General features: G+C 60.3%; 45 protein-coding genes (2 of these 45 cut by a window edge). 14 read left to right on the top strand and 31 right to left on the bottom strand.

Translation table 11 applies throughout. The features are described 5' to 3' along the window. From DCM79_RS31620 to DCM79_RS31610, 3 genes are all read right to left on the bottom strand, one after another. Positions 1-634, bottom strand: partial view of a glycosyltransferase family 2 protein gene (locus DCM79_RS31620; protein WP_257177927.1) — the 5' portion only. The gene continues 335 nt to the left of window position 1, outside the view; 634 of the gene's 969 nt are visible here — the first part of the coding sequence; it begins with the start codon at positions 632-634; its stop codon lies off the left edge, out of view. A gap of 104 nt (positions 635-738) precedes the next feature. After that, positions 739-1,908 (bottom strand): acyltransferase, encoded by a 1,170-nt coding sequence (locus DCM79_RS31615; RefSeq protein ID WP_257177926.1) that lies wholly within the window; start codon positions 1,906-1,908, stop codon positions 739-741. 59 nt (positions 1,909-1,967) lie between these two features. After that, the gene (locus tag DCM79_RS31610; protein WP_257177924.1) at positions 1,968-3,527 is read right to left on the bottom strand and encodes a bifunctional 2-polyprenyl-6-hydroxyphenol methylase/3-demethylubiquinol 3-O-methyltransferase UbiG; all 1,560 of its coding nucleotides are present in this window, start codon (positions 3,525-3,527) and stop codon (positions 1,968-1,970) included. Between the two features lie 136 nt (positions 3,528-3,663). Between DCM79_RS31610 and DCM79_RS31605 the strand changes: the two genes are divergently transcribed. After that, the gene (locus DCM79_RS31605; RefSeq protein ID WP_257177923.1) at positions 3,664-4,983 is read left to right on the top strand and encodes a glycosyltransferase family 4 protein; all 1,320 of its coding nucleotides are present in this window, start codon (positions 3,664-3,666) and stop codon (positions 4,981-4,983) included. Positions 4,984-5,003: 20 nt separating this feature from the next. On the opposite strand, the gene DCM79_RS31600 is transcribed toward DCM79_RS31605, so the two are convergent. The 9 genes from DCM79_RS31600 to DCM79_RS31560 all read right to left on the bottom strand — a co-directional run bounded on the left by DCM79_RS31600 (position 5,004) and on the right by DCM79_RS31560 (position 14,790). Continuing rightward, on the bottom strand, positions 5,004-6,200 hold the full coding sequence (locus DCM79_RS31600; protein WP_257177922.1) for a DegT/DnrJ/EryC1/StrS aminotransferase family protein: 1,197 nt from the start codon (positions 6,198-6,200) through the stop codon (positions 5,004-5,006). Beyond that, positions 6,140-7,141 (bottom strand): NAD-dependent epimerase/dehydratase family protein, encoded by a 1,002-nt coding sequence (locus tag DCM79_RS31595; RefSeq protein WP_211419293.1) that lies wholly within the window; start codon positions 7,139-7,141, stop codon positions 6,140-6,142. The genes DCM79_RS31600 and DCM79_RS31595 overlap by 61 nt, the downstream gene beginning before the upstream one ends. Then, positions 7,138-8,316 carry a DegT/DnrJ/EryC1/StrS aminotransferase family protein gene (locus tag DCM79_RS31590; protein ID WP_257177921.1) on the bottom strand — a complete coding sequence of 393 codons (1,179 nt, stop codon included), beginning with the start codon at positions 8,314-8,316 and terminating at the stop codon, positions 7,138-7,140. The genes DCM79_RS31595 and DCM79_RS31590 overlap by 4 nt, the downstream gene beginning before the upstream one ends. Before the next feature lie 103 nt (positions 8,317-8,419). Further along, positions 8,420-8,932, bottom strand: coding sequence for an acyltransferase (locus tag DCM79_RS31585; RefSeq protein WP_257177920.1), 513 nt, complete (start codon positions 8,930-8,932; stop codon positions 8,420-8,422). A gap of 30 nt (positions 8,933-8,962) precedes the next feature. Continuing rightward, entirely contained in the window at positions 8,963-10,453 is a 1,491-nt protein-coding gene (locus DCM79_RS31580) for an oligosaccharide flippase family protein (protein ID WP_257177919.1), read from the bottom strand. Between the two features lie 31 nt (positions 10,454-10,484). Continuing rightward, a complete protein-coding gene (locus DCM79_RS31575; protein ID WP_257177918.1) occupies positions 10,485-11,546 on the bottom strand; it encodes a Gfo/Idh/MocA family protein in 1,062 nt (353 codons plus the stop codon). A gap of 69 nt (positions 11,547-11,615) precedes the next feature. Next, positions 11,616-12,878, bottom strand: coding sequence for a UDP-N-acetyl-D-mannosamine dehydrogenase (wecC, locus tag DCM79_RS31570; RefSeq protein ID WP_257177917.1), 1,263 nt, complete (start codon positions 12,876-12,878; stop codon positions 11,616-11,618). After that, entirely contained in the window at positions 12,871-13,995 is a 1,125-nt protein-coding gene (gene wecB / locus DCM79_RS31565) for a non-hydrolyzing UDP-N-acetylglucosamine 2-epimerase (RefSeq protein ID WP_257177916.1), read from the bottom strand. Before wecB ends, wecC begins: the two co-directional genes overlap by 8 nt. A 3-nt stretch (positions 13,996-13,998) precedes the next feature. Beyond that, positions 13,999-14,790 (bottom strand): WecB/TagA/CpsF family glycosyltransferase, encoded by a 792-nt coding sequence (locus DCM79_RS31560; protein WP_257177915.1) that lies wholly within the window; start codon positions 14,788-14,790, stop codon positions 13,999-14,001. Positions 14,791-14,965: 175 nt separating this feature from the next. Between DCM79_RS31560 and DCM79_RS31555 the strand changes: the two genes are divergently transcribed. Further along, positions 14,966-15,853, top strand: coding sequence for a glycosyltransferase family 2 protein (locus tag DCM79_RS31555; RefSeq protein ID WP_257177914.1), 888 nt, complete (start codon positions 14,966-14,968; stop codon positions 15,851-15,853). 26 nt (positions 15,854-15,879) lie between these two features. Here DCM79_RS31555 and DCM79_RS31550 read toward each other — a convergent pair whose 3' ends face one another. The 8 genes from DCM79_RS31550 to rfbC all read right to left on the bottom strand — a co-directional run bounded on the left by DCM79_RS31550 (position 15,880) and on the right by rfbC (position 31,479). Continuing rightward, the gene (locus DCM79_RS31550; RefSeq protein ID WP_257177913.1) at positions 15,880-17,070 is read right to left on the bottom strand and encodes a hypothetical protein; all 1,191 of its coding nucleotides are present in this window, start codon (positions 17,068-17,070) and stop codon (positions 15,880-15,882) included. A 25-nt stretch (positions 17,071-17,095) separates the two neighbouring features. Next, entirely contained in the window at positions 17,096-18,523 is a 1,428-nt protein-coding gene (locus DCM79_RS31545; RefSeq protein WP_373568069.1) for an HlyD family type I secretion periplasmic adaptor subunit, read from the bottom strand. Next, positions 18,520-20,673 carry a peptidase domain-containing ABC transporter gene (locus DCM79_RS31540; protein ID WP_257180909.1) on the bottom strand — a complete coding sequence of 718 codons (2,154 nt, stop codon included), beginning with the start codon at positions 20,671-20,673 and terminating at the stop codon, positions 18,520-18,522. The genes DCM79_RS31545 and DCM79_RS31540 overlap by 4 nt, the downstream gene beginning before the upstream one ends. A 677-nt stretch (positions 20,674-21,350) precedes the next feature. Beyond that, positions 21,351-27,959 (bottom strand): DUF4082 domain-containing protein, encoded by a 6,609-nt coding sequence (locus tag DCM79_RS31530; RefSeq protein WP_257177908.1) that lies wholly within the window; start codon positions 27,957-27,959, stop codon positions 21,351-21,353. Positions 27,960-28,031: 72 nt separating this feature from the next. Then, positions 28,032-28,946 carry a glucose-1-phosphate thymidylyltransferase RfbA gene (rfbA, locus tag DCM79_RS31525; RefSeq protein WP_257177907.1) on the bottom strand — a complete coding sequence of 305 codons (915 nt, stop codon included), beginning with the start codon at positions 28,944-28,946 and terminating at the stop codon, positions 28,032-28,034. Further along, a complete protein-coding gene (rfbD, locus tag DCM79_RS31520) occupies positions 28,855-29,844 on the bottom strand; it encodes a dTDP-4-dehydrorhamnose reductase (RefSeq protein WP_257177906.1) in 990 nt (329 codons plus the stop codon). Before rfbD ends, rfbA begins: the two co-directional genes overlap by 92 nt. 8 nt (positions 29,845-29,852) lie before the next feature. Next, positions 29,853-30,911, bottom strand: coding sequence for a dTDP-glucose 4,6-dehydratase (gene rfbB / locus DCM79_RS31515; RefSeq protein ID WP_257177905.1), 1,059 nt, complete (start codon positions 30,909-30,911; stop codon positions 29,853-29,855). Positions 30,912-30,921: 10 nt separating this feature from the next. Next, positions 30,922-31,479 (bottom strand): dTDP-4-dehydrorhamnose 3,5-epimerase, encoded by a 558-nt coding sequence (gene rfbC, locus DCM79_RS31510; RefSeq protein WP_257177904.1) that lies wholly within the window; start codon positions 31,477-31,479, stop codon positions 30,922-30,924. Between the two features lie 297 nt (positions 31,480-31,776). Between rfbC and DCM79_RS31505 the strand changes: the two genes are divergently transcribed. The 3 genes from DCM79_RS31505 to DCM79_RS31495 all read left to right on the top strand — a co-directional run bounded on the left by DCM79_RS31505 (position 31,777) and on the right by DCM79_RS31495 (position 37,875). After that, positions 31,777-34,110, top strand: a complete 2,334-nt coding sequence (locus DCM79_RS31505) for an AAA family ATPase (RefSeq protein WP_257177903.1) — start codon at positions 31,777-31,779, stop codon at positions 34,108-34,110. A gap of 69 nt (positions 34,111-34,179) precedes the next feature. Beyond that, a complete protein-coding gene (locus DCM79_RS31500) occupies positions 34,180-36,267 on the top strand; it encodes a hypothetical protein (protein ID WP_257177901.1) in 2,088 nt (695 codons plus the stop codon). 141 nt (positions 36,268-36,408) lie between these two features. Further along, positions 36,409-37,875, top strand: coding sequence for an exopolysaccharide biosynthesis polyprenyl glycosylphosphotransferase (locus DCM79_RS31495; RefSeq protein WP_257177900.1), 1,467 nt, complete (start codon positions 36,409-36,411; stop codon positions 37,873-37,875). Positions 37,876-37,924: 49 nt separating this feature from the next. On the opposite strand, the gene DCM79_RS31490 is transcribed toward DCM79_RS31495, so the two are convergent. Next, positions 37,925-38,293: an H-NS histone family protein gene (locus tag DCM79_RS31490; RefSeq protein WP_257177899.1), complete on the bottom strand. Its 369-nt coding sequence runs from the start codon at positions 38,291-38,293 to the stop codon at positions 37,925-37,927. 708 nt (positions 38,294-39,001) lie between these two features. Here DCM79_RS31490 and DCM79_RS31485 point away from each other — a divergent pair. Beyond that, positions 39,002-39,379, top strand: coding sequence for an H-NS histone family protein (locus DCM79_RS31485; RefSeq protein WP_257177898.1), 378 nt, complete (start codon positions 39,002-39,004; stop codon positions 39,377-39,379). Positions 39,380-39,468: 89 nt separating this feature from the next. Here the strand turns inward: DCM79_RS31485 and DCM79_RS31480 are convergent, their stop codons facing one another. From DCM79_RS31480 to DCM79_RS31470, 3 genes are all read right to left on the bottom strand, one after another. After that, entirely contained in the window at positions 39,469-40,494 is a 1,026-nt protein-coding gene (locus tag DCM79_RS31480) for a nucleotidyltransferase family protein (protein WP_257177897.1), read from the bottom strand. 37 nt (positions 40,495-40,531) lie between these two features. After that, positions 40,532-41,647, bottom strand: a complete 1,116-nt coding sequence (locus DCM79_RS31475; protein ID WP_257177896.1) for a serine/threonine protein kinase — start codon at positions 41,645-41,647, stop codon at positions 40,532-40,534. A gap of 178 nt (positions 41,648-41,825) precedes the next feature. Beyond that, a complete protein-coding gene (locus tag DCM79_RS31470; RefSeq protein ID WP_257177895.1) occupies positions 41,826-42,068 on the bottom strand; it encodes a hypothetical protein in 243 nt (80 codons plus the stop codon). Between the two features lie 103 nt (positions 42,069-42,171). Here DCM79_RS31470 and DCM79_RS31465 point away from each other — a divergent pair, with 103 nt between their 5' ends. Both DCM79_RS31465 and DCM79_RS31460 read left to right on the top strand, forming a co-directional pair. After that, positions 42,172-42,588: a hypothetical protein gene (locus tag DCM79_RS31465; protein WP_257177894.1), complete on the top strand. Its 417-nt coding sequence runs from the start codon at positions 42,172-42,174 to the stop codon at positions 42,586-42,588. A gap of 154 nt (positions 42,589-42,742) precedes the next feature. Then, positions 42,743-42,958: a hypothetical protein gene (locus DCM79_RS31460; protein ID WP_257177893.1), complete on the top strand. Its 216-nt coding sequence runs from the start codon at positions 42,743-42,745 to the stop codon at positions 42,956-42,958. Between the two features lie 2,427 nt (positions 42,959-45,385). On the opposite strand, the gene guaA is transcribed toward DCM79_RS31460, so the two are convergent. Next, entirely contained in the window at positions 45,386-46,984 is a 1,599-nt protein-coding gene (gene guaA / locus DCM79_RS31455; protein ID WP_257177892.1) for a glutamine-hydrolyzing GMP synthase, read from the bottom strand. Between the two features lie 177 nt (positions 46,985-47,161). On the opposite strand from guaA, the gene DCM79_RS31450 reads away from it, so the two are divergent. From DCM79_RS31450 to DCM79_RS31435, 4 genes are all read left to right on the top strand, one after another. After that, the gene (locus tag DCM79_RS31450; RefSeq protein WP_257180908.1) at positions 47,162-47,533 is read left to right on the top strand and encodes a nuclear transport factor 2 family protein; all 372 of its coding nucleotides are present in this window, start codon (positions 47,162-47,164) and stop codon (positions 47,531-47,533) included. 154 nt (positions 47,534-47,687) lie between these two features. Then, complete coding sequence (locus tag DCM79_RS31445; protein WP_257177891.1) at positions 47,688-48,797, top strand: endonuclease/exonuclease/phosphatase family protein; 1,110 nt, start codon at positions 47,688-47,690, stop codon at positions 48,795-48,797. A 107-nt stretch (positions 48,798-48,904) separates the two neighbouring features. After that, on the top strand, positions 48,905-49,237 hold the full coding sequence (locus DCM79_RS31440) for a DHCW motif cupin fold protein (RefSeq protein WP_257177890.1): 333 nt from the start codon (positions 48,905-48,907) through the stop codon (positions 49,235-49,237). Positions 49,238-49,502: 265 nt separating this feature from the next. Next, the gene (locus DCM79_RS31435; protein ID WP_008141931.1) at positions 49,503-49,712 is read left to right on the top strand and encodes a cold-shock protein; all 210 of its coding nucleotides are present in this window, start codon (positions 49,503-49,505) and stop codon (positions 49,710-49,712) included. Positions 49,713-49,921: 209 nt separating this feature from the next. Here DCM79_RS31435 and DCM79_RS31430 read toward each other — a convergent pair whose 3' ends face one another. Together DCM79_RS31430 and DCM79_RS31425 are read right to left on the bottom strand one after the other, a co-directional pair. Then, on the bottom strand, positions 49,922-51,220 hold the full coding sequence (locus DCM79_RS31430) for an RsmB/NOP family class I SAM-dependent RNA methyltransferase (protein ID WP_257177888.1): 1,299 nt from the start codon (positions 51,218-51,220) through the stop codon (positions 49,922-49,924). A gap of 36 nt (positions 51,221-51,256) precedes the next feature. Next, entirely contained in the window at positions 51,257-51,679 is a 423-nt protein-coding gene (locus DCM79_RS31425) for an MAPEG family protein (protein ID WP_257177887.1), read from the bottom strand. Between the two features lie 160 nt (positions 51,680-51,839). Between DCM79_RS31425 and DCM79_RS31420 the strand changes: the two genes are divergently transcribed. Beyond that, on the top strand, positions 51,840-52,454 hold the full coding sequence (locus DCM79_RS31420; protein WP_257177886.1) for an acriflavin resistance protein: 615 nt from the start codon (positions 51,840-51,842) through the stop codon (positions 52,452-52,454). A gap of 69 nt (positions 52,455-52,523) precedes the next feature. After that, a complete protein-coding gene (locus DCM79_RS31415; RefSeq protein ID WP_257177885.1) occupies positions 52,524-53,366 on the top strand; it encodes a metallophosphoesterase in 843 nt (280 codons plus the stop codon). Positions 53,367-53,379: 13 nt separating this feature from the next. Here DCM79_RS31415 and DCM79_RS31410 read toward each other — a convergent pair whose 3' ends face one another. The 4 genes from DCM79_RS31410 to DCM79_RS31395 form a co-directional block, all read right to left on the bottom strand. Further along, a complete protein-coding gene (locus tag DCM79_RS31410; RefSeq protein WP_257177884.1) occupies positions 53,380-53,676 on the bottom strand; it encodes a hypothetical protein in 297 nt (98 codons plus the stop codon). 151 nt (positions 53,677-53,827) lie between these two features. Continuing rightward, positions 53,828-54,739 carry an alpha/beta hydrolase gene (locus tag DCM79_RS31405; RefSeq protein WP_257177883.1) on the bottom strand — a complete coding sequence of 304 codons (912 nt, stop codon included), beginning with the start codon at positions 54,737-54,739 and terminating at the stop codon, positions 53,828-53,830. A 93-nt stretch (positions 54,740-54,832) separates the two neighbouring features. Next, positions 54,833-56,653 carry a caspase family protein gene (locus DCM79_RS31400; RefSeq protein WP_257177882.1) on the bottom strand — a complete coding sequence of 607 codons (1,821 nt, stop codon included), beginning with the start codon at positions 56,651-56,653 and terminating at the stop codon, positions 54,833-54,835. 142 nt (positions 56,654-56,795) lie between these two features. Then, positions 56,796-57,671, bottom strand: the 3' portion of a protein-coding gene (locus DCM79_RS31395; protein ID WP_257177881.1) for an NADP-dependent oxidoreductase. The gene runs 147 nt beyond the window's last position; only the last 876 of its 1,023 coding nucleotides appear in the window; its start codon lies beyond the right edge, outside the window; it ends in the stop codon at positions 56,796-56,798.

The raw sequence follows: 57,671 nt of genomic DNA, 5'->3' as shown, positions 1-57,671 counted from the left end.
GATGGCAAAGGTCCGCTTCCTCTCCGTACATGAAAAAGGTGGGGTCGAACCCGCCGAGTCTCTCCCACAGCGGTCGGTCGATCAGCAGAAAACACCCCGTAACGATGTCGACATGCCGCGAGGAATCTCGGTCCCAACCGCCATAGGCCTCGGAATTGAGAATCGGATTGCGACGACCGAAGTAGGTAAGCCCCAGCGCAAAGCACAACAAATTCCACAGACTGATTCTTCGAAAGCACGAGGTGCGATTGAGGCTGCCATCCGGAAAGACAGTGCGGCCGCCCCAGACGTGAAAGGAAGCATTCGCGTCGGCGAACTCCAAAAGACGATCGATCGCGCGATCGAGAATAATGGTGTCAGGATTGAGTAGGAGCAATCGTCGGCCCCGCGCCTGTTTTGCAGCCAGATTATTGGCGCGCGCAAAGCCCACATTACTGTCTAGGGTAAAGAGCTTAACGTCTGGAAACTGGCGCGCAATTGCGGCAGCCGACTGGTCGGAAGAGTTGTTGTCGACGACGATCACCTCATAGCTCACCGCCACCGTCTCCGCGTCGATCGATGCCAAACAGTCGAGCGTCATCTCGCGGGTATTGTAGCTCACGACAATGATGGAGAGATCCAGCTGCCGATCCACTCCCTGACGTTCATCATCATGGTATGCGCTGCACATAGCCGCTTCGCTCCTTTCGCCGCTCGTCGCGCTATCGCTTCGGCCCGAGATCGGGTGCTGGTGTCATTTCACTCCGCTGCGCCGGCCCCAATTGTTCCTGTCAGACTTTTGCTCCGCTCATGAAGGTGCGCGGCCGGGTGACTCTCAGCGCGTCGTCCGCTGCCTGCGCGTGCAATGTGCGACGACACCCAACGCGAAACCGACGCCTTTTGCTTCAGCGCCGGCGCTTCGACAAATCGCCAGGAGGCATACGCCAGAACGAGAGTTACCGATCCCGCTAGCAAGGCCAGCGACAAGCCGGTTGCGAGATCAAAGAACGTCAGGAATGCCAATATGACCGGTGAATGGATCAGGTATACCCCGTAGGACAGATCGTGCTTGAGTGGCACTCGGCTGGTGACCTCGGAGAGCCCGAGATAGACTACGACGTACGGTACACACAGCGGCAGCGCCACCGCACCCATCCCGCTGGCAAGACCAATCAACGCGAATCCCGAGGCGACTGCGGCCCCGATTCCGGAGAACGGGATAGTTTGACGGTAGAGGTAGAGGTTCGTACCGGCGATGAAGTAGACGAAGAGACCGATGAAATCCAAGAGCCGTTGCGGACAGGCGGCACGCAGCGATGGCGAGAGCGCCAGCCCAACATAGGCGAGATAGACCAGAGCGAAACTGATCACCGTCAGCACACGTCGGCGGAGAAAGCCGGCCACGCTCAGCGCCGCCAGCACCGCATATGACCAGACTTCGACATTGAGCGTCCATAGCGGTCCATTGACCTGCACCTCCTGTCCATGCCGCATCACGCCGGGCAGGTAGTGAGACATCAGGGTGAGAACGTTCTTCAGATACAAGTATAGCTCGGCGCTACCGAAGTATTCTGCCAGGGAATAAGTCGTCAGGGCTGGCCCCAGCACGAACATGGACGTGATGACGACGACGAACAGTGCAGGCAGAATGCGCAACGCCCTGTTTACGCCGAACCGGATGAGATCGCCGGATCGGGCTAGGCCAGGCGCCAGCAGGAAGCCGCTGACGCAAAAGAAGATGATGACTGCAAATAAACCAAGCTGGATGAACCCACCGCTGAACCGATAAAGGACGTCGTTCACTCCCCACCAAGCATGGTGACCAACCACCACGAGTGCGGCCGCAAGTCGAATTTGATCAAAGCCGGGCCCTCGGGCCGAAAGGACGGCCAGCCGATCACCGATCGTCGTCGCCCTGACCGGAATCATCGATCTCTCGTTTCGTGATTTTCTGTCATTTTATCGGATACATTCAATGTTAAGCTGCACTAAATCGGTCCATTTTGACCGAAACGGTGACCCTCCATCTCGGCTCCCTGATCCTGAAGGCCAGCAAATACGGTCGTCTCGTCGTCATTTGGCATCCCGCCCGAGGCGGTGACGACGATCGAAGCCGCAAGGCCAAGCAAAAGGAATTCCGGTGCGAAGGCGCTCAGCCTAGAAGTCATGCCGAACAATCCATCGTCACGATCCGCTGGAATTCCGAACATCTTCTCAATTCGCAACCCCGCGTCGGTGCACCACCTCGCCAGCCTGCGCGCCGAAGCAAAATGAGCGCCGGCAGCGTCGTAGCCGCTGCGCCGCCCGGATTGGAGACCCGCTCCGAGATAAGAACGAATGCCCCTGGGGGACAGCGTGTTGGGCATCTGGATCACTGCTATCGACTGCTCGTGCATGAACGTCTGCAGCTTCCGAAGCAACTTTCGCGGATCCGGAGCCAGATGCAACAGGTTGAGGCAGAGAATGCAATCGTAGGCGCCGCGATCGGAATCGATGCTATCCAGATCGGCGTAGATCATCTCAATCCCGTCGCTGGCAGGCCCAGCCGCAATGACCGGATCCAGAGGGATCGCCGCGACATGCAGACCTCGCGCTTGCAGCCGCCTTTCTGTTCTGCCAGAGCCACAACCGAGTGAGAGAACGCTGCGCGCCGATGCCGGCACGAGGGAGATCAACTCCTCGGATTCGGATTCGTAATAGTTCTTGGAAAACCTTGCGCGACGAAGGCGCGTCTCCGTTGGAAGCAGCGAGTAAGGTAGGCGACGGCCGTGCGCGATCTCCAGCAGAATCTCCTTCTGCCTGCCAAGTTCGTCCAGCCCGACCCCCATCCGGCCGACATACCGGTTGGTGAGGTGATGGACCGTGAAATCCTCCAGGTGCGAGATTGGCACCAGCTTCTTCAGACCACATTGGGTGTATGGATCCGTGGCAGCCGAACAGGCGAGATCATACCTCCCCTGATGCGGAGCTACGTCGAAGCCGCCCGAACGCAGCGCCTTGCCCAGCTGCTCCCGGGTGAGAGCAAAGCAAGCGGCGTGCTCGTTGGTAAAATGCGCCAGAATATAGTCGCCGCGCCATCTGACCGATGAGGGATCCCAGTGAAAGTGAGCGTGGATGTCAGGGTAATTGCGCTGGCCGTCTTCAGCGAATTCAACCCGCAGAAACCCGGCTACTTCGTCTTCAGGCAGAACCGACGTTACATCCAGCCAGGCACGGATGTTCTTCTCTGTGATCAGAATATCGTCTTCAGAATAGATGAACAGATCGTACTGGTCATGACGTTCCACGAAGAGTTTCTTGTGTGCGAACGGCAGGGACCATGGGTCCTTGGTTGGCATGCCAACGATGCATTCCGCCCCGGCTGTCGGGCCCTTGTCGATGTTAGACAACACCACGATATCAATGGCGCAAGACATCGACCTGTACTCTCTAATGATCCGCTCGAGGTAGCGGTCATTCGACGTTCCATGGCTTGCAATCGCGACCAGCACGCGGGCCGCGGTACCGCTGGTTGAGCTCGTCAAATGCTGGGCAGCATGCTCGTTCATTGCCGGGATCTCGGTGGAGGCGTCCAGCCATTTCCAGATTTAATAAAGCGCAGAGTATATAATAAAATTGGATTGGTCGAGATTATTGTGATTTAATTTTGGATTATTATGGCGCGACACTCGGAGAACCTCTCGCATGAAGGTGCTGGTCTATCCGCATTCCATGGAACTGGGTGGATCGCAGCTCAACGCAGTCCAGCTTGCCGAGGCGGTCCGAGACCTCGGCCATCAGGTCACTGTGGCGTCGGAGACCGGGCCTCTTATGGACAGGGTAAGAGAGACGGGCCTCGAACACATCGAAATTCCCCGGCATCGAGCCCGCCCCTCGCCGCGTGTCAGCCAGATGCTCCGCAATATCGTTAACGGAGGCGGAGTGGACGTGGTGCACGGTCACGAATGGCCCCCAATAGTCGAGGCTTTTCTGAACGTTGGACTATCGACGCGAACTGCCGTGGTGGGAACGGTCATGTCGATGTCCGTCCCCTCTTTCCTACCTCGCAGTGTCCCCCTGACCGTGGGCACGGAGATGATCCGCCGCGCTGCCGTCGCTGCAGGACATCAAGATGTCACCCTGCTCGAGCCGCCAGTGGATACGAAATCTGACCATCCCCTCCTCGATGGCACGAGTTTTCGCGTCGCTCAGAATATCGGACCTGATGAGATCGTCATTGCGATGGTCTGCCGGCTGGTGCCGAACCTGAAACTGGAGGGCCTGCTCTCGGCGTGTGATGCCGTCGGAGCAATGGACCTCGACGGTCTTACGGTGCGGTTATTGATCATAGGTGATGGACCGGCCCGCCCGACCGTCGAAGCGCGGGCGGCCAGAATCAATGCGCTACTCGGCCGGACCGCCGTCATATTGGTGGGCGAGATGTCCGATCCTCGGCCCGGCTATGCTGCCGCGGATGTCATTATCGGCCAAGGTGGTTCGGCGCTGCGCGGCATGGCTTTTGGCAAGCCGCTAGTGGTCATTGGAGAGGACGGGTTCAGTGAGCTGTTGACGCCTGAGAGTGCGCCGACATTCCTGCGGCAGGGTTGGTATGGGCTGGGAAGAGGCTCTCGTGGTGCCGGCCCCGATGCACTTCGGTCGGCTCTTGAGGTCGTTCTCGTCTCAACGTCCCTTCGCCAGGAGCTTGGCAGTTTCGGCCGACGACTGGTGGAGAATCGCTTCAGCCTAGCACACGCGGCGAGGACGATAGAGCAAACCTATCTGCGCGCACTGCGCGGCAAGATTGCGCGCGGGCGCCGACTGACAGATGCCGGTCGATGTGCTGCCAGCCTTGCCCGCTATAAGATACAGCGAAAATATCAGCGTTGGATGGGTTTGGCTTCCGCGGAGGACGATAATGATCGGGCGCGAATCTCCCAGGTGCTGTCCGCAAGAGCGACCACCCCTTGTTCAGTCAGAGTGGCGCCGGATCCGGCAGGTGAGGTATCCCGGGAAACCGATTCCTGACCGGCCGCGATGGCCCAGGTTCAACGGGCGAGTTCATTCTTGACCGCGTCGGCGATACGCTCCTGGTCCGCTGAGCCCATCTGCGCATAAAGTGGAAGCAGGATCGCGTGATCCTGAGCAAGCTCGGATTGTCGTAGATCATGGCACGGCTTCGCCTCCGCGTACGGCGGCTCGCGATGCGAGCACATGATGCCTCTCCGCGTAGCGATGCCCTGGTCGAGCAGCGATTGCATCGTTGCCCGCTGATCCAATCGATCGGGCAAGCGCACACAGTAGCTCTGCCAATTAGATCGCGCCCACTCCGGTTCGAACGGTAACCGCAGCCCCTCTATATTCCCAATCAATTGGTCGTAACGCGATGCCAGCGCGCGCCGGCGCGCAATCAGTTGCGGAAGCCGCTCGAGCTGCTTGCGCCCGATCGCGGCCTGCATATCCGTCATTCGATAGTTATAGCCGACGAGGACGTACTCTTCGAAAATGACACGCTGCGAGCCGTGACGCACAATATCCGGGACGCTCATCCCGTGTTGACGTAGCAACCTGAACTTGCGATCGAGCTCGGGATCGGACGTGGTGAGCATCCCTCCCTCACCTGTTGTGATCACCTTTCGTGGATGAAAGGAGAAGCAGGCAATGTCTCCATGCGGCTTGCCGATCGCTTCCCATTGCCCGTTCATGCAGATCTGCGATCCCGCGGCACAGGCCGCATCCTCGATCAGGGCGATCCCGTGGCGACGCGCCACGGCCACGAGCGCGGCCATGTCGCACGGCATGCCCATCTGATGGACCGCGATGATCGCGCGTGTGCGCTCGGTGATCGCTTCTGCCAGCCGATTGCAATCCAAGTTATATGTCTCGGGCTCGATATCGACAAAGACAGGGGTGGCGCCCTGATATCGGATCACGTTCGCCGTTGCTATGAAGGAATGGCTGACCGTGATCACCTCATCCCCGCTGCCGACGCCCAGCGCGGCCAAGGCGAGCTGCAGGGCGGTCGTGCAATTCGCGACCGCGCAGGCGTGCTGGGCCCCGACAAGTGCGGCGAACTCTTCCTCAAACGCAGCTACCTGCGGACCTTGCGAGACCCAGCCCGACAGTACGACGGCGCGCGCGGCATCGGCCTCTTCGTCCGCGAGCAGCGGCATAGCGATCGGGATCACGATGCCGCTGCCTGCCGCTGACGGTCCGAAGCGACATCGCGTTCTGATCGCCACCATTTCACGAGATCGGCGAGCCCCTGCTCGAGCGAGACCGTGGCGCGGAACCCCAGCAGACGCTCCGCCTTTCCCGTCGATGCCAGCCGTCGCGGCACCGGATTGACCGAGCGCTCAGGTGCGAACTCGGGTGTCAAGCCGCGGCGTCCCATCACCGACGCAAGCACGGTAGCCAATTCTGTCAGGCTGGTTTCAGTACCGCTTCCGACGTTGAAGACCTCATCAGTAATCTTTGCCCGGGCGGCTAGGATGTTGGCGCGCGCGACATCGCGGACGTGAACGAAATCCATGGTCTGACAGCCGTCACCAAAGATTACGGGGGGTAATCCAGCCTCCAGCCGCTCCATCCAGCGGATCAAGACCTCGGTATACCGTCCGTGGATATCCATCCGGCTGCCATAGACGTTGAAATACCGAAATGCCACGTAATCAAGGCCGCAAACGTCATTGAAGGCGCGCAGCAAGCCTTCGTTGAAGGCCTTGGCTGCTCCATAGAGAGTCCGGTTGTTGTACGGATTTTGCCGCTCGGTTGTCGGAAACTCCTCTGCCATGCCATAGACGGATGCCGAGGACGCTGCGATGATTTTTTCGATGTCGTGCTTGATACACAGCTCAAGGAGATCATAGGTGGCGTCAACCATGACCTCCTTGGCCAGGCGCGGCTCCGCCGCGCAATGCGTGATGCGCAGCGCGGCCTGGTGAAACACGATGTCAGCAGCCTTCACCAAGGCTTCCATCAACTTGCGATCGCGTATGTCGCCATGAACCAGTCTCACCGGCCCGCGTCCGAGCGCGCGCCGGAGATTTTCCGGTCGGCCTCTCACCATATTGTCGAGGGCAACGATCTCAATACACCCCTCATCGCAGAGCAGATCAACGATGTGGGAGCCGATGAATCCTGCTCCGCCGGTGACGAGAACACGCTTCCCCTTGAGCTCAATCAAGACGCCCTCCTGTTGCAGGAACTCGTTAAGATGTTTTGTGAATGCAACGATCGGTTGTTGACGGCCTGTGTGGGTCGCAATGCTCCGGCGTTCCTCAAAGTGGAGACAACTGCGGCCGCCCCGTCCGGCAGCAACTCCGGATAGATGGGAAGGGAGAGAAACTCGTTCGCAAGATTCTCAGTTACCGGCAGATCGCCGGCCCGACAACCGAGTTCTGCATAGGCTTTTTGCAGATGCACTGGGATGGGATAGTGAATCCCAGCGCCGATGCCGGCGTCCCGCAATATGGCCAAGGCTTCGTCGCGCCGTTGCAGTCTGACAGAATAAACGTGATACACGTGGCGGGAGTGCCGGGGCGGCTGAGGACGCGCGAATGGGAGCTCAGACAGCAGTTCGTTGTATCGTTCTGCCAGCGAGCGGCGGGCCTCGGTCCAGCGCTCGATGTAGTCCAGCTTGACATTCAGTACCGCGCTCTGGATCTCATCCATGCGATAATTGTATCCGGCAATGACGTGGTCGTACTTCGCCTCCTGTCCCCAGTCCCGCAGTAGTGACACGCGGCGAGCGAATTCAGGCTGATCAGTTACAACCGCCCCACCCTCGCCGAAGGCCCCGAGATTCTTACCGGGATAAAAGCTGAAGCACCCCAGATCTCCGATCGAACCAGCACGCCGCCCCCGGTATTCGGCGCCGTGTGCCTGCGCGGCGTCCTCGATGACGACCAGACCATGACGCCGCGCGATCGACATTATGGAATCCATCTCGGCCATCAGCCCATGGAGATGAACCGGCAGGATGGCCTTGGTTCGCGGTGTTATCGCTGCCTCGATCAGACCAGGATCCATCGTCCACGTGACCGGATCAACGTCGACAAAGACGGGTTTGGCGCCGCTGTAGAGAATGGCCGCGGTGGTTGCCACGAACGTCATGGAGACCGTGATCACTTCATCACCCGGTCCAACGCCCGCGGCCAGCAGTGCAAGATGAAGCGCCGACGTCCCACTATTGACCGCAAGGCAATGCGAGGTCCGGCAATATTCCGCAAAGCGGCGCTCGAAGGCCGTCACCTCCGGCCCGAGCACGAAGTGTCCGCTGCTGACCACTCTGGCCACCGCGGCATCGATGTCCGGCTTGATTTGACGGTATTGGGCTTTCAGATCCAGGAAGGGTATCAAGATTGAACACCTTGGATTTGGCTAGCAATATTTAAAGTTAGCCCGCATTATAATATTAAATCAAGAGCTATTTAAAATAATTACTCGCATTCAATTTGTAGCTTTAAGAGGCATCGCTGCTGAAGGCACGATCTGCAGGAGCTCGATTGTCGGCTGCAGACATAATTCGAGCCGGAACCCCCGCAACAGTGGCACCCGCGGGGACGTCCTTCGTCACGACCGAACCCGCGCCGACTAACGCCCCCGCACCGATTGTCACCCCACATAAGATGGTAGCGTTGGAACCGATGGAGGCCCCCCTACCGACGTGAGTGCGCTGCAACGTCCAGTCCGAGGCTTGTTGAGGACGGCCATCCACCGCCGTCGCCCTCGGATGCTTGTCATTTGTAAACATCACACCATGGCCGATGAATACCTCGTCCTCGATCGTTACGCCCTCGCAGACGAAGCTGTGCGAGGATAGCTTGCAGCGTGCACCTATCTTCGCTCCCGCCTGAACCTCGACGAACGTTCCGATCCTGCTCTCGTCACCAACAGTGCAGCCATACAGATTGACCAGCTCCGGATGAAGAATGCGAACATCGCGACCAAGTTCTACGTCGTCTTTGATGGGCATGTCCGACTCCGAATGATTTGGCCGAAGCTGCTATGGCGCCGTCCGCGAAGGCCATAGCCCCAGCGCCATTCTCGCTAGGCCGGTTGCGGCATAGCGAAACTGATGCAAAAGGGGGTGCCCGGTCACCGTTAGCCCCAGCCACCAACAAAGCAGAGCGACGACAAAGGCTAATCCCAGGCCCGCAAGCGACGAAAGTCTTTGCATGTCCGTCAGTGCGGCACAGATCGATACCCCACCAATCACGAGAGCCGTTACAGCTCCGCTTCTGAAGAGGCTGCGTACCAATTCGCCGGGTCGAATACCAAGGTGCCGCCCAAGAAAATGAAACGCCACCGCAGCTTGAAATGGCAACGTCACTAGCGCGGACGCCGCAACGGCGTGCACGCCCAGAAATGATGCGCCGAAGATGACCAAAAGCGAGGGGGGCAACGAAATCAGGGATGAGATCAGCGCATCCTGCACCCTTCCGAGCGCAACAAACACCGGGTAGGTCAGGCAGGCGGCAAAAAGTGCGAGATTGCCAATGCAGAGCAGCTGCACGAGCGGGACGATCTCCAGCCACGTCGGACCGAGCCAGATCAGAATGATTGGCCGGGCCATGACCGCCATAAACGCCAAGAACGGCCACTGCACGGCGGAGAGCATCTGAATGGCCTCCAGATAGACGGCCTTGAGATCGCCCCCTGCTTTGTGTCGCGCGACAACCGCGGGCATCACGACCGGGCTTATCACTTGCGTGACCAGCTTGTCGAATATTTGCGTCGATGCGGTTGCTCGGCTGTAAAGTCCGACGGCCGTGAAGTCGAGCACTCTCGCCAGAAACAGCTGCGGTGCCAAGCCATAGAATACGTTTACAACACTCACCGCGCCCGAGTAGAGGCCGAAGCCGACGATCTCCCGACAGTCCACCAAGGACGGACGCATTGCGCCAAAGTCGTTCCGCAAGATGAGCAACATCACGGCCAGCACGGCGTTACCGGCCACCGCTCCCCAGAGCGGGGCCATGTAGCTGAAGTGGGCCATCGCGAGAGCGACCGAGACGACAGCGATCGTCGCACCTGCCACAAGGTTGCAGATTGCGAGTGTTCCAAATTGCATCTCGCGACGGAACAAAGCGGCCATGGTTCCAGAAAACGGCAGCAACAGAAAGTTAAGGGCGGAAATTTCGATACCGTAGCGGAGGCGATCCAGCTCGAAGAGACGTGAGATGGGCTGCGCAAACACGAATAGAACGAAGGCGGTGGCCACCGAGATCATGAGGGTAATCGTGAACGTGGTCTGCACGCTTGCCCGCGACAACTCGCGCTTCTGAATAAGATAGCTTGCGCCTGCAAACTCCTGAAAGCAGGCGGCAATGATGGATGTGATCGCGTTCACCACGGCATAGATGCCAAACTCCTCCGGCGACAGCAAACGGGCCAGCACGGCGGTCGCGAAAAAGACCACCAGCAGGCCGATGTAACGGTCGAGCGCGGAGAACAGGATCGAGCGCTGCACGGACCTCGTTGCACTGTCTGCCATGTCGACTGGGTCCGCTAGGTCGCCGCACGCCTCATGCAATCGCTCTTGGGCGCTGCCAGAGCCCATAGGGCTCTCGTAGCAATACCGGCGCCCCCTGTCTTGAGATCGAGCTCGATGCCGCTTCCAGGACTTCGATCACGCGGAGCCCGGAGATACCACTGGAAATCGGCTGACCGCCGGTGCGTACGCAATCCACAAAATGCTCCACCTCCGTCTGCAGTGCTTCCGTTGGCGCAATATGCGGAGCCCACATGTCGCCGGCGCGGTACCCGATCCGGAATTGATGCGCATCCTCGGGAGGACCATCGAGTGTGATGCCCTTGTCATAGACCTTGATCTTCTCGGTCGGCTCGAGATCATCGTAGACAATCATCTTTCTACTGCCGCCGATGAACGTTTGGCGCACCTTAACGGGTGAGAGCCAATTGACGCTGACGTGAGCGACGCACGCGTCGGCAAAGAACAAGGTGATGTGCGCCATGTTCTCTGGCGAGCCGACGACGTGGCACGAACCGGTTGCCGAGACGGCGATCGGTTCCTTATCGAGGATATGGTGGATAATCGAGATATCGTGCACCGCTAGGTCCCAGATCACATTTACGTCCTTTTGAAACAGCCCGAGACTCGCGCGCGTGCTGTCGTAGTAGTAGATGTCGCCGAGTTCCCGGCTCAGCAGGAGCTCTCGGATCCTCTGGACCGCGGGCGTATAGAGAAAGGTGTGATCGACCATGAGCGTCAATCCGCGCCGGTCCGCCTCCTCGATCAAGCGAGTGACGAGCTCAGCGCTCGTCGCAAGCGGCTTTTCGACCAGCACATGCTTTCCGGCTCTCAACGCCGCGAGTGCCAGCTCGTAGTGCGTATGCACCGGCGTTGCGATAGCGATGGCATCGATGCTGGTGTCCTTTAGCAGATCATCGTAGCGACTGGTCGTTTCCACCGCCGGGTAAAGCTGCTTTACGGCGCCGAGTCTTCCTGGGCTCAGGTCGCTCACGCTGACGACGCGGGTGGCGGGATTGATCGAGAAATTGCGAACGATATTGGGACCCCAGTAACCGTAGCCCACTACGCCAATTCCCAGTTGACTGTCTCGCATGCTAACCTCGATGCACCCAGAGAAGACGCTTCAGTCCTTCCGCCACGGACGATCAGACCAGGTCGGTCGCTAGGTCCGTGCCGGCATGTCCTGCCATATGCCCCGCGTGTCTATGACGTCGAGATGTCGACGCTCTGCCAGGGGTACCATCTTAAACTCGTCGTGGTCGACGAGGAGAATTGCGATTTCGCAGCTGCGCAGAGCTTCCTCGATGTTCACAAAGGCGACACGATGATCGGCCAACTGTGGCGGCAGACGGCGAAGGTTCGGCTCAACGACCCTGACTCGTTCTCCGTACTTTGCCGCGAGATGCGTGGCTATTTCCATGGCGGGACTTTCGCGCAAATCGTCCACATTGGCCTTGAAGGTCAATCCACAACAGGCGATGTTTGCATAGGGATGATCGTCGATCAGCGCCTCGGTACGTTCGATGATCTTCTGCGTCTTGGTGTTGTTGACTTCGCGGCTGGTTCGCATCACCCGGGCGAGATCTGGCGCGGAGTCGATGATGAACCAGGGATCGACCGCAATGCAGTGCCCGCCCACTCCCGGTCCTGGCCGCAAGACGTTGACGCGGGGATGGCGGTTCGCGATATCGATCACTTCCCAGACACTGATGTCGAACCTGTCGCAGATCAGCGAGAGTTCGTTCGCAAAGGCTATGTTGGTATCGCGGAAGGCGTTTTCCGTCAGCTTGACCAACTCGGCTGTGCGCGCCGTCGTCCCGACGCAGGCCCCGCGAACGAACATCTTGTAGAAGCGTTGAGCGCGACGCGTACAAGTTGACGTGATGCCCCCAATGCATCTGTCATTGTTGATGAGCTCGGTGAGGATCCGCCCCGGTAACACGCGTTCCGGGCAGTAGGCGACGTAAATCGCCCCGTCTTCCTTGCCGTTGACTCCGATGTGCAAATCGGGCCTGCGGTCAATGATCCGCTTTGCGATCGCCTCGGTGGTCCCGATCGGCGACGTCGATTCGAGGATGACGAGATTACCTGGCGCAAGAATATCGACGATTTGGTCGACCGCCGCATGCACGCTCGACAAGTCCGGACGGTTCTCGCGATCAATCGGCGTCGGCACCGCGATGATGAAGACGTCGGCCGCCTGCGGCTTGGTGGATGTCGTCAGGGCCCCGCTCGACACGACCTTGGAAACGAGACCATCGAGATCGGGCTCGGCGATGTGAATTCTTCCGGATGCAACCGTATCGACGATGCGCTCATTGGTGTCGATCCCGACCACCTGCATTCCTCGGCTTGCAATGAGGGCCGCCGTCGGTAGCCCGATATAACCGAGTCCAACGACATTGATCTTCTGGAACTCAGGCATTGAGAAGCACCTTCACGATACGCTCGCTCGCGTGCCCGTCACCGAATGGGTTGTGCGAACGAGCCATGGCCGCATAAGTCTCGTCGTCGTCGAGCAGGCGGAATGTCTCGGCAACGATTTTGTCGTAGTTCGCACCGACGAGACGCGCCGTTCCGGCTTCCACCCCCTCAGGGCGCTCGGTCGTATCCCGCATCACCAGGACTGGTTTCCCGAAAGTGGGAGCCTCCTCCTGGACGCCGCCTGAATCCGTCAAGACCAGATGCGACAACGAGAGAAGGCTCACGAAATCCGTGTATTCCTGGGGGGAAATGAGAACGACCCTCGGGTGATCCGACAACCGGGCCGCAAACAGGTCGCGGACATTCGGATTCGGATGCACGGGGAGCACTACGGCAACGTCTTCCCTGCGCAGGATGGCTTCCAAGGCGTTGACGATGTTGATGACGCCGCCGCCAAAGTTCTCCCGCCGGTGGCAAGTCACCAGGATGATACGCCGGTTGCCGTGGCGCTTCTTGATGCTGTCCCAGCGGCCCGAGAGCCCCGGATCGGATTCGACCATGGCTTTTGCGAGGATAAGGGCGTCCACCACCGTGTTTCCGGTGACGTGGATTCGATCGTCCGAGACGTTTTCGGAGCGAAGCGCGCGCGCCGCGCGCTCTGTTGGGGCAAAGTGCTGATCGGCGATTGAGCCAACGATCTTGCGGTTCACCTCCTCCGGCCAAGGAGAATAAATGTCTCCACTGCGCAGTCCGGCCTCGATGTGAGAAACCGGTATCCGGTGGTAATAGGACGCAAGTGCGCCAGCCATGGCAGTTGCTGTGTCGCCTTGGACGATAACCCTGGTAGGCTTCACCTTCTCGAGGAGCTCACCGACTTCCGCGAGCAGCCGTGAGGTTAGATGATCCAGCGTCTGATTAGCCGTCATGACGTTCAGATCAAAATCCGGAACCACTTTGGCGAGCTTGAGAACCTGGTCGAGCAGCTGCCGATGCTGTGCCGTCGCGCAGATCGTCAAGGAAATGTCCTTGCGATTCTCGGCCTTGAGCCGGTTGATGACCGGAAAGAGCTTGATTGCTTCGGGCCGAGTCCCCAGGAGGACAAAGAAATGCTTGTGCACGTCTCACCCTCCGATCCGGCTCGGGCCCCGAGGGGCGGAGCTCGGCCCAAGCGCATGCTGAACCGCCTGCTTGACGAGCGCCCGTGTCAGGATGCCCGCAAACAGCGTGTTCGTCGTGGCATATCGCCACCACATCCGCCCGGGCTCTTGATAGACTCGGTACAGCCATTCGAGGCCCAGCCTCTGAATCGGTGCAGGCGCGCGTCGAACGGTACCTGCAAGAACATCGAACGCGCCGCCCACACCCATGATGAAGGGTACGCCGAGACCATCACGGTGAGCCGCCAGGAAGCGCTCCTTCCGCGGTGTCGGCATGCCGATGAAGAGACAATCGGCCCCGCTGGACCGGATGTCCCGAACGACATCGCTCTCCTGCTCGGGTTTGAAGTAGCCGTCATGCCAGCCTGCAAAGACGAGTGAGGGATGCTTCTCTCGCGCGCGCTGCATTGCCAGATGCAGTACGGGTCGGGTAGCTCCCAGGAAATATGGCTTGAAGCCTTCCCGCGCACATACTGCGAGCAATTCGACCAGGAGATCGACGCCAGCGACTCGCGACCTCGCCGGAAGCCCCATTGCCCGAGCGGCCCAGAGAATCCCCATGCCGTCTATGCCGACAATGTCACTGTTGGCGACATCGGCCGCGAGCACGGGATCGGTTCGCATCTTGACGAATTTGGCGACGTTCAGCGCAACATGCTGCAGTCGGCGGCGGCTGCGCATGGAGCTGCACGCCAACTCTAGGGTCTCCGCCATGGTCAGCAGGTCGATGGGGCACGTCAGGAACGATGCACGCATTTGAATCGACCTCCAAAATGAAACTTGGTTTAAGTTCTATTTAAGAATATAATAACGATAATAAATGGCAAATATTTAAATGCAAGGATTAAATGCGCGCGCCAGGTCGACGGCAGGAGCGCCACCGCGCCGGCGGATACGCAACGCACGACTGAAATTAAATAGGTGAGATGAAATGATTTCGGTAATTATTCCCCACCTCAACCAGCCGGAGGCTCTGGAAGCCTGCTTGCAGAGCCTCGATGCACAGACCCTGTCCCGTGACCTGTTCGAAGTCATCGTGGTGGACAACGGCTCGGCAATGCCCCCAGTGGACGTCGTTGCCGGCCATCCCGATGCGAGGTTGATGTACGAACCGCATCCCGGTCCCGGTCCGGCGCGAAACGCGGGCGCGGCCTATGCGAGTGGTGATATTCTCGCCTTCATGGATGCGGACTGTTGGGCTCATCCGGGCTGGCTGACCGCGATACACGACGCCTTCCAGCAAGTCAGGCCGGCGACGATCCTTGGCGGAGAGGTCCGCATCTGGTCCGCCGTCGAAGGATCTTTCACCGCGATCGAAGCCTACGAAAGCGTTTTTGGCTTTCGCAATCGCTTGTACGTCACCAAGCACGGCTACTCGGTCACGGCAAATCTCGCGGTCCGCCGCGGCGACTTTGCGAGGGTCGGACCTTTCCCCGGCATTCAGTTCGCGGAAGACATGCAATGGGGACAAATGGCCCACCGTGCCGGCTGCGAATTTCGCTACGTCCCTGCGATGGTCGTGTTCCATCCTGCGCGGCGCTCGCTTCGGGAGCTGTATGCAAAGTGGGATCGGCAAATCACGCACTACCGCAACATGGCACAGGGCGCGCGCGGCTGGCAGCTACGCTGGTTTGCCACGGCCCTACTCGTCCTTGTATCCCCCGCCGCCGGCGCGTTCACCGTTATGACGAGCCGGCGCCTTCATGGGATACGCGCCCGCCTCAAGGCGATCGCCGTTCTCTGCGCGGTTCGAAGCCATCGCACGGCCAAGATGCTGGCCTTGCTTCGGAAAGAGGGCGCGGTCGTGTGGAACCGCTAACTGACGCGGCTGCCGTTGCGCTACGACTAGTCACCCGGCAGGCGCGATGGCTTTTCGAAAGCGGCGTTGTGGCTAAGACCCCGCAAATCGGTACGCCGACCGAATGACCACAAGATCCAGCCGAGCTCGTAGCTGCGGCATTCGAGTCGAACTGTCACGTCGGCACTGTCGATCAACGCCTTCCCGTTTTCGAGCCAAGTGTTTCTGAGCGCGCGCAACACCCGCGGAGCCCTGGTCTTCAGTTCATGCTCGCGAACCTGCGAGCGGATTGTCAGGCTGAGTTCCGGCACGAGCATGGATCTGCACAATTGGTTGTGGCCAAGCACCCAGTTGAATCCTTTCACCAGGGCATCCCTCGCTCCCCGTCGTCCGAAGCGCTCGGCCCATTCCAGCAGCGCCGGAGCCATTCCATACTGATGGACCGAATAGACCTCGTAAAAGTCGAGAACGCGGCCACTCACTGCATCGAAGAACCACGGCCACTCACCCTGAGGTCCCTGAAGCGCGATCAAATTGCCCACGCAGGCGTCGGCCATGACGAGTGCGGATACGTCCCCGGTGAATTCTCCGTACTGATAGCAGGCGATCGAAAGATAGGTCTGCGTCGCAAATGATGCAAAGCGGCGACGGAATCCGGACGGCGCATCGAAAAACAATCCGGACTGGCTACGGAAACGCTCCTTCAGGAAACGATAGAGCTGGCCGGCGAAGCCCAGCCACTCCCTCTCCCCTGCCCTGGCCTGCGCGATAACTCCCGTCAGCAGCATGCCAAGATCCTGGGCTCGAAACGCTGACCATTGCGACTCATCCGAAAGAATGGCTCTCAGCTCGAACCTGACCTGCTCCGGGATGGTAAGTCGGAGCTCGGCGGCGGCCCACAACGCCATACCGAACGCATATTTGCGGACAGGAAGGGCGGTCAGACTCATGGCATTCCGTTGAAAGATCTCTGAGAGATCGATGTCAGCCGGAAGTTCCGCGACGCGCGACATCCCGAGCAAGACATTGAGGGTGTAGAACACGTCGCTATGGGCCATCGACTCGTTCGGCGACGCCCGCCCGTCGAGGTGATAAATATGCGACCAACGTCGCTCCCTTGGCAACCAGCAGCGCTCCAGCCCCCTGAGCGCATAGCTCACCAGCGGCGAGTTTGACGACAGCTCCTTCGCTGCAGCCGGCACCATGAGCTTCACACTAGAATTCGGGCTGATCATCATCGAAGTGCACCATGGTAAATCCGGCTCAGTACTCCCGGATGCTTTCATCCAAGCCGCGAAGCAGGGGATAGAGGAAATATGAAATCACCGTCCGCTGTCCGACCTTCATCTCGGCCGTGACCGCCATACCGGGCATCAGCTGAACCCTTTCGGACGGCAGCCGAAGGTGCGTGTCCCGCAGATCGATCAGTACGCGGTAATAGGGAGCTGACGAACGGCGCGCACCTTCGGCCTTCGCGTCCGGCGAGAATGAGTCCCGGCTAATGACGCCGACCTCGCCAGCCGCAGTGCCGTACTTCTGGAATGGAAACGCCTCGAACTTGACCCGTACGGTCTGCCCGACCGTGACCTGCCCGATATCCCTGCCCTCGACATTGACCTCCGCGCGGAGCACCTCGTCCCGAGGGACGAGCACAAACAATGTTTCAGCCTCGCGAACCACCGAACCCACCGTCCGATTGGCAATTTCGAGTACTACCGCATCCGCTGGTGCGTTCAGCACGATCAATTGACGGCGGAGCTCCGCCTTCTTGAGCTCTTCGGCAATGCCATTGCGTTTGGCCAATGTTTCGACGAACTCCTGATAGGCAGCGCGCAGAAACTCGGCGGCGAACACTTTCTGGTCTGCACGGGCTTTGTCCAGACGATGAATGTTATCGACGATGCTGCCACGAACTCGCGCCAGATTGCTTTCAACCTCCAACCGGGCGTCACGGGATAGCAGGAAATTCAGTCTTGAACCGACTTCCTTGGCCATCAACGCATTCCGCATGTCCTCAATGGACTGCATATTCTCCAGCCGCTGGGTCAGGACCAGTTCCTCGTTCTGCGCGGTTTTTAGGTTGGCCTGCGCGGACGCGATCTGCGCGTCATAGTTCTGGATCTGAAGGCCGTGAGCTGCCCTCCTCTGGAGATATACCCGCCTCTGCAAGGCCTGATCGGCGTTCGATGTCTCTTCGACGACGTAGTCCGCGCCGTCCAACTCAGCTCGAAGCCGGTCGATGGAGGCATCGAGAGCGGCCAAGCGGCCGCGCAATTGATCAAGATCGGCTTGAGAAAACGTCGGATCGAGGATCGCGAGTACGTCGCCACGATTGACGGAGTCACCCGCCTTCGCACGGATCTCCCGAATGACCGACGTTTCCAGCGGCTGCACGACCAGGTTTGGACGTGTCGTGATCAGCTTACCCTGTGCTGTCACAATCATATCCACGCGCGAAACACATGCAAAAGAGATTGCGGCAGCGATGAGGGCGGCGACACAATAGAGCGTGATCCGTCCCACCCGTGGTGGAGCCCGCTGCTCGATTTCGGCTGCGTCTGACTGAAATTGCGCGACAACGCCGGGCCCTGCTGGCGTGGGCCGCTGGAGTCGGCGTCGCGGCCGCGAGACTGGCGGAGACCCGGATCCGCCCGGTGCGGCTTCAACTCTGGCCTTATCAGACGCGGTCATGCAACCTGCCTCGTCTGCTGGTTCCAGAGATGTCGGTAGAAGGTGCACTTCGACAGCAGCGCGTCGTGACGATCGACATCGACGATCCGTCCGCGGTCGATCACCAGAATCTGGCTCGCATCCGACAGCATCGAAAGTCGATGCGATACAATGATGACCGTTCGCCCCTCCGCAATGCGCCGCAGATTGCGCCGAATGATCGCTTCGCTCTCGGAATCCAGCGCGCTGGTGGCTTCGTCGAGGATCAGGATACGCGGGTTCCCTATCAATGCCCGAGCGATCGCAAGCCGCTGCCTTTGCCCTCCCGACAAGTTCGATGCCTGCTCCTCAAGCATGGTATCGAATCCCCTCGGCAGTCGTTCAACGAACTCGTCGGCGCCGGCGAGCTGAGCTGCCCGGACAACCTCCTCGAAAGTGGCGTCACGCCTCACGCAAGCGATATTTTCTCGGACCGTGCCGCGAAACAAAAAATTCTCCTGGAGCACGACCCCGAGGTTTCGCCGCAGATGGGTGAGATCGATCTCGCGCGAATCGTGACCGTCGATCCGCACCAATCCCTGTTGCACCGGATACATCCCCGCAATCAGCCGCGTCAGCGTCGTTTTTCCCGAACCGCTCCGACCGACAACTCCAAAGATCGAACCTGGAGCAATTGAGAACGACACCTCATCCAAGGCCGGCGCCCCCTCGTCGTAGCGGAACGTAACGTTTTCAAACTCGATTCGGCCGGATAAGTCGGGTCGCAGACCCTCGCGATGATCGTCGCGTTCCAGCTCCTTATTCATGACCTCGCCGAGCATCTTAACGGCCAGCGCCACTTCCTGATATTCGTGCACCATGGTCACCATCTGCACCAGCGGCCCCGAAACCCGCCCCGCCAGCATGTTGAAGGCCACCAGTGCGCCGATCGTCATCTCGCCGCCGAAGACGTCGAGCGCGCCCAAGGCGACGATGCCGAGTGTCATCATTTTCTCGAGGAACCCGGTCAACGCCTGAGCCCCCGCCGAGATTTTTTCGACGCCAAACCGCATCGATACCGCCTGCGCGCAACGATCGTCCCATGTTCTGTTCTGGCTTGGCTCCATCGCCAGCGACTTTACCGTGCGCATGCCGTGCACGGTCTCGACGAGGAGCGCCTGGCGCCCGGCCTCTGCCTGATAAAGCTGATAGAGCCGCCGCCGGAACGGTCCCATCAGAATGGCAATCACGCTCGCGCTGATGGCGGTGAAGGCCAGCACGACGCATGTCAGTTTGACGCTGTATAGCGCCAGAACAGGCAGAAAGACGAACAGCGAAAGCGCGTCCAAGGCAGTCAGGAACAGTCGGCCGGTCAGGAACTCTCGAATTCGTGCGGCCTGCTGCATGTGCTTCACCAACACGCCGGCCGAGATGCGCTCGAAGAACGTAACCGGAAGCCCCAAAAGGTGCCGAAACGTCCTGGTGGCGACCCGGATGTCGATCTTGTTCGTGGCGTAGAGCAACAGGTAGCGCCGCAAGAAGCTGAAGATTGCGTCGAAGCAGAGCGCGAGGATAGCGCCGGCGGTGAGCACGTAGAGCGTCGTAAGACTCTCGTGGACCAGAACCTTGTCGATGACGAGTTGAAAGAAGATCGGAAGCGCCAGCCCCAACGCATACAGGAACACCGCAGCGATTGCGACATCGGAGAACAACCGCCACTCTCGCAGCATCTCGGGCACGAACCAGCGCAACCCAAAGGAGCTCTGGTTCTGCGCTGGAGCGGTTTCGCGCTTGAACAAAACAACCTTTCCCGACCATCTGGCACAAAAGCGGTCCGCATCGACCAGCAGATGCTCGCCGCTCCGCTCCGCCAGCGGATCGAAAACCGTTACAGCGTCGCATTCCGGCTTCGCACCGATGACCAAGACCCAGTTCCGGTTCGAGAGCTCAACGAGAGCTGGATAGGCTTCGCCGAGCCCGCATATCTCCTTCCAATCGAGCTGCACCGCGCGGGCGCGAAGGCCCGCATCAAGAGCCATGCGCAGCAGGAGATCGGTCGAGATACCGGTCTCGTCGACAGCATAGGCGTGCCGCAGGCGGTCGGAAGGCAGATCGATACCGTGATGGGAAGCGACCCTCGACAGGCATTCAAGTGCGGTTTGAGCAGCCCGACGTGGCTCGTCCTCCGACATGGGCGGTGCCGGTTCACGCCTGTCGATTTCAACGGAAGTTGGTTGAGACATTTGGAGATCGTAAGTTGTCCGAAACTGGCGAGACGGGCTCGGCTCGCGCGCCCGCCTGTGGTGAGACAATCGGCCCTCTCGGCCGAGAGCGCTGGACGACCCCAGCGTCGACCAGCCCCTGAAGCGCGTTCTGCATCACCTCCACGGAGTTCGCGAATGACTCCACGGAGAAGATCAGCCTTTGGCAAAAGACTTTCTTGGGCGCGTTGTTGCCGTCACGTTCCGTGGGCGAAAGACTAATCAGGTCCACCCTAACGATCGACCCGCCAATCATGACCTCGTCAACCCCGTCTGTATAGAGCTCCGCATGCATCGACTCACTCCTTATGTCGATTGAGATGGTTGGCCTACTCCGCTCATGTCATTCGGGCGCATCGCGATGACGCCGCAGACCGGCCATCTCCACGAAGAACTCCAACTGATCCCGTCCGGTATCGTGAAATCGAACCATGTGGGCGAGATCCATGCACGCAGGCGCCGCGGCGGCAGCCCGGCGACGGCATATGAGATCCTGTCGTATGCAGCGCGGAGCACGCTCCGTACCGGTTGCGGCGTGACGCGTCTCGCGAGCGTGACCGGCGACGCGATAGTCCGTGATAGGCCCGACATGAACTCCCCTTTCTTGTCTATGCAGCGAGCTGCGGCCTGAAGAGAACGTCGACCGCATAGCTGGTCGCGCCGAACGTGTTGGTTGGAAATAGGCTGCCGGATCCGTACGCGTAGACGCCGTTGCCGCCGCTCGACGAGGACGACGGCGCCGTGAGCGGTCCGTTCGTCACCGCATTGGCAAACAGGTTTGGATCGTCCGAATAGTTGCCGGCAGTGTGGTAGGAGGCGACATAGGTCGTTCCTGCCGTGATCGTGACCGGCGTCGCAAAGTTGACCTGCTGCCAGCCGCTCGCCGTCTCGTTGGTAAAGGAAGCAGTGGCCAATAGGCTCCCCGTGCTGCTCCAGAGATTCGCGACATGCGGCCCGGTGTTGGACGGCCCCTTGTAGAAGCGGAGACCCATGATGTCTCCCGAAGTGGACGCTTGGAACTTCATACCAAGCTCGACCGGGTTCGGGTCATTCACCGTCACAATGCTGGGGGTTGGATTCGAGCTGAACAGGCTTACGGTGGTTGCCGACGGCGCACGAACAATTACACTCACCCCGGCATCTGCCGAACCGCCCCGGCCATCGGAAACGGCGTAATTGAACGATGCCGGTCCGGTGTATCCGCTGCTGGGAGTGAACGTCACCGTGTTGTTCTGGGCACTGAAGCTGACGGTGCCGTTGACGGCGCCGCTGACACCGGTGATCGTCAGGGCATCCCCGTTTGGATCGGTATCGTTTGCAAGGAGCGCCGAACCAGAAATGCTGAGCGGGACGCTTTGGGTCGCGTTGAAGCCGCTGTCGTTGTTGGCGATCGGCGACTGATTCGTGCCGCCACTCGCATTGCTGAACACGACATCGACCCAGTAATTCGTCGCGTTGAATGTGCTCGTCGGAAACAGATTTCCCGTTCCGTAGGTGTATACACCATTGTTGCTCGCGGAAGCCGTGAGCGGCCCATTCGTGCGATCGGACGTGAAGTAGTTTGACGTAACCGCATAGCGGCCGTTGCTGTGAAAGCTCGCGACGTAGGTGGTTCCGGCCGCAATCGAGACGGGGCTGTTGAATACGAGGGTTTGCCAACCGCTGCTGGTCTCGTTGGAGAAGGCTGCGCTCGCAAGCAGCGTTCCCGTGCTGCTCCACAGGGAGCCGGTGTGGGTGCCTGTGTCGTTCGCACTCTTGTAATATTTGATCCCGGTAATCGCGCCGGCGGCGGAGGAAGTAAACCGTACTCCCAGGTTGACCTGAGATGGATCGGATGTCGACAGCACCGAAGGAGTATCGGAAGCCGAGAACAAGCTGACGGTCGAGGAGACTGTCCCCACCGCAATGCTGAATGTCTCGCTGGCCGTGAGGCCGCCGAGATCAGTTGCGACGGCTCTCACGCCGAACGTGCCGACATCGGCCGAAGTCGGTGTACCGCTGAAGGTCCGAGTCGAGGCGTTGAAGGTCAGCCAGGCCGGCAGTGCCGAACCGTCGGCGGCGGCAGCGCTGTAGCTGAGTGAATCGCCGGAATCCACGTCGGTGAACGTGCCCGCCGGCAACGTCAGCGAAAACGCCGAACCTACCGTTGCAGTTTGGTTGACGGTCTGCGCCGCCAGCACCGGCGCATCGTTGGCGCCGTGAATGGTGACCGTGAGCGTGGTCGACGATGTCGCACCGGCGGCATCACGCATTGTGTAGTTGAAGACGTCCGTCAGTGTATTGGTCGAAAGCCGCAAGGCTTGAATGGCGGGGTCAGTCTCATTGACCGTATAGGTGAAAGCACCTGAAGCATTGAGCACGAGGCTTCCGTGCGCTCCATTCAGCGCCGAGCCCAGCGTGCCGGACGTCGTACCGAAGCTGACCGCAGTCACGGCCTTCGTATCGCCCGCGTCCGGATCGGTGTCGTTGGACAGTACGTTTCCCGTGGCGGGTGAGCCGCCAGTGCCGTTATTGACACCGCCCTTCTCGGTTGCGTCGCCCGCGTCGGTGACAGCGTTTGGCGGCGCGTTCGCGGTCGTCGTTACGACGATATTGAATGTTTCGCTTGCGGTGAGGCTGCCGAGATCCGTTACAGTTGCCTTCACATCCAGCGTGCCGACGTCGGCTGACGATGGTGTGCCGCCAAACGTTCGGGTTGATGCGTTAAAGGTGAGCCAGGCAGGAAGTGCAGAGCCGCTAGCCGTTGTCGCGGTGTAATTGAGCGAGTCGGCGGAATCGACATCGGTGAAGGTGCTCGCAGGCAGCGTTAGCGAGAACGCCGAGCCCACTGTTGCGGTTTGGTTGGCGGTCTGGACCGCCAGCACCGGCGCATCGTTGGCGCCATGGATGGTGATCGTGAGCGTGGTCGAGGATGTCGCGCCGGCGGCATCACGCATTGTGTAGTTGAAGACGTCCGTCAGTGTGTTGCTCGCAAGCCGCAGGGCCTGCACGGCGGGATCGGTTTCGTTGACCGCATAAGTAAAAGTGCCAGAGGCGTTGAGCACGAGACTTCCATGCGCGCCATTCAGCGCGGAGCCGATCGTCCCGGAGGTCGAACCGAAGCTGACCGCAGTTACGGTCTTCGTATCGCCCGCGTCCGGATCGGTGTCGTTGGACAGTACGTTTCCCGTGGCGGGTGAGCCGCCGGTACTGTTATTGACGCCGCCCTTCTCGGTGCCGTCGCCCGCGTCGGCCACAGCGGTCGGCGACGTGTTCGTAGCGGCGGATCCATTGAAGATCACGTCGACAAAGTAATTGGTCGACTTGTAGACGTTGGTCGGGAATACGGCTCCGGTACCGTAGGCATAAACGCCATTCCCTGTGGCAGGAGCGCTCAGCTGACCATTGCTGATCGGCGCGGTGAAATAGCTCTGAGTGTTCGAATAATTGCCATTGGTATGATAGGAAGCAACGTATGTCGTGCCTGCGGTAATGGCTATCGGGCTCGAGAAACTGACCTGCTGCCAACCGCTGGCTGTCTCAGACGCGAAGGTCGCCGTGCCGAGCAGCGTTCCCGTCGAGCTCCAGAGATGCGCGACGTGAGTACCTGTGTTCAGCGCCCCCTTGTAGAAGCGCAGGCCGGTTATCGTCCCGCTGACCGATGCGCTGAACCTGACGCCGACCTCGACCGGGCTGGTGTCGCCCGAATTGGCAACGCTCGGCGTGTCGTTGGTTCCGAACAGGCTCTGCGCCGATATCGGATAGCTGACCTTGAGGAAGACCTGGCCCGTTCCACTGGCACCCGCGGTGTCCGTGATCGTGTAATCGAACTGGGCCGCTCCCGCGTAGTTAGCGGCTGGCGTGAATGTCACCGTCTGAGACTGGACGTTATAGCTTACGCTGCCATTGACCGGATTGCTCACGCCGCTGATCGAAAAGGACAGACCGGCCGGGTCGGTGTCATTGGCGAGCAGCGCCGATGCCGGAATGTTCAGCACGCCGCTCTGCGTGACCGTGTATCCGCTATCATTATTGGCTTGCGGCAGCTGGCTCGTATTCCTGAAGACGACATCGACCCAGTAATTGTCACCATCCTTCATCGAGATATTGGAGGGGAAGAGCGGACCCGGTCCGTAGGCGTAGACGCCGTTCAGGCCACTCCCTGTCGCTGTCAACGAGCCGTTGGTGTGACCCGGGTTGTCAAAATAGAAGTCTGTCGTGGAATAGTGGCCGGTGTTGGTATGATACGAGGCGATGTAGGTCACTCCGGCCTGTATATGTACCGGCGTCGCGAAGTTGACTTGTTGCCAACCGCTCACTGTTTCGTTGGCGAATGTTGCGCTTGCAAGCAGCGTGCCGCTCGAAGTCCAGAGATTGCCGAGATGCGTTCCCGTATTCTGGGCGCTCTTATAGAACCGGATGCCTGTAATATCACCCGGCGCGGCGGTGACGAACTTAACTCCGAGCTCCACGGCAGCGGCGTCCGGCGTATCGACGACCGCCGGCGTGTCCGTTGGACTGAATATCGTCAGATTCGAAGAAGGGGTCACCGTGTAGGCAACGCCGCCTCCTGGGGCTTCGAGGTTCAAACTATCGTCAACGGCCCTGCTCCGAATCGTCAATTGCCCCGGCGCGCCTGCGGCAAACGTATAGGTCCAGTTGGCATTGGACACGCCGACGGTGCTGTTGGCCGGATGCCAGGTGCTGCCGCCGTCGGACGAAACCTCAACACCGCCGATGAGCCCACCGGCATCGCTTGCCGTTCCGGTTACGGTGATGGACTGCCCCTCCACGACGCTCGTGGCGGAGAGATTGGTGATCGTGGACGTCGGGTCAGTGTGATCGGTCGATTGGCTCGCAATCACCAGGCTGGCCTGCAGCGTCGCAGGCTGCACGCCCATGTCGGCGAACAGGTTGACCATGGCCTGTTGGACGTTCCGATCGGTCGGCGTCTGGGGCGCGATGTTGTGCTGGTCATGATCCGACGCAAGGCCCCAGGACCAGAATACAGTACCGGCGCCAAAGACAAGAGCACCACTCACCGGGTCACGAAACTGAACCAGATTGTGAGTGGCTGTACCGTTGCCGGTCGTGTTGCCGTAATCGAGCAGGTATTTTGTGGTTTGCACAGTGGTCGAGGAGACACTGACCAGACCGGCCGGGCGGAAGCCGTTGTCCGGTGACGCATCCCATTCATAGCCGAGCAGGTTTGGCGTCAGAGACGCAGTCTGGCCCTCAGCAGTCCCGGCAATCGGCGCGTTGCGCCAGAGCCTCAACTGCGTTATCCCATACGGGATCTCGATCGCGCCGTAAGAATCCCCGTCCACTTGGAAGACCGTTCCGGTCAGCGCGTTGGAGGGGATACCTGACATCCCTCCGGTCGAAGCAAAGCGCGCGTCCATGAACGTTCCCGTCGCCGTCCCTGTCGGGTCGATCAACTGGTTGGCATGGGTATCCTTGTACGAGATCAAAGTCCGATTGGCGGTCTGACTGGGATCAATGCTGGCAGCCAGCCTGGTCTGCCAGTACACCTCGTTGCCGCTCAGAAAGGCCAGATTGACACCGGCACGGCCGGCCGCCTGGACGTTGGCGAACTGGCTGTCGGTCCAATATTCGTCATGCCCCACATCCATATAGATCTGGTGATTGAGCAGCAGCGATCCGTTGGTGGCAGCATCGATGCCTGAAATGTAGGAAACGTCGTATCCGTTCTGCTCGAGCCAGTAGATCGCCGGATATTCGGCCGAGAACACCATGTCGTTGGCAGAGCTCCCGAGCCCGCCGTCGCGCGTCGTGATCGGACGATTGTAGCTCACGGCGTAAGCGGAGCCGCCGTCGCCAGGCCCGTTGCCGAAGTAGAGATTGGCCCCGCCCCACGGGTTGTAGGCCTGCCAGGTCTGATCGGCGGTCTGGAACACGATCGCGCTTTGCGATGCATCATTGCGGACCACAAATGGAATTTGAAACACCTGCGTTCCTTCGATCACGTTGGCGATGTACACGCCAGAAACCGCGTCCGTCGGCACGTTCCAGGTATCGGTCACGCTCCAATTGCCGGCATCGACCAGGCCGGTCGAGCTGTCTTTCAACGGCGCCGGTTGCACGACGGAGGTCGCAGCCTGATGCTGCATCGTCGTAATCAGCCTGGCACCGTTGCCGCCGTAGTAGCCAAGCCGGTAGATGTCGATGCGATAGTTCGGCGTGCCTGTTTGGTTATCGACCTTGAATTGGACGGCCCCGCCGACATTGGTGCTTATCGCCGTCGTGAACCCCTGGATCCTGGTCGAGTTTGCGCCAACATCAATCTGCCAGATGTTCGGCGATGTGCCTTGCTTCTGATTTTCCAGAACGATCGGGTTCGTAACTGGATCTGCAACGGCTGTGCCGCCCTGCCCATCACTTGCAAAGGTCCAGTTCGAGTCCTGGCCAGAGACCAGCAGGGTGACATTGCCAGCTCCATTGCTGAAATCGACCGTGCTGATGTTTGAGCTCCGGTCGTAATGGACGGATGCTGACATCGTCGACGTGAAGGCGAAATCCCTGAGATCAATCAGATTGCCGGCTGAAAGCGGCCGATCCGGCGATGAGCTTCCGATCAGGCCATGGAATTCAGCAGAGCGATCGAGCACCAGGGTGCCGACGTCCGTCTCGAAGGAGACGGTTATGCCAGAGAATGAACCGTTGGCGAGGTGCCCGGAGACCGCCCCTCTGATCTCAAGAACTGATCTATCGGCAATCGCGAAGTCACCCGCTCCCCGGACGTCGCCCTTGAAGTCCGCTGCAGCACTCCCCTCACCGCCGGACGGTCCGAGCTTTATGCTGCCGTTGTTGATGGTGTCACCTTCAACGACAAAGGAAGACTCTCGTCCGAGCGCAACAGTCGCACCCGCATCAACGGTCAGGCTGCCGACATCAACATTGCCCCTGGTTGTGACAACATAAGATCCCGGCGCGTCGATGAAGGCGGCGGACCCGGCGTCCGGAATCCCGCCACTCCAGTTCGCAGCGACGTTCCAATATCCGCCGCTCGAGCTGATCCAATGCGTCGCACCGGTCCTGGAACGTGAAGGCCCAATCGCGCCCCGCAGATCGGACACCTGCCGGGCGGCTAAACCGCCGCTCCAGGACGCATTCCAGGGCGGCACTCCCGACGGGAGCAGATCACTCTCGCTGGAATCGCTCTCCCCCCAGAGGAGAGGCCTTGCTCGATAAAAAACGCTCGCCTTTTGATATAACATGGTCAGCCTACCAATTCGCAGGTAAAGCATTTAAATTAAATATGAAGCGCCAGTCAATTATTTAAATAGAAATCACAGATTTAAATCAGCGTCGGCTGCGACGTCGGTAGGCATCCCGGGCAAGCGCAGGAGTTCATTCAGATACCTGCCGTATCCGCTCTTCTCCAACGGCTGAATCAGTCCGCGAAGCTGATCTTGACCGATGAATCCCTGGCGAAAGGCGACCTCCTCAACGCAAGCCACCTTCATGCCTTGCCGCTTTTCCAGCGTTTGGACGAACGTCCCTGCATCGATAAGCGACTCGACAGTGCCCGTATCCAACCATGCGAATCCCCTTCCCATGCGCTCGACGTGGAGAGTGCCGGCCGCGAGATAGCGCATTTGCAGATCGGTGATCTCGAGTTCTCCCCGGGGGGATGGCTCGACCCTGCGGGCATACCGCACAACCCGGTTGTCGAAAAAATAGAGACCGGTGACGGCCCAGTTCGATGTCGGCCTTCTCGGCTTCTCGTCGATTCGTAGTGGGCGGCCGGCGTCGTCAAACGTAACAACGCCGTACCGTTCAGGATCGCGCACGTGATATGCGAACACGGTTGCGCCTTCCTCGCGGGCCGCGGCTTTCACGAGCAGTTCGCGCAAACCGCCGCCGAAAAAGATGTTGTCCCCGAGTACCATCGCGACGCGATCAGTTCCGATGAAATCGGCACCTACAATGAACGCTTCAGCAAGCCCGCCCGGGCGCGGTTGTTCGGCATAGCTGAGCCGGATTCCCCACTGGCTTCCGTTCCCGAGCAATCGCTCGAACTGGGATCGGTCCGCCGGGGTCGTGATGATCAGGATCTCGCGGATGCCTGCCAGCATCAGTGTCGACAGCGGATAGTAGATCATCGGCTTGTCATAGATGGGCAGCAGCTGCTTGCTGACCACACGTGTGATCGGATAGAGCCGTGTTCCGCTGCCGCCAGCCAGGACGATTCCCTTCAGCATCGGTGTCTGCTCCTTCGACAAGTTGGTCGAGACAGGTTTCGAGAGAATGGCGCCAGCAGGGTAATCGAAATCCAAACACGCGTTCTGCTTTGGATGACTCCAGGCGCGAGTTTACAGGCCTGCGCGCAGCGCTCGGATACTGCGCTGTCGTGATCGCCTCCAGCGTCGGCGGTCGCCCTCCCCGACGGGATAAACCATCGAAGATTGCCTCGGCAAAGCCATGCCAGGTCGTTGTTCCCTGGCCGGCCACATGGAAAATGCCCGCCGCTGTGCGGCGGTCATCGGTGAGCGACCGCTGTGCGATTTTCAGCAGCGCTGCCGCCAGATCCGCGGCCGACGTCGGGCTTCCGTATTGGTCGCAAACGACCCTTACGATCGGGCGCGTTTCGGCCAGCCGCAACATTGTCCGAACGAAGTTGCTGCCTATCGAGCTGTAGATCCACGACGACCTGACGACGGTCGCCAGGGGATGCGCCGCCAATACGGCCGCCTCGCCGGCCAACTTTGATGCACCGTATGTGTTCAACGGCGCCGGCACGTCGGCCTCGTCGTAAGCCTCGCGCTTGGCGCCGTCGAAGACGTAATCGGTGGACAAGTGCACAAATGGAACGTTCCTCTGCCATGCAACATCCGCCAGCGCAGCCGCGCCGTCGCGATTGATGCTGAAGGCCTTTCCGACCTCGGACTCCGCCAGGTCCACAGCCGTATAGGCCGCGGCATTAATGATCATACAGGGGGCGATCGAGGCGACCGTCCTGTCGATCCCGTCCCGGACCTCAAGGTCGAGTTCCTCGCGTCCGAGGGCAACCGCAGACAGGCCGCGAAGAGCAGCGGCATCACGAAGGCAGCTGCCCAATTGGCCATTTCGACCAGCAATCAGAATCGGTCGTTCGATCATTGGCAGCCTCAGTGTTGGGTGGCTGGAAGGCCAAGACGCGAGCCGTCGTAAACCATGTTGCGAGCTCGCGCCCACCAGGCGCCGCTGGCCAGATACCATTCCACCGTCTCGGCGAGACCTTGTTCGAAGCTTCGGGTCGGCCGCCAGCCCAGCTCGCTGCGAGCTTTGGACGCATCGATCGCGTAACGTGCGTCGTGTCCCGGACGATCCGGCACGAACGAAATCAACGATCGCCTCGCTGCTGGCCCGGGACGCAATCGATCAAGCGTTTCACAAATCTGGGTGACGACTTCCAGGTTGGAGCGCTCGCTGTCGCCGCCGAAATTATACTTCTCTCCGGCCCTGCCATCGCTTAGCAGCCTGATCAGGCCTGCTGCGTGGTCCTCGACATGAAGCCAATCCCGCACGTTGCTTCCGTCGCCGTAGACAGGCAACGGCTTGTATTCAATCGCGTTGAGAATCGTCAGCGGAATGAGCTTTTCCGGGAATTGGAATGGTCCGTAGTTATTCGAACAGTTCGACACGATCACCGGCAAGCCATAGGTCTTGTACCAGGCGAGCGCGAGGTGGTCGGAGGCCGCCTTGCTCGCTGAATAGGGAGAACTCGGCCGATAAGGGGTATCTTCGCGGAAGCAGTCGGCCGGCCCCAATGAACCGTACACCTCGTCCGTCGACACGTGTATGAACCTGAACTGTCTCTTCCGCTGATTCGACAGCCCGTCGTAATATCGCCTGGCAGCCTCCAGCAAAGTGTAAGTGCCGACAATGTTGGTACTGATGAACGTTGCCGAGCCGGTAATCGACCGATCGACATGGCTTTCGGCTGCCAAGTGGATAACCGCGCTCGGCTGCCATTTGTGGAATAAGCGAGTGACCGCCTCCTGATCGCAGATGTCATGCTGCTCAAATCGATAGCGGCTGGTACCGTCGATGGAGGCCAACGAGGCCAAATTGGCTGCGTAGGTCAACTTGTCGACATTGACGACCGAGGCCTCAGCTTCCAAGGCCAATTGGCGGCAGACCGCAGACCCGATAAATCCCGCTCCGCCCGTCACCAGAACACGCATGAGACGTCCTCTACTCAAACACGGAAGCAAGCTGACCGAAGGTGGGAAGCGCTCGATCCTTCGGCGAAAGCTGGGCCTCTGCGGCCTTCACCGGCCACTCAATTGCCAATTCGGGATCGGCCCAGTAGACGCCGCCATCGTGCTCCGGCGAGTAGACTTCATCGACTTTATAAAGGACGGTGGTTTGAGGCTCGAGCGTACAGAAGCCGTGAGCGAACCCTTTCGGAACGAGCAACTGCTCGTCACTCTCGCTATCCAGCGTGACCGAGACGTGCTTGCCGAACGTCGGCGACCGACGCCGCAGGTCGAGCACCACATCAAGGATGGCTCCTCTCAACACGCGAACCAGCTTGGCCTGCGCGAAGGGAGGCCGCTGGAAGTGCAATCCGCGAACCGTGCCGACCCGCTCGGAGCATGACTGATTGTCCTGGATAAAGTCTTGAGAGATCCCATTTTCGGCGAACGCAGAGCGACGGAAGGTTTCGCAGAAATAGCCCCGCGTATCGGACAAGCGCTTTAATCGGACGACCTTTACGTCCGGAATCGTCAAACTTCGCACTTCCAGCATGACCGCACGCTCCGATACGCAGCGCTATTGCTCGGACGATCGGCCCTGCTCCCCTAATGTCCTGAACCGAGCGCCTTCGCCAACCAGTTCCGCTTCGCTCCGTTCGCGGTAGACATCGGTTCAATCGGCCGTCGCACCCTTCCTCATCCAAATTAATTATTCTCGTAATTAATGCCAAAGCTATATTTAATTGGCAACACAAATTTTATCCTATATATTATTTTAAATGTGACAGCGGCCCAATATCTGCCGCGGGATTGCCCCCGCGCGATTGCCGACAGCCGAGAGAAATGTCCGATGCTGCAGACCAATACGCTCCAGAACGATGGGTCACGTCTCCCTCCCCCCATTCAGATGCAGCTGAACCGACAGAACACAGGCGGCATCGGCGAGCTCATTAAATTTGCGCTGGTATTTATACGGCGACAGTACCTCATCATCATTTTCGTCACTGTCCTCGCAGGTGCCGCCAGCCTCGTTTACCTGAGATTGGTCTCGCCGGCCTATACGGCGCAGGTTCAGGTCCTGTTCGAAAATCCAAGGGCGCAGTTCCTTCAGAAACAATCACTTCTTTCCGAACCGCTCCTCGACGTCACCCAGATCGAGACGCAACTGCAGATCATCAAATCGCAGGCGACTGCTGCGACCGTGATCAAGCAGTTGAAATTGGCCGATCACCAAGACTTTAGGGAGGGCCGGTCGCTGCAGTCCTGGTTAATCAGGTGGCTTCAACGATGGCGGTCGGATCCGTCAGAAGGTGCGACACCTGCTCCGCGGAAGCAGCCCTCGGAAGCAACGATTGCAAGCTTTCTGGATCGCCTGTCTGCAGGTCGAGTTGGCTATAGTCACGTCATTGAAATCGCATTCACCGCGAGCGATCCAGCGCTGGCGGCAGAGATCGCGAACGCTATTGCGAGAGCCTACATCAATGATCAGCTCGAGGCGAAATTTGAAGCCACGCGAACTGCAACGACTTGGCTGCAGGAACGGCTGCGAAGCCTCGGAGAGGAGGCGCTGACCGCCGAACGTGGAGTCGAGGCTTACAAATCTCAAAATAACATCGTATCGCCCGGGGGAAAGCCGATCGACGAGCAGCAGATCACAGAACTCAACACCCGGCTGGCTACCGCTCGCGCGCAGAGTTCAGAAGCCGCGGCCAAGCTGTCGCGCTACGAAGTTCTCCTCGGCGTCGACCCGGCAAAACCATCCTCGATCGGCAATCTGGACGCCATCGGCTCCGACGCGATGAGCAGTCCGATCATTACATCGCTACGCCAGCAGTATCTCGAACTCGCCAGGCGTGAGGCCGAATTGTCCGCCCGCGTCGGCCGAGATCATCTCGCGGTGGTCAACGTTCGAAACAGGCTGCGCGAATTTCGCGTTTCCATTCTGGACGAGGTTAAACGACTTTCTGAGATCAGCCGCAGCGAAGCCGAACTTGCAAAGCAGCGGCAGCAGGAGATCGAAAAGCGTCTTTCCGTGGCCATTGCGCAGTCGCGCCTCACGAACTCGGCAGAGCTGACGATAAGAGATTTGGAAAGTCGGGCGAAGAGTCTGCGGGCCCTCTACGACACATTCCTTCAGCAATATATGGGCTCGGCGCAGCAGGAGACCTTCCCGATTTCAGAAACCCGCGTCATCTTCCCCGCTTCTGCCGCTCAAACCAAGAGCAAGCCGAAAGCGAAGGTCGTGCTGAGCTTCGGTCTTCTGGGAGGGCTCGCGCTGGGACTGCTCCTAGGTTTCGTGCGAGACGTCATGGATCGCGTTTTCCGCACGTCTTCACAGCTAGAAGTAGCGCTGGACCTGCCTTGCCTATCCCTCGTGCCGATCCAGAGCTTGCCCAGGCAGCAAAGGTCGGCGGCTCGGCCGCAGCAGGCACAGGAAGCCCCGAACCAACGCATACTTCCGAGCGCGTCGGACATTTGTCGCGCCGTCGTGAGCATGCCTCTCTCGCGGTACACTGAGGCGATTCGATCAATCAAGATCGCGATCGACCATAGCCCGGCGAAGACTCCCAACCAGGTGATTGGCGTGACTTCGGCCCTTCCAAATGAGGGCAAGACCACGATTGCCGCTTCCGTGGCACAACTTATCGGGCACAGCGGAAAGAAGGTGATCATCGTCGACTGCGATCTTCGGAATCCATCGCTCTCGGCTCGGCTCGTCCCAAAGGCCGTGGATGGCATTATTGAAGTCTTGAAAGGGACTCGTTCACTCGAAGAGGCGGTATGGCGGGATCCGAACACGACTCTTGCCGTTCTTCCGGCCGTTCAGCGTGGGTCCGTACTTCACTCAAGCGAACTCTTGTGCGACGGCTCGATCTGCAGGCTGTTTGATCGTCTGCGACAAAGCTATGACTATATCATTGTCGATCTTCCGCCGCTGAGCCCGCTTGTCGACGTACGGGTCACCGCTCCTCTGATCGATTGCTACGTTCTCGTCGTCGAATGGGGACGCACGAAGATCGACGTCGTGCAGCATGCACTGCACACCGCCCCGACGATCTCGGACTCGCTGATCGGCGCAGTACTGAACAAGACTGACATTAGGGCGATGGCCCGATACGACGCCCACCGAAGCGATTATTACGATGACAGTCACTACGTTCGATATGGTCTTTCGAGCTCCTGAGCGGCCTTTCGCCATGCATCATGAGCCTGCCGGTCCAAGCGTTGACTCAAGCCCGAGGGGTGACGTTGTATGCTGGACAAATTTCTGATTGTGGCACTCTTGGTGTCCGTCGCCGCGGCTTTTGCAACACCCGAGTTTCCGCAAGCGCAAGTTCTTTGTCCTGCTCTTCTCGCGATCGCGGTGCTGGCAGCCGCAGTTTTCACCTCATCCTTCGCAATCGCGCGCCTGGTACGACGGTTACGACTGTTTCTGCTCGTCATTCTCGTTGTACCGGCGGTCTACATGACTGTTCAACTCGTTCCAATTCCGATCCACGGGGCCGGCAATCCGATATGGGCCGCCGCATCGGCCGCATTGAATGCCCCCCCTTCTGAACGGCTCACGGTGGACATCGGCGCAACCGTGCAAGCATTCTCGAAATACATTGCTGCTGTCGCCCTCGCGCTCATTGCGGCCATCGTCGCGCTGGATAGACAACGCGCCTGGCAACTCCTCAGCATGCTGGTCTCGATCTCAGCGATCGTCAGTGCGTACTTGCTAATGCGACAGATAATGGGAGCTGACGGTCTCTCGCCCGGCGGCAATCCCGTACCCGACGTGACCGACGCAGCACCGTCGGTGCTGGGCTTGGTTATGTCGGCAGCGATGGCGGCCCGCGCGTTCGAGGAACGCCGCCAGGCCAAGCAAATCTCATTTCGGCTGGCGGCGCCCTTATCGTTCGCAATGCTGGCAACGTTTCTCTGTCTGTCGGCGATCCTTGCCAGGGCAGACGGGACGGGAACCGCCATAGCTGCACTGCTTGGAGCGGGAATCGTTTTCGCCGCGTTCGCGATCCAGAACTGGTTCTATGGGGTTTGGGGAATGGCGAGCGTGTTTGCCACGGCCGCAATTCTCTTTTTGGCGGCCTTCACCCTGCTGCCGGTGAGGCCGAATACCGATCTCGCGATCGCCCTATCTGCGCAGCACCCGGCGGCGACTGAACGGATGCTGCAAGATGCCGGCCAGGTTGGGTCCGGTGCAGGAACGTACCTGGCGCTGCTGCCGATCCATCGCGATATCGGAGGGCCCTCATCGCGAGAGCGGCCGACCGCTGCCGCCGTCATCGCCATCGAAATGGGCCGCCCTTTCCTGTATGGGCTGTTGATAGTTGCGGTACTTGCCGCCTCGGCTTTGCTCAGATGTTCCCTGCAGCGAAAGCGGGACTACGCCTACGCCGCTATTGGTTCCGGTGCTGCGGCTGCGCTAGCCATGCTGGCCTTGGTTGAGGACGGCATTCTCGAGTTCGGCACATCGCTGTTGGCTGCCGCCACGTTAGGGTTGGCGGTTGCCCAAAGCCAGCGTGATACGGCTACTGCGGCCTTGTCACCGCAATCAACGCGCTCCGTAAGTGAGCCGGATAGTTCGGATCCGGCATCTAAGCCAGCCCGCCAATATGGCAATGGATCCATGCGTATTGGATTGGGCTCTGTCGCTGTCGCCCTGTGCGCGCAAACGGTCTGGCTATACGCTCACCCGCGGTATCCGGGCGGATTGCCGCTTGAAGCGCCTTCCGCCAACCAAGCGGCACGCCAGGCGTCCGTAGGGGCGCCGCTTTCGGGCTCACTGCGCGGGGGCGGCGATTTGCATCCGAGGACACCTGTTCTTGAACAGTTGCCCATCGCCAACGAAGCCGCAGCGTCAAAGCCGGAGATCGGAGCCGATCCGGCTGCGCCGACTGCATTGGCACGGGCACTACAGTACTCACCGCTACGAGGTGATCTTTGGCTCAAGCTTGCGGCGCTCTCGAAGGAGCAGAGATCGGCGGAATACGACGTCGCAGCTCTGCTGAAACTGTCGTACTACACAGCGCCAAGCGATTTGGCCTTACTTCCGCTACGGTTGACTGTCGCTCTCGGCGAGGTCTCGGCGACAAACGAACCAGAACTGCGTGAACTCGTGCAGCGTGACATCAAGATTGCCCTGACCAAACAGCCCAATCTCCGCCCCGCTCTTGTTGCCGCCTATCAGTCGGCGTCCGCGGAAGGAAAGAGCATGGTGAACAATCTGATTTCGGAGTGGGATTCAGCCGCTCTTCAAAGGAAGGAAATCCGGGCTCCTGCGCCCGGAACGGTCGTCTCTCCGCCGAACAGTGCACAGGGCCGCGGCACCGGTCGGTAACTCCCGAGGTATTTTGCTCGATCCGATAACGACCGCCCGGCTCGAACCTTACCAAGTGCGGCCAATATTTAAATTCTATATTGTCACTTGAAAGATTCAATAAATTAATAATAGATTAAATGCTGGTCAGAGTACCTCGTCATGAACTTCGTGAACCGACACCTCCCCAATCAAATTGATACGGCTCGTGTCAGTCTCGAACCGCCGATATCCCGGCGTAAATGGCCCCTGCGGTATGACCGGATCGAACACGTTGCGCTCTGTGCCGATATCGCGACGATTTTGCTCGCGAGCGTCATCTCCACCGTCTTGTACCGGTTCCAGAACGTACAGACCGGGGCAGACCACGGCAACGCATTTGGCTTGGCGCTGATTAGCGCGGCTTGCGTGGCTCCCCTCCTGAAGGCTCAAGGCCTCTATCGGCCGATTGAGCTTCTTGTGCTCAAGAACCAGGTTCGGGCCGTCTGTGTTACTTGGGCATCATTGTTGCTCTTGATCTGGGCCGCATATGGCTTTGCAATTCCCCTAGGTGCCTCTCAGAAACCGGGCCCGCTGTTCGCCGTCGTCGGCTTGGCCTTGCTTGTGGCAGAGCGATGGGGGGCCAGGGCACTGCTGATAAGGGGTCTTAGCGAAAGAAAGTTCGCCAGCACCAATATCGTTCTAATCAGCGACCAACCGCTTTCCAAAAACGCCGGCCTGCCCGAGACCCTGGCTATGCACGGATATTGCGTCAGGGCACGGTTCAGCCTGCCGCCGATCGGCTTCGGGCCCGCCGGTCGAAAACGGCTCGCCTCTCGCGTAATCGACTATATTCACAACGTCCCGCTCGACCAGGTGGTGGTCGAGACCTCTCCAGAGCGGTGGCCCGAGCTGCGAGCACTTGTGGCCGATCTCCGGGTTTTGCCCTTCCCGATCATGTTCGTGCCCGTCGGCACAACATCCGAATTGCTTCGACATCCGACACGCAATCTTGGAAGTGCCGTTTGCGTCGAGTTGCAGCGCGGTCCCCTCACCTCGCTCGAGTGCGCATCCAAGCGAATGATTGATGTTTTCGGCGCAGGGCTCGCGCTGGCGATGGCTGCACCACTGCTGGTACTGGCTGCAATCGCAATCAAGCTGGACTCTCCGGGCCCGGTGTTCTTCCGACAGCAACGCTGCGGTTTCAATGGTCGGACATTCCTGATCCGGAAGTTTCGGACCATGCATGTTCTCGAGGACGGCGACGTGATCACTCAGGCCGTCCCTCTCGATCGACGGGTCACCCGCGTGGGCAAGTTGCTGCGGCGGTCGAGCTTCGATGAACTGCCGCAATTGCTAAATGTTCTCGAGGGCAGTATGTCGCTGGTGGGCCCGCGTCCCCACGCCTTGGCCCACGACGGACAGTTTGACAAGCTCGTGCGAAACTACGCCTTTCGCCGCAGGGTCAGGCCTGGGCTGACCGGATGGGCGCAGGTTCACGGCTGCCGTGGGGCAACGCCCACGGCGTCGATGATCGAAGCACGCGTCCAATACGATCTCTGGTACATCGACAATTGGAGTCTTCGGCTGGATCTTGCAATCCTGTTGCGAACTCCTGTGGAAGTACTACGGGGGCGCAACGCCTATTAGCTCCAACCTCGACCAAAGGCGCCTGCGCCAGTGCCCTCGTGCAGCTAGTTCACGCCCGCTGCCGAAGTTTCGGAGCCGCTTCCCCGATGCGAAACTCCTCGATTCGACGACCGGATTTCACCGCAGCAACCAGCCAACGAGGTCGCTTGCCACGCCCCGACCAAGTTTCGGACGTCTGCGGGTTACGGTATTTCGGCAGCACGCGCGGATATTTGCGCCTCGGCTTGCCCGAGGGAGAGATGCCCGGCGTGCCGGTTTCGGCTAACACGGCCATTCCGCCGCCGAGAACCGCCAGGCGCTTCTCCAGTTCCTGCTTTTCTGCTTTGATCCGATCCGATAAAATGCCGCTAATTTCTTCATGAAGCGACCATAGATCATCCAGGGACATTGCTTCTAGTTCGAGCTTCTTGGTCGACATGCTAGCACCCTGTAGTTGCGCCCATTTAATACTGCTCCAGCGGAGCAATCAAGAACCCAATGTCGGGCCTAGCGAAGAATATTCGGAACCCAACAGCATTTTTATGCTCCACATAACTGCGTCGCCGGTTCCAATCAAGACTGAAAAATGAATTATTCGCTGAATTCAATAGCGGCCCGAGTATAACACGCGCCCTACGTGCGCCGGCGCCGCGATTCAATCGGATTATGATTGACCAAAGCGTCGCGAGGTCGATCCTCCGCGCCGCCGCCCTCGTAAGGAACACGACTGCGGGAGGCCGCATCCCGGCATTCGTCCTGAAATGCGGATGTCAACCCGCTGCAGCCGCGAGGTTATGATCGCGATATCTCTAAGCGCGAGCTTTCGCAGCTGGATTTGGAGCTGCAGATCTTTGAGGTCGGTCAACGGTTCCGCAGGAGCTATAAACTGCCTGATCGCAACTCGAAGGCGCCCCAACGGACAGCCGATAATATCCAATGTTTCTCTTCGAGAGCGTAGCAAGCCTTCCTCGCCCATTAATAAAGAAAAAATAATCCTCGCAATATACATTTAATAATATATTATTTATTTATTATTGCGTCAAATGAAAGATCGACCCTGATTCCCAGTCTTTTGTTCGCCACGCGAAAAACCTTTATTCGGCGTCAGAGACGACTGTTGGTTAGGTTGGTCGGTGACGAGAATGCTATGCGCCGGCAGGATCTCGAAGCCATGGATTTTGAAGAACTTTGGCTCCTCCACGAGGAGCTCACGAAGATTCTTGCTGAAAAGATAACAGCCGAAAAGCGCGAGTTGGAAAAACGCCTTGCGCAGCTCAATCAGCCGGATCAATTCGGCGAGGCGGAGGGCGAGGCGACAGAGATGGGCCCGTCCCCTCGCCGCAAATACCCAAAGGTCGTGCCGAAATACTTCAACCCCCTCAAGCCGACAGAGACTTGGTCTGGGCGAGGCAAACAGCCGCGCTGGCTGGTCGCAGCGCTTCAATCAGGACACACAATCGAGGAGTTCAGGATTCGCGAGAACGGCGAAGCGTCCAACCGGAATGCTGGTAGTCACGAGCATTGATGGCTTCATCGACGCACACACCCGCGGGCGCGAATCGTTGGCGAACGGGTGGGAGTTACCGGTCGCTCGGCTCGCAGCGCGCTTGCGGCCTACACCTTCCCTGTGCGCACAGCGACGGCCGCCTTCAACAAAAACTGCAAGGTGTCCATTTTCGGGAGGGACCACGATCTACGCGGATGGGCGGCGGCTTGCCAGGCGCCGTTTGCCGCGCTCCGGTAGTTTCCGAGATCCAGCGCCGTCATCGCGAGGAACAGCAAACGCGTGGACGGAAAACGTGCCTGCATCAACTGTCGCATGAACTGCAGGCGGGGAATCAGGCGGGAACGCATCGTCTGCGGAATATCGACGCCAAGCAGCCCGGCAAGAGCGACCAGTTGGGTTTCAACCGCATTCTTCATCAATTCGCCCGAGACAAGCGAGGCAAGCTTCTCCCAATCAAGGCCTTCGGTGGAATCGTTTAGATCTCGCAATTCGACAAGGTGCCGCAGGTCGAGGTCGCCGAGCCAATATCCGTAGTCTTGAAACTGATCGTGGATGATCAGCGTGAGCGCTCGGTAGACAGGCGTGGGGATATACACGCGTCCGCTTCCCAGCGGCGCGAGGACGCAGTGGTTCAGCGCCTGCCCGATACTATGGTAGAGGTACGCGGGACCCGGAGCCGCCTGCTGCAGGTCTATGGTCCCGACATCCTGTGACCGGTTCAGCTCGGCGTGCCATCTCTGGCTTTCGGCGGGGGGCTGGTAATTAATATCGTAGCCAATTGCACATAGAGCGGCGATTGCCATTCTGGCCTCGTCCGGCATGACGATGATGTCCAGGTCGGACATTAGCCGAACGCCTCGGCGCTCCCGGGGTGCGGTCGCCAGTGTCGATGCGCCCTTGAGCGCGATCGGGGTGATTCCCAAGCGGTTCATCGCAACGACGGCTTCTTCCAGCTGAGCGAGGAGGCGATTATTGCGCAGCTCGTTTCGGCGGTAGATGTTGCGGATATATGCGCAGACGTCCTCCGGCAGCGTCGATTCATACTTGCCCACAAAGTCGATGAGCGCCGGCGTCGTCAGAGTCCGATTTGCGAGCCCGATTACGGACGTCCACTCCACGTCGACGGGCGGCATGCCTCGCAAGCAATTGCAGAGGCTCGACAGCGCGCTGCTATGCCTCACCATCGCACAATTCCATAAGCAAGCGCCGAGCTTCCACCGACTCGCAGTAGGTGAGTTGAAATGATCGCGCGCCCGCGACAATCCGCTTCAAAGCGAAAAAGCCGGCTTGCGATAGCCTTCCGTCAGCGGCAAATGCGTTTTCGATAAGCCGCTTCATCGCATCCAACTGGTCTATCGCGATCAGTTCTTCCGGACCGTTCGCGACCCGATTCAAGAAGACGATCCAGCTCGCGGAGACGCATTGGTTTTGCGCATCTGGAATGGGGATGTACCGCACCCGAACCCCGTCGGAGCGGCAATGCGTCGCGTCATACCTGTCGCCATGCAGCCGGGACAGCAAGTCCCACGATCCCTCCTTGACAGTGAGCGCAAAGGGAATTCCGCAGATGGTCCCGTCAGCTCCAACCAGCGCGACATCATCGCCGGCGTAGCTAAAGCCGGCGTCCACGAGCTGCAGTGTCAGGGTTGACTTTCCAGCTCCCGGCCGACCGCACAACAGCAGGCCCGCACCGTTTCTCACGAGAGTAGCGGCATGAAGGGAAAAGACCCATCGATCGCTTCGAATAAGCCGCTCGCTGATGTGCGCTTTGATCGTCGGCGCCAGTGCTTCGACTTCACATCTGGAGATTCTAGAATCCTCTCCGCGGAAGAACACTTGCTCGTCCAGCATCGTTGCCTCGATCACAAGGTCGTTGTCGCACGCGCCCTGGTCCGCGACGCAGAATACCGAAAGCAGCCGTCTCAAGAGGTGTCGATTTGCAGTCCGGACGCCTATTTTGTGCCGACCCAGGATCACTGAGAAGGAACAGTCAATCGGCACTTGCCAGTCCGCTTGGAGCAGCGCTTGATCGGCCCAGACATTTACAACCTGGCGGGTGAACTGGCGTGACACATCCTCGTCAATGCCTAGCGCCCCAAGCCCCTGATAGACATCTTCCAGAGAGGCACCTTGCGCCAGCTTGCACCAGATGAATGCCGCTACCTGGTCCAGCTCGAAGATCTTCTGTCCTGCTTCGCTGAAGAGCATTGATCGACCATCCAGCAGCACGAACACTGCATCTGGAGCGGGTCTCAACACCATCTCTGCCGACGATCGTTCCAGCACGGCTCCAGCCAATGTACGAAGGTCCGTCTCGCCCGACGAAGGGCAACGCTATGTCGCGGCCGCGACAGCGGGAAGCCTCGACTACGAGATTCGATCTAGCCCGGCCTGCGGCGCTGCAATTCCCGTTCAGCTGAGCACAAACACGATCGGGCTCTCTTCGAAATGACAATCCGGCCCGTCATGCCGCCAGCTGGCCGTCCTCGCCTCCCCCCTGTGGCGCAACGTTCAAAAGCAGCTCGCCAAGAAAACACTCTCTCGCGGTCAACCGATGAGCATCCAAAAGGTAACGATGAGCTTCGCGATCGGCACTCCGTTCTTTCAGAATGCGCTCCTTCTCGCCGATGCTGGCCAACTCCGCGCGCATCTGGGCCAACAGCGGTGCGTGCGAGACCAGGCAATTATTATGATTTAATTCCCACATCGCTTCCTCCAGCCGAATGAAGCTTGAATAGGCCAGAGATTACGTGATCGGCAGAAATTGACAACGCTATTTTTACAATTACCCGTACATCACAATTTATTTCATGTTTGAACCTGATGCGGCCCACCTAATACAGCTCGCAACCGCTGCAATTGCCTTCGCAACTGTGAAGAAGCTGCACCTTACCGTATCCGCTTACATATTCGATTGCGGTTCGCTTCGCGTAGGCTCGCGTAAAAAATATATCCGCGAGAGTCGCAAATCGGACCGACAATGCGCTTTTCTATTTACAAATTTAATTTCAGCGGAGAATATTCGGAAGCTACACAAATGGGAGCCGAACCAGGTGACCGTCAAAAATGATAATGGTTGCGATGCCGTCAGAGCATTTCGCTCGAAGCCTGAAGAATTGAGCCCTTATATTTGTTTGCGGCTTACCCGCGACTTTACGTTGAGTCTGGAACATCATTCAGAACTGCCGAGCCAAAGCCCGGCGGTATCCTACAATTCACGAAAGTAGGAATCCGGTCGGTTGGAGAAGCGCCGTCACGAGCAAGCTGCCCTTTGCTCGACAGCGACCCAGGTGCGATGCCCCCCAAGTGAACCCGCATCGAGGAGAGCGCACTCCAGCCGACCGGCCCCCCTTATTCGACAACACATCCAGGGAGGTTGGCGTGGGTATGATTATGGTCAAGTGTCCGCAATCCGGTCGCGCGATTCCTACCGGCCTCAAATCCGATCGTGAGACTTTCCTGCGAAGCATCGTGTTTTTCGGCAATACGCTTTGTCCGGCCTGTCAGGCCAATCACAACTGGTTTGCCCGCGAGGCCTGGGTCGAGGAGCCGGTCATCAGAACGATAGAGGTCGCTCGTACGGCGCCGACGTACTGACGCAAATGACGAGGGCGCTTCTGCGACTGCGCCAGCTTCTTTTTCCGATGCAGTCGTTGTTCTTGCAGCGCATTAGCCGATTTGAGAAATATTTCGCGCATCGTCGTAAAGCGAACCCGGCGCCTCCGGCAGCCATCGGTTAGACATTATTGGCACATCGCCACAAATCCAAGCTTCCGTCATGACTTCGGCCAGCGCCTGTTTTAGGAGGTGTTACTGTGAGCAACAGAGTTTGTAGCCTGGCTGTTCTGCGTGACACAAGCATCGAACTCGTTAGCCTTCTGGCGCAATTGAAGCGGCTCCGCGAGAGAGTACGAATGGCAGGAGCACGATGCTCGGGAGAAAGACGACGATCATCGTCGGCATCCGGCGCGCCGAGGCCCCGAGCAATGAGATATCCCACGCAGGGGATTCGCAACTCTAGGCTTTTCTGATCACTTCGCTGCCTGGATAGAACACTAACGCGGATGCGCCGCCTGTTCTCTGGCACTCCGCGAACTGCCGGAGCACTCTTCCTTCCGACATCACGCTTGATGGTTCGCCATTCTCTATTCCGCCAATTCGATCGCAATGAGTTGTTGTCCAAAGCATCCATCGCTCGGTGGACCTCGCTGCTTTGAACGTGACCGATCAAACTTTCCATCTTGAAAATGAAGTCGCGAGCCGCTGCCCATTGCGCACGATGGTAGATTCGGCATGTCTGCGCACGCAGATCGCGCTGGTCTTCGGGTAAGCTCCGCGCGCCATGGTGACCACATGCGCCCTGGTGGCTCGAAGCTGCGCATTGAGCGTCGAAGATGAGCACGAGGGGTGGACAATTGGATTGCAACACACGGCACACGTGGGGCGCCGGGTGGCGCCCCGGTCACGATACCAGCGCGCCAAAAGCCGATTACCACTTAGGAACGATCCCTCGAACTCTCGGGTTGCACTTGTGCTGGTCCACGTTGGACCCGGGGGCGGCCCCGGGCAATGTCCCTCCCTCCAGTGCCGTACCGGGGCCGCACTCTCGCTTCGACGGCTCAGGCCGCCGGGTGTGCTCCCGCCTCAGGCGGACGTCGACGCGGGGGCACAGAAACAATCATCAAAATTGCCCACTGCACTACTCCCCGATCACCAAGCGCAGCACGAAGAATGATCTTTGCCGTGCGTTTGGCGTACGAGCGCTGCTTGACTATCCCAGCCAGCGAAGAACCAGCAGAAGCGCTTAAGAAAGTTAGGTAATGAGTGCTGACTGTTAGATTTAATCGCGATTTAATCTCGATGAGGAGCATAGTTTGATGAAGGTATAAGAGATTCATTTTTTACTAGCTTTTCCCGCCCGAACGATTCAGACTTGCTTTCATTGAGAACCTATCTTCTCGGGGGAATTCAGATGGGAAAACCTCCTGTTTCCCGTGATGCCTTCCGTGGGCTATTCGCTTTCTATGCGGCAAGGGCTCATCACGACCACGGCTCCAAGGGCGAACATTGCCTCTTGAGGCTGTTCAGATCTGCAGAAGATATACCAGAAACTTTACTGCTGCAGTGGTCAGACAGAACTGAGCTACTCGGCTCCGAAACCGTCGGTCGGTTGATGGATCCGCTCGTTCGGCAAATCACAAGAGGCAACGCTCAATACGACCATGCCAGCGACTTTCTCCACACGCTGCTGAGAGACCTCGGGCAAAAAGTGCAGTAATCGAGACTCGCCCGCTATCGTCGCAGCAATCGTCAGGTGCGCGAATTCTCCGCGCTAGCTACCTCCGCCCTCTTCGCGCGCTGCGAAATCTTCGTTTTAGGACTATAGAAGTAAGGATAATTCAGTTGCTTGCTGCGAAAGTCTTCACGGACGATTTTTACTGAGCATTCGATGCCTTGGCCGCGGATCACTTGAAGGCAATCGCGGATCACAGCTGATCACTGAGCTCGGGCTGCGGCTCGTCCTGAATTTCAACATACCTGTGACTATTGCGAGCCGGAGTCTGACGTCCGTTTACGACCACCACGCAAGGAGCTGCAGCGTCGCATGGTCTCGGCCACCCACCTGTCACGAACTGAACTGGCTACAACAATCGACAGATTTCTTCATGGCCAACGCAGGCATCAAGGACTTCACGCCCGCGAGCAAGTACTTTGGCCCGGCCTCCACTCAATGCCATGACCTAGATATCACGAGCCTGAGGGGATGTTCGCGCCGAACACCATTTGTGCGGCGCGCCCCAATTTCCTGTACTCTGCTGTCGTATCCGGCATGTGTTGCGCCCGCAGCTGAACACACTGTCCCTTCTGCACGCTCGACCGCGCTGCCGCACTCTGTTGTCCAGATAGCCATGGCTTGCCAAGCTCAGGTGGGCTACGCCAATCTAACTATCTCGGTCAGAGCATCTGGAATGCAAGAGAAGCTCCGAAGACTGCGCCAAACTACGCGATAACTGCCCGCAGCCCCTACTCCCACTCGATCGTCCCCGGCGGCTTGCTGGTCACGTCGTACACCACCCGGTTCACGCCCTTCACCTCGTTGATGATGCGCGTCGCCGTCTCGCCCAAAAATTTCATGTCGAACTGGTAGAAGTCCGCGGTCATGCCGTCGGTGGAAGTGACGGCGCGGAGGCCCACGACGTAGTCGTAGGTGCGGCCGTCGCCCATGACGCCGACGGTCTTGACCGGGAGCAGCACCGCGAAGGCCTGCCAGATCTCGTCGTAGAGGCCGTGCTTGCGGATCTGGTCGATGTAGACGGCGTCCGCCTTGCGCAGGATGTCGAGCTTGTCCTTCGTGATCTCGCCGGGGCAGCGGATGGCAAGGCCCGGGCCCGGGAACGGGTGGCGGCCGACGAAGATTTCGGGCAGGCCGAGCTCGCGCCCGAGCTTGCGCACTTCGTCCTTGAACAGCTCGCGCAAGGGCTCGACGAGCTTCATGTTCATGCGCGCAGGGAGGCCGCCGACATTGTGGTGCGACTTGATGGTGACGGAAGGACCGCCGGTGAAGGAGACGCTCTCGATCACATCAGGATAGAGCGTGCCTTGCGCCAGGAAGTCGGCGCCGCCGATCTTCTTGGCCTCGGCCTCGAACACCTCGATGAAGAGGCGGCCGATGGTCTTGCGCTTGGTTTCGGGGTCGGTGACGCCTTCGAGCTCGCCCAGGAACTGTTTTGAGGCATCCACGTGCACGAGCGGGATGTTGTAATGGTGGCGGAACAGGTCGACCACCGTCTTGGCTTCGTCGAGACGCAGGAGGCCGTGATCGACGAAGACGCAGGTGAGCTGGTCGCCGATGGCCTCGTGGATCAAGACGGCAGCGACGGCGGAATCGACCCCGCCGGAAAGGCCGCAGATCACCCTGCCCTTGCCGACCTGCTGGCGGATCTTCGCGATCTCCTCCTCGCGGAAGGCGCGCATGGTCCAGTCGCCGGTGAGGCCGGCGATCTTGCGGACGAAGTTGCGGATCAGCTTTGCGCCGTCCGGCGTGTGCACCACTTCGGGGTGGAACATCAGGCCGTAATATTTCCGCCTCTCGTCCTGGATGATCGCGAACGGCGCGTTCGGTGAGGTGCCGGCGACGGAGAAGCCCGGCGGCATTTTTGTGATGCGGTCGCCGTGGCTCATCCAGACCTGGTTCTTGCCGCCGGGTGACCAGACGTCCTCGAACAGCTTGCTCGGCGCTTTCACCTCGACATCGGCGCGGCCGAATTCGCGGTGATGGCCGCCCTCGACCTCGCCCCCTAACTGGGCCGCCATGGTCATCTGGCCGTAGCAGATGCCCATCACGGGCACGCCGGACTCGAAGATCCGTTGCGGGGCGCGGGGCGAGCCGGCCTCGTGCACCGATTCAGGGCCGCCGGAGAGGATCACCGCTTTCGGCTTCATCTCGTCGAAGGCGGCTTCCGCCTTGTTGAACGGGACGATCTCGCAATAGACGCCGTCCTCGCGCACGCGGCGCGCGATCAGCTGCGTCACCTGGCTGCCGAAGTCGACGATGAGAATCTTGTCATGCGCCGAGGCCACGGAGGGCGTCGACGCGGAGCGGTCGTTCTGTGCTGCTGTCATGGCCAGCAAATACGCTGGCGCCGCGCGCGCCGCAACCGCAGCGGCGGGACGCCCACATGCTTCTTTGGGCATGGACAAACCGATATAGGTAAGTATTATTGACCTATTATGCCCCACACTCAAACCGGGGCGATCAGGGAGAACGCCATGTCTTCAAAGCAGATGTCTTCACAGCAGATGTCTTCGCGGCATCAACCCTCAACCCTGGCCGCGCTCGGCCGGAGCTGGGTCGAGGCCTGGAACGCGCGCGATCTCGAGCGCGTGCTCGCGCTCTACGACGAGGCCGCCGTCATGACCTCGGACCGCATCCCGATGCTCGGATTCGACGCCAGCGGCACGGTGCGCGGCAAGGATGCCTTGCGCGCCTATTGGGGCAAGGCGCTCGGGCTGGTGCCGCAGCTGCATTTTTCGCTGATCGATCTGTTCGTCAGCCCGGACAGCGTCGTGGTGTTCTACGCGAACGAGCGCGGCATGAAGATCTGCGAGTATCTGCGGGTGAACGATGCGGGCCTGATCGTGCAGGGCTCGGCGAACCATCTGGTGGGGTGACGGTTCTCCGCACCTTGATTGTGACAGTATGACGAAGGCCGGCGCCGCTCGCCGCACGCGGCCGTGCGCCCATCCGAGTGCCTCGACTTGATGCGAGGCTCTTGATAATATCTACCATTGATTGAATTTTATTTTTTATCCCTGGGAGATTTTCATGAAGCTCGCATCCTTCAACGTGGAAAATCTTTTCATGCGCGCGCGTGCGCTCAGCGGCCCCGGCTTCTCGGAGGAAGGCAAGACCATCCTCAAGGCGCAGGCCGACATCAACGCCATCCTCGGCAAGGACAAATACACAGCGAACGACAAGAAGAAGATCGTCGAGCTGCTGGATGTGCTCGGCCTCAAGAAGTCCGACGAGAACAAATACGCGATCCTGCGCCAGAATCGCGGCCATCTCGTCAAGCGGCCGCAAAGCGGACCGATCCAGGTCGTTGCAGACGGACGGGGCGACTGGATCGGATGGGTCGATCTGACGGTGGAGCAGGTCAACGAAGAGGCGACACGCAACACCGCGCGGGTCATGAAGGAGATCGATGCGGACGTGCTCGGCGTGGTGGAAGCGGAAAGCCGGCCCGCCCTCGTCCGGTTCTGCAAGGACGTGATGCCCTCCGTCGAGGCAACGCCCTACGACCACATCATGCTGATCGACGGCAATGACGATCGGGGCATCGATGTCGGGCTCATGACCAGGAAGAAGTTCGAGATCGTCTCGATCGCGAGCCACGTCGATGACGAAGACGAGGATGGCCTCATCTTCAGCCGGGATTGCGCGCAGTTCGAGGTTCAGACGGCGGAGGGGAATTCGCTCGTCGTTCTCGCCAATCACTTCAAGAGCAAGGGATTCGGCTCCCAGGCGACGTCGAACGCCAAGCGCAAGCGTCAGGCCGCACGCACCGCGACCATCTATCGCCAGCTCCGCCAGAAGCACGATTTCATCGCGGTGATCGGCGACTTCAACGACACGCCGGACAGCGATCCGCTCAGCCCGCTGTTTCATCAAACCGGGCTGAAGGACATCAGCGAGCTCGACGGGTTCGATGATGGCGGCCGACCGGGCACGTTCAAGAACGGCACCGCGTCGAACAAGATCGACTACGTCCTGCTGTCACCGGCCCTGTTCGACAAGGCGACGGCCGGCGGCATCTTCCGCCTGGGCGTCTGGGGCGGCAAGAACGGCGACCTCTTCCCTCATTTCCCGACGATCACCAGGGAAGTCGAGGCCGCCTCCGACCATGCCGCAATCTGGGCCGAGCTCGATATCTAGCAGCCCGCCCGTCGGCGCCGGCCTCTCCGGCGCCGCCGATGACTTGCGACGGTCGCGTTTGCAGCTATGAGGGAGACCGCACAGCCGCATTGACCGGATTCTCCCCCATGAAACTCCCCACCTCCCCCTTCACGGTCACCGACTGGAGCAAAGTCGAGGCAACCACGCATCCTGGTGAGACGGGGCAGGCGTTGTGGCGCACGCTCAATATCGGCGAACTCCGGGTGCGGATGGTGCAATATTCGCCAGGTTACCTGGCCGACCATTGGTGCGACCGCGGCCACGTCCTCTATGTGCTGAAGGGCGAGCTCGACTCCGAGCTGCGCGACGGGCGCACCTTCAAGCTGACGGCGGGGATGAGCTACCAGGTCTCGGATTTCGGCGACGCCGCGCACCGGTCCTCGACTGCAACCGGAGCGACGCTCTTCATCGTGGACTGAGTTGCGGCGAGCGGTTAATTTGCACCGCAAAATAGCAAAGTCCTGCGACGTTCCGAGCCACGGGTGGTGCCTTGAACTGGCCCCAAATTCTCGCTATATTGTGATCATCGATACTTGGCCGAACGACTGGGCCGCTTCGCCTCGTTGCTAACGGGCGCGCACGCTTCAGATGACTTCTCCAAACATCGACTGAACAGGGCTATGGGCGCAATGCTGCGTTCCGGTCCACGTGCGTACTCTCTCTAACTAACTAAAGGAAATTCCCATGGCTATGGGCACCGTGAAGTGGTTCAACACCCAAAAGGGTTATGGTTTCATTCAGCCGGACGACGGCCAGAAGGACGTGTTCGTGCACATCAGCGCCGTCGAGCGCGCTGGCCTCTCCTCCCTCAACGAGGGTCAGAAGGTCTCGTTCGACATCGTCGCCGACCGCCGCAGCGGCAAGTCGTCGGCTGACAATCTCCGCGTCGGCTAACGCCCGCGCAACGTTCTGACCGCGGACGTACCGGCAGAACGCCAGAGTTAAAAGGCCCCGCGACCGGGATCCGGTTCGCGGGGCTTTTGTTTGGGAGCGCCATGGGCGGTGTCGTAGGGTGGGCAAGGCGCGCACTTCGCGCCGTGCCCACCACCTTTCAACAATGGGCAAGAGCGTGGGCACGCTTCGCTTTGCCTACCCTACAAGAGCTACGTCTTTTTCAGCACCGCCACGAAAAACCCGTCCGTGCCGGTACGCCGCGGCGTCATCAGCCAGCCTTCGTCCGAGCGTCGTGCGGCCTGCGCGAAATCGTCCGCCTTGTCCCAGAGCACGCTTGCGGTCTGCTCGGGTGGCACGACCGCAAACTCACCATGGCGCGCGACGAACGCCCTCACCTGCTCGCCGTTCTCTTCCGCCAGCACCGAGCAGGTGATGTAGGCGATACGGCCGCCCAGCTTTACCAGCGGAACCGCCCGCGCCAGCACCTCGGCCTGGTCGCGCAGGCGAATCTCCAGCGCGCCGGGGCGCATGCGCCATTTCGCATCGGGGTTACGGCGCCAGGTTCCGGTTCCCGTGCACGGCGCATCGATCACGATCAGATCAGCCGAGGCACGGATGTCGGCCAGCGGGTCGACCTCGCCCTTGGGCGTGCGCACATCAGCATTGTGCACGCCGGCGCGCGACAGCCGCTCGTGGATCGGCGCGAGCTGGCGCTTGTCGCGGTCGGTTGCGATCAGCCGGCCCTTGCCCTGCATCAGCGCTGCGAGCGCCAGCGTCTTGCCGCCAGCGCCGGCGCAGAGGTCGATCACCTGCTCGCCGGGCTTTGCCGCGGTGAATTGTGCCGCCAGCTGCGATCCCTCATCCTGCACTTCAACGGCGCCCTTGATGAAATCCTCTTCCGCCTGGATGCCGGGGTTGCGCGCATCGGCCGAAAGCTCGATGCGCAAGCCGGTTGCGGACCACGGCGTCGGTTTCGCATGAAGATGAGCAAGATTGCGCAGCACCTTGTCGCGATTGGATTTTAGCGTGTTGACGCGCAGGTCGAGCGGGGCCCGGCTGGCCATCGCGGCCGCCTCCGCCGCGCGGTCCTCGCCGAACACCTTTGCAAGGTGCGGATCCAGCCATTCGGGATAGTCGCCGGCGATCGCGGCCGGCGCACCCTCGAGCGACCGCGAGGCGAGCGCAGCCAGCTCGGCCTCGGTCAGCGGCGCCGGGGCGAAGCGGCTGCCGTCGAACAAGGCGCCCATCGTCGCCGCGTCCATGCCGCGCTCGAGCCGGAGCATGCCGATCAGCCGCGCGCGCGCGGTATCGGAATCCATCAGATAAGCGCTCGAGGCGTAGCGGCGCAGCACGTCCCAGACCAGGCCGGCGATGGCGGCGCGGTCGCCGGAACCGGCGAAGCGGTGCGCGGTGCCCCACTCCTTCAGCGCCTTGGCCGCGGGCACGCGGTCCTTCTCGATGGTGTCGATCAGTTCGATGGCTGCGGACAGCCGGGCAGCGGGGGTCATTCTCGATCTTTCAGATCAGCATGGACGGGCGGGCGCCTAGATCAGCAACAAGAGCTTCAGCGCGAAGTAGATCCACATCGCCAGCAGCACCAGCACGCCGGCGAGCCAGACCGTAGAGCGCCGACCGAGATCGTTCGAGGAGACGAACACCCCGGCATGGGCAAAGCGCGTCACCACGAACACCCAGGACATCAGCACGATGAAGAGATCGGCGCGGCGCAGCGGCAAGGCCAGCGCGATCAGGACGTAGAACAGCACCGGCAGCTCGAACTGGTTGCGGTAGCAATTGGCGATCTGGGTGGCGCCCTTGGGCCAGTTCGGCTCGCCGAGCGCGATGTCGCGGATCCTGGTCTCGCCCGAGACCAGCGTCCTGCGGCGCGCGACGACCATACCGATCAGCAGGGCGAAGGTGAGCCCGATCTGGACGAAGACCGGCAGCAAGACCATTTGAACGGACATCGGAACTTTCCCGGAAGGCGAAACGCCGCGCGGACCGTCATTAGCCGCGACTTCCGACGCTGACAATCAGCGAGTTGAACCGGCCTTCCCGATCTTGCGACCAACCACCGATCGTTAAAGCGGTTTCGGCCCCTCTCGGGGCCCAAGGCGAGATGGCGCCATGACCACCCTGTCCAGCCTCTGGACCGTATCCGCCGACGGCCAGCTCGGTATCCTGATGTCGGCACTGTCGGGCATCGCGATGGCACTCGCGGTCGCGCTGGCGATGACGGTGTATTTTCGTCTGAGCTACCGGAGCTGGCGTGACGTGGCCCGGCATGGCCTTGCGGCGCTCGCCGCGCTCGCCCTGTTCGCCTTTGCCGCCTACGACATGCGCCACGCCGCGCTTGCCTATCTCGGTCTCAATCCGTCCAAGCCCGCCGTCGAGTTCGAGATCCGCATGCCCCGCGAGGTGCTGACGGCCATGACCGACAGCCAGATCGAGCTGCACACCGACCGCAACCAGACGCTGGCGCTGATCGGCGGCGTGCGCGATCTCGCCGACGGCCGCGCGCTGCTGCGCGGCGCCGTCGCGCTCAACCACCGCACCGCGGACCGCATGCTGGTCGTGAACCTGCCGGGCAAGGGCACGTTCGAGTTCCGTCTCCGCCTGCCCGCCGAACCGCATCGCACCGGCGAGTTCGGCCCCTGGCACCTCGCCGACCGCATCGCCTCGCCGCTTGCCGGTCCCATCGCGCCGCAGGACGGCTACACGATCCGCTACCGCGTGCTTTAAACTTTGTTCGGCGCGATCCATGCCGGCGCCGTCATCGTTCCGACGCGCGACAACGCGTAAGTTGATCGCATGTCCGAATTTCGCCTGACCCAGATTTCCGACACCCATCTCGGCCGCCGCTTCCCTGGCCTCGTCGCCAACTTCCACCGGGTTTGCGAGCACATCGACGCCCAGAGGCCCGATCTCGTCGTCAACACCGGCGACGTCGCCTTCGACGGCCCGACCGGCCGCGACGATATGGTCTTCGCCAAAGGCCTGCACGACGCCCTGCCCGTCGCGTGCCGCTACATCCCCGGCAATCACGACATCGGCGATAATCCGACCGCGATCGGGCCGGCGCCGAAGCCGCCGGTCAGCGAGGCGCACCGCCGGCAGTTCTGCGACATCATCGGCGCGGATCATTGGACATCCGAGGCCGCGGGCTGGCGCTTCATCGGCCTCAATTCGCTGGTGATGAATTCAGGGCTCGCCTTCGAGGCGGAGCAATTCGATTGGCTCGCCTCGGAGATATCACGCACGAACGGCAGGCCGGTCGCGCTGTTCCTGCACAAGCCGCTGTTTCTCGACCTGCCCGACGATCCTGAAGCGCCGGAGACCTCGATCCGCTACGTGCCGCAGCCGGCGCGGGCACGGCTGATCGAGATGCTCGGGAGGATCGATCTGCGCCTCGTCGCCAGCGGCCACGTGCACCAGCGGCGCGACTTCACCTTCCGCCACACCCGCCATGTCTGGGCGCCGTCGGCCGGCTTCATCATCAATGATCGGCGGCAGGACCGGGTCGCGATCAAGGAAGTCGGATTGGTCGAATATCGCTTCCGCCCCGACAGTTTCGAGGTCCGCCACGTCAGGGCCGCGGGCCAGGTGGATGTCGACATCGAAGAGCTCCTCGCCCAGATGGGCGGCGAGCACTAGCGCATCGATCGGCTCAGGCGATGCTCTTGAGATCCTGCTGGATCGCGGCGAGCAGGGATTGCAGCGCTTCGCTGTTCACCGGCTTGGCCGCAAGCTCATTGGCGGATGGCTGCCTGGCAGGTTGCACGGGCTTGACCGGGCGCTTCGGGAATGGTGGCGGGGCCGGCATCGCGGAACGGGTCAGATCGCCCTCCTCGTCGACATGCACGAACTTGCCATGGATGACGTCGTTGCGACGGCCCATGATGAACATGGTCGTCCAATAGCCGGCCGCCAGCAGCATAACGCAGAAAACACTGATCTCTAACATCGCAACACCCAAAATATGTGCGATAATTCAATGCCTTCGTGGGCCCGTCAATGAACCGCCGGTCACACCTGCGGCTTTTGCGGGCAGGTGTGGCCATTTGGTGACTCTTTGTTAACCATTGAGAGACCTGCGGTCGGGCTTTTATGGGAGTTCAGGAGCCCAGCGCATCGAGAACGTGCCGCGCAACCACGGGATCGTCGAGGTAGCCCACGATGCCGTGGCGGTTGTCTGTCCCGTTGCGGACGTTCGCATAGTTCTCGATGGCGGGCGTGACCGGGAAGTTCGCACCATCGAGCGGATAGAGCGCGACCACGTCCTTGGGGTCGAACGCATTGTACCAGGCCTTGGCAGGCGCCGGAAAACCGATCGGCCGCAGCTGGTCGCGGATGGCCCTGATACCCAGCGGCGAGCCCACCGTGACATACGCACGCACGTTCAGCGTACGCCGGTCGGTCCGCATAACATTGTAGGCCACGACCGACCCCAGCGAATGCCCGACCACCACGCAGGGCCGCTCATCGAAGCCGGCACCGACGATGCGGTCGATCTGGTCGCGGACGCCTGACCGCGTCGTATAGAGAAATACGTCTCGCATCAGTCGCTCGATCCCGGACTGGCTCAGCCCGCCCCCGAAGCGATCGATGGTGCGGATGATCGCCTGCACCCATGCCCAATTCTGCGGACCTCGTGCAGTCGGGTTGTTGCCGAACTCCTGCTGCACCTGGGCATCCGTGATGCCGGCCTTGCTGCGGATCGACTCCGCGACGGAAGCCTGAAACCTCAGGAAATCGTCATCGACCGCGCTGCCGCGCGCCTGGATGTCGTCGGTCAGAGGCACCTGCGCCTCGCGCGCAAGTTCGTCCAGACGATCGGCGTAATAGGGAAATGCCACTTCAAGATTGTCCGGGACGGTACGATTGATCTTGGCCGCGCCGCGTTTCAGCGTCTCCATCCAGATCGATTGCAACTCGACAGGATCCAGCCCCTGCTGCGAACGACCATGTACCAACACGAGACGTACAGGAAACGGATCCGCACGGCCTCCCGTCGCGATCAGCGACATCAGGCCAGCCGCACCCGCAAGAACTTCACGACGACGCATCGCTCTTCCTTTCGCGTCCGGTACCCGTGTTCGGTCGCGTTCGGCCGCGCACGATCAGCGGCTGGCGGTGGCCAGGGCTTCCAGCATCAATTTCATTCCAGGGGGACCGAACGTGGTCCAGAGCGACGACCGCAGGCTGTCCCTGGCCCGCAGGACCTGGTCCCGAAGCACCACATTGCGAGTGCGGATGAGCTGCCAGCCCTGCGAGAACATCGGGCAGAATGGCACGGCGCGCTCGGATATCCTGCTGTCCGACAGGACGTCGGCCAACAGCGCAAGATCGAACAGCTCGCCTTCGAGGTCACCTGCCATGAAAGACCGCACCGAGGCGACCTGCTGCGGCAGATTGGCATCAGCGTAAGCATAGGCGGCGTAAATTCCGAGCGTCGGATCAATTCCCTTCAGCACACGAATCTGATCGGCAAGCCTCGAGGCCGCCGCCGAGCGCGTTTGCCGGTCGCCTTCGATGCGGAGCACGCCGAACTGGGCCGACGTCGCCATGAGCGCCCGCAGCTGATCGAGGCGGGGTCCGGCCTCCTTGTACTCGCTCCATCGGCGGCTTGACGGCGACGGGGCATACGTGACGTCCGCCACACCGCCATTGCGGACGGTGAGCGACCCTATGAAGCCGGGCAATGCGGCAAGCACGGTCCCGCTGCCGTCCGCAAACACCAGCGCGGCCGTCATTGGAGAACCATCCTGGACGGGAATGTTCACGAGGCCGGACTGGTCGGTACCGTTGCCGGGTACAACGATCTGCGCCTGCCTGCCGCCAGCCAGCCATGCCTCGCGCAATTGGACGCCGGTCACCGAGAATCCGGTCGGTGCATTGAAGGTCGTGGCCGGCTGCTTCGCCACAATCAAGGATTGCTGGGCCGCGTTGAAGCCGGTGTTCGAAGCAACCTCCAGCTCTCTGACGGAATCGATGTTTCGCAGCGACGCAAGCGCTCCAACCGAGGTGCGATTGAACTGATGGGCGGCAACGTCGACCAGCGTCACATCTCGCGGCTGGTCGGCCGCCGCCGTCACCGATCCGCGCACGCGTCCCAGGTAGGCATTGTCGGGGGATTCGATACGCGCATCGGGATATTGCGCGAGACTCGCATTGTGTACGCGTAACCGCTGCGGCACCTCGTCGAGCAGGAACGTTTTGAGCTTCCGGTTCGAGACCACGCTCACGCCCCCGACCGTCGACACCATATCGGGTCGGGGCTTGCGGAAGGCATCGAGAAAAGTCTCGGTGAAGATGCCCTGGAACTCGTCGGCCGCCTTCTGCCGCAATTCATAGGATGGCGCGCCGGGGCGGGTGCTGAAGAAACGATCGACCTCCGGAGAGGGACGTCCGGGGATGTAGCTTCCCAGCGGGAAAATCACCGTTCCATGCAGCAGCGAGCTGTCGAAGTCCGAATTGGACCGGCAGGCATCGCAGATGATCACGACGTTTGATACGGCGCTACGCCCGGCAAGCGCCACGCATTCCGTCAGGCTAACCGCCTCGTTGACATCGTCCGGAGCTCCGCTCAACAACCAGAACTCGTTGTTGCCAAACGCAATTCCATGACCGGAGAAGTAGATCACGAGCTGTGTCAGCGTGCCGCGATTAACGAACTCCGTCACGGCCGCCCTGAGCGCTAGGCCAGTGACCGGCGTGACCTCATCCGTGATCAGCTTGACCTCGAAACCTTCCGTCGTAAGCCATTGTGCGATCGACTTTGCGCCCGAGACGGCCGCTCTCAGCACGGGCAAGTTGCCGGTCTTGTTGACCCCGATCACCACAGCGCCGCGCGTGGAGGCCGCGGGCTGCGCTAGGACCCTTCGAGCCGCCAGCAACTGCCCCCAGACAAGTCCGCCGGCAAGCACATCGCGCCGCCGCATGCCCGCAACCTCATATCGCAGGACCCAATTGCTAACCCTATGGTAGTAGCATTTCCGCGTTTGCCAATCGGATTTTGCAGCCGTCGTCGGCCGCCCGGCCCTAAGCGCCGGGGCGGCCAACGTGGGTTCGGGAGCACTCGCCTCAGGCCTTGTCCGGCCCGACCCGGACCAGCTGCTTGCCGAAATTGGCGCCTTTCAGCAGGCCGATGAAGGCGCCGGGCGCGCTCTCCAGGCCCTCGGTGACGAACTCCTTGTACTTGACCTTGCCGTCGCGGACCCAGCCGGACATGTCGCGCAGGAAGTCGCCATGGCGTGCGGCGAAGTCGGACACGATGAAGCCGCGGAAGGTCAGCCGCTTGGTGAGGATGTTGCGCATCATCGCGCCGGCCCATTTCGGCGGCTTGGCCTCGGTGTCGTTGTAATGGGCGATCAGGCCGCAGACCGGCACGCGGGCGAACGGGTTGAGCTGCGGGAACACCGCCTCAAACACGGCGCCGCCGACATTCTCGAAATAGACGTCGATGCCTTTCGGGCAGGCGTCCTTCAGCTTGGCGGCGAGATCGGGATCGCGGTGATCGATGCAGGCATCGAAGCCGAGCTCCCTGACCACGTAGTCGCACTTGTCCTTGCCGCCGGCGATGCCGACAGCGCGTGCGCCCTTGATCTTCGCGATCTGCCCGACCGCCGAGCCGACTGCACCGGACGCGCCGGCGACGACGACGGTCTCGCCCGGTTGCGGCTTGCCGATGTCGAGCAGGCCCGTATAGGCGGTCATGCCGGGCATCCCGAGCACGCCGATCGAGGTCGAGATCGGGCCAAGCCTGGGATCGACCTTGATCAGGCCCTTGCCGTTCGAGATCGCATGGGTCTGCCAGCCGGAACGAGTGCGCACGATGTCGCCGGCCGCGAAATCGGGATTGTTAGACGCCGCGACCTCGCTGACCGCCTCGCCTTCCATCACCCCGCCGACCGGCACCGGCGCAGCGTAGGACGGCCCCTCGCTCATGCGCCCGCGCAT

The sequence above is a fragment of the Bradyrhizobium sp. WBOS07 genome (genome assembly GCF_024585165.1).
Classification (GTDB): domain Bacteria; phylum Pseudomonadota; class Alphaproteobacteria; order Rhizobiales; family Xanthobacteraceae; genus Bradyrhizobium; species Bradyrhizobium japonicum_B.
The sequence above is the reverse complement of the archived record's forward strand: the minus strand, read 5'-3'. Positions and strand labels throughout refer to the sequence as shown.

Bases quoted from the DNA above. Each gene is read 5' to 3' on its own strand.
- DCM79_RS31505 (WP_257177903.1), top strand. From the start codon at position 31,777: ATGCTGCAGACCAATACGCTCCAGAACGATGGGTCACGTCTCCCTCCC.
- DCM79_RS31605 (WP_257177923.1), top strand. From the start codon at position 3,664: ATGAAGGTGCTGGTCTATCCGCATTCCATGGAACTGGGTGGATCGCAG.
- rfbA (WP_257177907.1), bottom strand. From the start codon at position 28,946: ATGCTGAAGGGAATCGTCCTGGCTGGCGGCAGCGGAACACGGCTCTAT.
- DCM79_RS31600 (WP_257177922.1), bottom strand. From the start codon at position 6,200: ATGGTGGCGATCAGAACGCGATGTCGCTTCGGACCGTCAGCGGCAGGC.
- DCM79_RS31430 (WP_257177888.1), bottom strand. From the start codon at position 51,220: ATGACCCCCGCTGCCCGGCTGTCCGCAGCCATCGAACTGATCGACACC.
- DCM79_RS31540 (WP_257180909.1), bottom strand. From the start codon at position 20,673: ATGTCGGAGGACGAGCCACGTCGGGCTGCTCAAACCGCACTTGAATGC.
- DCM79_RS31480 (WP_257177897.1), bottom strand. From the start codon at position 40,494: ATGCCGCCCGTCGACGTGGAGTGGACGTCCGTAATCGGGCTCGCAAAT.
- DCM79_RS31575 (WP_257177918.1), bottom strand. From the start codon at position 11,546: ATGCGAGACAGTCAACTGGGAATTGGCGTAGTGGGCTACGGTTACTGG.
- DCM79_RS31445 (WP_257177891.1), top strand. From the start codon at position 47,688: ATGAAGCTCGCATCCTTCAACGTGGAAAATCTTTTCATGCGCGCGCGT.
- DCM79_RS31400 (WP_257177882.1), bottom strand. From the start codon at position 56,653: ATGCGGCGGCGCGATGTGCTTGCCGGCGGACTTGTCTGGGGGCAGTTG.
- DCM79_RS31420 (WP_257177886.1), top strand. From the start codon at position 51,840: ATGACCACCCTGTCCAGCCTCTGGACCGTATCCGCCGACGGCCAGCTC.
- DCM79_RS31500 (WP_257177901.1), top strand. From the start codon at position 34,180: ATGCTGGACAAATTTCTGATTGTGGCACTCTTGGTGTCCGTCGCCGCG.
- rfbC (WP_257177904.1), bottom strand. From the start codon at position 31,479: ATGCTGGAAGTGCGAAGTTTGACGATTCCGGACGTAAAGGTCGTCCGA.
- DCM79_RS31485 (WP_257177898.1), top strand. From the start codon at position 39,002: ATGCGCCGGCAGGATCTCGAAGCCATGGATTTTGAAGAACTTTGGCTC.
- rfbD (WP_257177906.1), bottom strand. From the start codon at position 29,844: ATGATCGAACGACCGATTCTGATTGCTGGTCGAAATGGCCAATTGGGC.
- DCM79_RS31545 (WP_373568069.1), bottom strand. From the start codon at position 18,523: ATGACCGCGTCTGATAAGGCCAGAGTTGAAGCCGCACCGGGCGGATCC.
- DCM79_RS31450 (WP_257180908.1), top strand. From the start codon at position 47,162: ATGTCTTCGCGGCATCAACCCTCAACCCTGGCCGCGCTCGGCCGGAGC.
- DCM79_RS31425 (WP_257177887.1), bottom strand. From the start codon at position 51,679: ATGTCCGTTCAAATGGTCTTGCTGCCGGTCTTCGTCCAGATCGGGCTC.
- DCM79_RS31580 (WP_257177919.1), bottom strand. From the start codon at position 10,453: ATGGCAGACAGTGCAACGAGGTCCGTGCAGCGCTCGATCCTGTTCTCC.
- wecC (WP_257177917.1), bottom strand. From the start codon at position 12,878: ATGCCTGAGTTCCAGAAGATCAATGTCGTTGGACTCGGTTATATCGGG.
- DCM79_RS31495 (WP_257177900.1), top strand. From the start codon at position 36,409: ATGAACTTCGTGAACCGACACCTCCCCAATCAAATTGATACGGCTCGT.
- guaA (WP_257177892.1), bottom strand. From the start codon at position 46,984: ATGACAGCAGCACAGAACGACCGCTCCGCGTCGACGCCCTCCGTGGCC.
- DCM79_RS31440 (WP_257177890.1), top strand. From the start codon at position 48,905: ATGAAACTCCCCACCTCCCCCTTCACGGTCACCGACTGGAGCAAAGTC.
- DCM79_RS31470 (WP_257177895.1), bottom strand. From the start codon at position 42,068: ATGTGGGAATTAAATCATAATAATTGCCTGGTCTCGCACGCACCGCTG.
- DCM79_RS31405 (WP_257177883.1), bottom strand. From the start codon at position 54,739: ATGTCGCTGATCGCGACGGGAGGCCGTGCGGATCCGTTTCCTGTACGT.
- DCM79_RS31555 (WP_257177914.1), top strand. From the start codon at position 14,966: ATGATTTCGGTAATTATTCCCCACCTCAACCAGCCGGAGGCTCTGGAA.
- DCM79_RS31585 (WP_257177920.1), bottom strand. From the start codon at position 8,932: ATGCCCATCAAAGACGACGTAGAACTTGGTCGCGATGTTCGCATTCTT.
- rfbB (WP_257177905.1), bottom strand. From the start codon at position 30,911: ATGCGTGTTCTGGTGACGGGCGGAGCGGGATTTATCGGGTCTGCGGTC.
- DCM79_RS31415 (WP_257177885.1), top strand. From the start codon at position 52,524: ATGTCCGAATTTCGCCTGACCCAGATTTCCGACACCCATCTCGGCCGC.
- DCM79_RS31560 (WP_257177915.1), bottom strand. From the start codon at position 14,790: ATGCGTGCATCGTTCCTGACGTGCCCCATCGACCTGCTGACCATGGCG.
- DCM79_RS31410 (WP_257177884.1), bottom strand. From the start codon at position 53,676: ATGTTAGAGATCAGTGTTTTCTGCGTTATGCTGCTGGCGGCCGGCTAT.
- DCM79_RS31550 (WP_257177913.1), bottom strand. From the start codon at position 17,070: ATGATGATCAGCCCGAATTCTAGTGTGAAGCTCATGGTGCCGGCTGCA.
- DCM79_RS31610 (WP_257177924.1), bottom strand. From the start codon at position 3,527: ATGAACGAGCATGCTGCCCAGCATTTGACGAGCTCAACCAGCGGTACC.
- DCM79_RS31615 (WP_257177926.1), bottom strand. From the start codon at position 1,908: ATGATTCCGGTCAGGGCGACGACGATCGGTGATCGGCTGGCCGTCCTT.
- DCM79_RS31465 (WP_257177894.1), top strand. From the start codon at position 42,172: ATGTTTGAACCTGATGCGGCCCACCTAATACAGCTCGCAACCGCTGCA.
- DCM79_RS31530 (WP_257177908.1), bottom strand. From the start codon at position 27,959: ATGTTATATCAAAAGGCGAGCGTTTTTTATCGAGCAAGGCCTCTCCTC.
- DCM79_RS31435 (WP_008141931.1), top strand. From the start codon at position 49,503: ATGGCTATGGGCACCGTGAAGTGGTTCAACACCCAAAAGGGTTATGGT.
- DCM79_RS31490 (WP_257177899.1), bottom strand. From the start codon at position 38,293: ATGTCGACCAAGAAGCTCGAACTAGAAGCAATGTCCCTGGATGATCTA.